The organism is Longibacter sp. (genome assembly GCF_051155795.1).
Taxonomy (GTDB): domain Bacteria; phylum Bacteroidota; class Rhodothermia; order Rhodothermales; family Salinibacteraceae; genus Longibacter.
In genome coordinates this window covers 1-57,671 of the sequence record NZ_DAXETW010000004.1, presented here as the reverse complement: position 1 = coordinate 57,671, position 57,671 = coordinate 1, and the positions used below count along the sequence as shown (strand labels likewise).

51 protein-coding genes and 1 tRNA gene (1 of these 52 running past the window's edge) are annotated in these 57,671 nt (G+C 62.7%); 12 read left to right on the top strand and 40 right to left on the bottom strand.

What is annotated here, in order from left to right; genetic code table 11:
- Positions 1-75: the 5' portion of a 4-hydroxy-tetrahydrodipicolinate synthase gene (gene dapA, locus ACFCU0_RS00695; RefSeq protein ID WP_434971729.1), read on the bottom strand. Its footprint begins 813 nt before the window's first position; the window shows 75 of its 888 coding nt (coding positions 1-75); the start codon lies at positions 73-75; its stop codon lies beyond the left edge, outside the window.
- Positions 76-158: 83 nt separating this feature from the next.
- The gene (gene dapB, locus ACFCU0_RS00690) at positions 159-902 is read right to left on the bottom strand and encodes a 4-hydroxy-tetrahydrodipicolinate reductase (RefSeq protein ID WP_434971728.1); all 744 of its coding nucleotides are present in this window, start codon (positions 900-902) and stop codon (positions 159-161) included.
- A gap of 309 nt (positions 903-1,211) precedes the next feature.
- Here dapB and ACFCU0_RS00685 point away from each other — a divergent pair.
- A tRNA-Ala gene (locus ACFCU0_RS00685) sits at positions 1,212-1,284 on the top strand.
- A gap of 142 nt (positions 1,285-1,426) precedes the next feature.
- Here ACFCU0_RS00685 and ACFCU0_RS00680 read toward each other — a convergent pair.
- The 3 genes from ACFCU0_RS00680 to ACFCU0_RS00670 form a co-directional block, all read right to left on the bottom strand.
- Complete coding sequence (locus ACFCU0_RS00680; RefSeq protein WP_434971727.1) at positions 1,427-2,059, bottom strand: IMPACT family protein; 633 nt, start codon at positions 2,057-2,059, stop codon at positions 1,427-1,429.
- 50 nt (positions 2,060-2,109) lie between these two features.
- Positions 2,110-2,961, bottom strand: a complete 852-nt coding sequence (locus ACFCU0_RS00675) for a LytR/AlgR family response regulator transcription factor (RefSeq protein ID WP_434971726.1) — start codon at positions 2,959-2,961, stop codon at positions 2,110-2,112.
- 78 nt (positions 2,962-3,039) lie between these two features.
- Positions 3,040-4,215, bottom strand: coding sequence for a sensor histidine kinase (locus ACFCU0_RS00670; RefSeq protein ID WP_434971725.1), 1,176 nt, complete (start codon positions 4,213-4,215; stop codon positions 3,040-3,042).
- 351 nt (positions 4,216-4,566) lie between these two features.
- Between ACFCU0_RS00670 and ACFCU0_RS00665 the strand changes: the two genes are divergently transcribed.
- Both ACFCU0_RS00665 and ACFCU0_RS00660 read left to right on the top strand, forming a co-directional pair.
- Positions 4,567-6,030: an efflux RND transporter periplasmic adaptor subunit gene (locus ACFCU0_RS00665; RefSeq protein ID WP_434971724.1), complete on the top strand. Its 1,464-nt coding sequence runs from the start codon at positions 4,567-4,569 to the stop codon at positions 6,028-6,030.
- A gap of 60 nt (positions 6,031-6,090) precedes the next feature.
- Entirely contained in the window at positions 6,091-9,282 is a 3,192-nt protein-coding gene (locus ACFCU0_RS00660; RefSeq protein ID WP_434971723.1) for an efflux RND transporter permease subunit, read from the top strand.
- 175 nt (positions 9,283-9,457) lie between these two features.
- On the opposite strand, the gene ACFCU0_RS00655 is transcribed toward ACFCU0_RS00660, so the two are convergent.
- From ACFCU0_RS00655 to carA, 10 genes are all read right to left on the bottom strand, one after another.
- Complete coding sequence (locus tag ACFCU0_RS00655; RefSeq protein ID WP_434971722.1) at positions 9,458-9,811, bottom strand: ATP-dependent Clp protease adaptor ClpS; 354 nt, start codon at positions 9,809-9,811, stop codon at positions 9,458-9,460.
- 68 nt (positions 9,812-9,879) lie between these two features.
- The gene (gene purS / locus ACFCU0_RS00650) at positions 9,880-10,143 is read right to left on the bottom strand and encodes a phosphoribosylformylglycinamidine synthase subunit PurS (RefSeq protein WP_434971721.1); all 264 of its coding nucleotides are present in this window, start codon (positions 10,141-10,143) and stop codon (positions 9,880-9,882) included.
- 67 nt (positions 10,144-10,210) lie between these two features.
- Complete coding sequence (gene pssA, locus ACFCU0_RS00645; RefSeq protein WP_434971720.1) at positions 10,211-11,134, bottom strand: CDP-diacylglycerol--serine O-phosphatidyltransferase; 924 nt, start codon at positions 11,132-11,134, stop codon at positions 10,211-10,213.
- Between the two features lie 80 nt (positions 11,135-11,214).
- A complete protein-coding gene (locus ACFCU0_RS00640) occupies positions 11,215-12,042 on the bottom strand; it encodes a phosphatidylserine decarboxylase family protein (RefSeq protein ID WP_434971719.1) in 828 nt (275 codons plus the stop codon).
- Positions 11,999-12,619, bottom strand: coding sequence for a nitroreductase family protein (locus ACFCU0_RS00635; protein WP_434971718.1), 621 nt, complete (start codon positions 12,617-12,619; stop codon positions 11,999-12,001). Before ACFCU0_RS00635 ends, ACFCU0_RS00640 begins: the two co-directional genes overlap by 44 nt.
- Positions 12,620-12,853: 234 nt before the next feature.
- Positions 12,854-13,819 (bottom strand): DUF6263 family protein, encoded by a 966-nt coding sequence (locus ACFCU0_RS00630; protein WP_434971717.1) that lies wholly within the window; start codon positions 13,817-13,819, stop codon positions 12,854-12,856.
- A 121-nt stretch (positions 13,820-13,940) separates the two neighbouring features.
- Complete coding sequence (locus tag ACFCU0_RS00625; RefSeq protein WP_434971716.1) at positions 13,941-14,924, bottom strand: DUF6263 family protein; 984 nt, start codon at positions 14,922-14,924, stop codon at positions 13,941-13,943.
- A gap of 234 nt (positions 14,925-15,158) precedes the next feature.
- Positions 15,159-17,987 carry a carbamoyl-phosphate synthase large subunit gene (gene carB / locus ACFCU0_RS00620; RefSeq protein ID WP_434971715.1) on the bottom strand — a complete coding sequence of 943 codons (2,829 nt, stop codon included), beginning with the start codon at positions 17,985-17,987 and terminating at the stop codon, positions 15,159-15,161.
- 146 nt (positions 17,988-18,133) lie between these two features.
- Entirely contained in the window at positions 18,134-18,604 is a 471-nt protein-coding gene (locus ACFCU0_RS00615) for an energy transducer TonB (RefSeq protein WP_434971714.1), read from the bottom strand.
- A gap of 50 nt (positions 18,605-18,654) precedes the next feature.
- On the bottom strand, positions 18,655-19,815 hold the full coding sequence (carA, locus tag ACFCU0_RS00610; RefSeq protein ID WP_434971713.1) for a glutamine-hydrolyzing carbamoyl-phosphate synthase small subunit: 1,161 nt from the start codon (positions 19,813-19,815) through the stop codon (positions 18,655-18,657).
- A 438-nt stretch (positions 19,816-20,253) separates the two neighbouring features.
- On the opposite strand from carA, the gene ACFCU0_RS00605 reads away from it, so the two are divergent.
- The gene (locus ACFCU0_RS00605) at positions 20,254-20,925 is read left to right on the top strand and encodes a TonB family protein (protein ID WP_434971712.1); all 672 of its coding nucleotides are present in this window, start codon (positions 20,254-20,256) and stop codon (positions 20,923-20,925) included.
- A 59-nt stretch (positions 20,926-20,984) separates the two neighbouring features.
- On the opposite strand, the gene ACFCU0_RS00600 is transcribed toward ACFCU0_RS00605, so the two are convergent.
- The 3 genes from ACFCU0_RS00600 to folK all read right to left on the bottom strand — a co-directional run bounded on the left by ACFCU0_RS00600 (position 20,985) and on the right by folK (position 22,579).
- Entirely contained in the window at positions 20,985-21,209 is a 225-nt protein-coding gene (locus tag ACFCU0_RS00600; RefSeq protein WP_434971711.1) for a hypothetical protein, read from the bottom strand.
- Between the two features lie 91 nt (positions 21,210-21,300).
- Positions 21,301-21,984 carry a deoxynucleoside kinase gene (locus ACFCU0_RS00595; RefSeq protein WP_434971710.1) on the bottom strand — a complete coding sequence of 228 codons (684 nt, stop codon included), beginning with the start codon at positions 21,982-21,984 and terminating at the stop codon, positions 21,301-21,303.
- Between the two features lie 85 nt (positions 21,985-22,069).
- Positions 22,070-22,579, bottom strand: a complete 510-nt coding sequence (gene folK, locus ACFCU0_RS00590) for a 2-amino-4-hydroxy-6-hydroxymethyldihydropteridine diphosphokinase (RefSeq protein ID WP_434971709.1) — start codon at positions 22,577-22,579, stop codon at positions 22,070-22,072.
- Between the two features lie 257 nt (positions 22,580-22,836).
- Here folK and ACFCU0_RS00585 point away from each other — a divergent pair, with 257 nt between their 5' ends.
- Positions 22,837-23,907, top strand: a complete 1,071-nt coding sequence (locus ACFCU0_RS00585) for an endonuclease/exonuclease/phosphatase family protein (protein WP_434971708.1) — start codon at positions 22,837-22,839, stop codon at positions 23,905-23,907.
- A 21-nt stretch (positions 23,908-23,928) separates the two neighbouring features.
- Here ACFCU0_RS00585 and ACFCU0_RS00580 read toward each other — a convergent pair whose 3' ends face one another.
- Complete coding sequence (locus ACFCU0_RS00580; RefSeq protein WP_434971707.1) at positions 23,929-25,347, bottom strand: alkaline phosphatase D family protein; 1,419 nt, start codon at positions 25,345-25,347, stop codon at positions 23,929-23,931.
- Between the two features lie 167 nt (positions 25,348-25,514).
- Here ACFCU0_RS00580 and ACFCU0_RS00575 point away from each other — a divergent pair, with 167 nt between their 5' ends.
- The 5 genes from ACFCU0_RS00575 to ACFCU0_RS00555 all read left to right on the top strand — a co-directional run bounded on the left by ACFCU0_RS00575 (position 25,515) and on the right by ACFCU0_RS00555 (position 32,044).
- On the top strand, positions 25,515-26,102 hold the full coding sequence (locus ACFCU0_RS00575; protein ID WP_434971706.1) for a hypothetical protein: 588 nt from the start codon (positions 25,515-25,517) through the stop codon (positions 26,100-26,102).
- A gap of 426 nt (positions 26,103-26,528) precedes the next feature.
- Positions 26,529-28,229 (top strand): ATP-binding protein, encoded by a 1,701-nt coding sequence (locus ACFCU0_RS00570; protein ID WP_434971705.1) that lies wholly within the window; start codon positions 26,529-26,531, stop codon positions 28,227-28,229.
- An 89-nt stretch (positions 28,230-28,318) separates the two neighbouring features.
- Entirely contained in the window at positions 28,319-29,461 is a 1,143-nt protein-coding gene (locus ACFCU0_RS00565; protein ID WP_434971704.1) for a Nif3-like dinuclear metal center hexameric protein, read from the top strand.
- A gap of 367 nt (positions 29,462-29,828) precedes the next feature.
- A complete protein-coding gene (locus ACFCU0_RS00560; protein WP_434971703.1) occupies positions 29,829-30,212 on the top strand; it encodes a DUF2237 family protein in 384 nt (127 codons plus the stop codon).
- A gap of 122 nt (positions 30,213-30,334) precedes the next feature.
- Entirely contained in the window at positions 30,335-32,044 is a 1,710-nt protein-coding gene (locus tag ACFCU0_RS00555; RefSeq protein WP_434971702.1) for a dipeptidyl-peptidase 3 family protein, read from the top strand.
- A gap of 307 nt (positions 32,045-32,351) precedes the next feature.
- On the opposite strand, the gene ACFCU0_RS00550 is transcribed toward ACFCU0_RS00555, so the two are convergent.
- The 5 genes from ACFCU0_RS00550 to ACFCU0_RS00530 all read right to left on the bottom strand — a co-directional run bounded on the left by ACFCU0_RS00550 (position 32,352) and on the right by ACFCU0_RS00530 (position 39,909).
- The gene (locus tag ACFCU0_RS00550; RefSeq protein WP_434971701.1) at positions 32,352-34,286 is read right to left on the bottom strand and encodes a response regulator; all 1,935 of its coding nucleotides are present in this window, start codon (positions 34,284-34,286) and stop codon (positions 32,352-32,354) included.
- Positions 34,283-34,747, bottom strand: a complete 465-nt coding sequence (locus ACFCU0_RS00545; protein ID WP_434971700.1) for a response regulator — start codon at positions 34,745-34,747, stop codon at positions 34,283-34,285. The genes ACFCU0_RS00550 and ACFCU0_RS00545 overlap by 4 nt, the downstream gene beginning before the upstream one ends.
- Positions 34,740-36,854, bottom strand: a complete 2,115-nt coding sequence (locus ACFCU0_RS00540; RefSeq protein ID WP_434971699.1) for a PAS domain-containing sensor histidine kinase — start codon at positions 36,852-36,854, stop codon at positions 34,740-34,742. Before ACFCU0_RS00540 ends, ACFCU0_RS00545 begins: the two co-directional genes overlap by 8 nt.
- A 191-nt stretch (positions 36,855-37,045) precedes the next feature.
- On the bottom strand, positions 37,046-38,251 hold the full coding sequence (gene aroC, locus ACFCU0_RS00535; protein WP_434971698.1) for a chorismate synthase: 1,206 nt from the start codon (positions 38,249-38,251) through the stop codon (positions 37,046-37,048).
- A gap of 86 nt (positions 38,252-38,337) precedes the next feature.
- Positions 38,338-39,909, bottom strand: a complete 1,572-nt coding sequence (locus ACFCU0_RS00530) for a trypsin-like peptidase domain-containing protein (protein WP_434971697.1) — start codon at positions 39,907-39,909, stop codon at positions 38,338-38,340.
- A gap of 398 nt (positions 39,910-40,307) precedes the next feature.
- Between ACFCU0_RS00530 and ACFCU0_RS00525 the strand changes: the two genes are divergently transcribed.
- On the top strand, positions 40,308-40,523 hold the full coding sequence (locus ACFCU0_RS00525) for a hypothetical protein (protein WP_434971696.1): 216 nt from the start codon (positions 40,308-40,310) through the stop codon (positions 40,521-40,523).
- A 454-nt stretch (positions 40,524-40,977) separates the two neighbouring features.
- Positions 40,978-41,889 carry a histone deacetylase family protein gene (locus ACFCU0_RS00520; RefSeq protein WP_434971695.1) on the top strand — a complete coding sequence of 304 codons (912 nt, stop codon included), beginning with the start codon at positions 40,978-40,980 and terminating at the stop codon, positions 41,887-41,889.
- A 4-nt stretch (positions 41,890-41,893) separates the two neighbouring features.
- On the opposite strand, the gene prmC is transcribed toward ACFCU0_RS00520, so the two are convergent.
- The 16 genes from prmC to bshB1 form a co-directional block, all read right to left on the bottom strand.
- Positions 41,894-42,871, bottom strand: coding sequence for a peptide chain release factor N(5)-glutamine methyltransferase (gene prmC, locus ACFCU0_RS00515; protein ID WP_434971694.1), 978 nt, complete (start codon positions 42,869-42,871; stop codon positions 41,894-41,896).
- Between the two features lie 107 nt (positions 42,872-42,978).
- Positions 42,979-43,281: an acylphosphatase gene (locus tag ACFCU0_RS00510; protein WP_434971693.1), complete on the bottom strand. Its 303-nt coding sequence runs from the start codon at positions 43,279-43,281 to the stop codon at positions 42,979-42,981.
- A 235-nt stretch (positions 43,282-43,516) separates the two neighbouring features.
- Positions 43,517-44,353, bottom strand: coding sequence for a phenylalanine 4-monooxygenase (locus ACFCU0_RS00505; protein ID WP_434971692.1), 837 nt, complete (start codon positions 44,351-44,353; stop codon positions 43,517-43,519).
- Positions 44,354-44,610: 257 nt separating this feature from the next.
- Positions 44,611-44,838 carry an ABC transporter permease gene (locus tag ACFCU0_RS00500; protein ID WP_434971691.1) on the bottom strand — a complete coding sequence of 76 codons (228 nt, stop codon included), beginning with the start codon at positions 44,836-44,838 and terminating at the stop codon, positions 44,611-44,613.
- Positions 44,839-44,858: 20 nt separating this feature from the next.
- Entirely contained in the window at positions 44,859-45,452 is a 594-nt protein-coding gene (locus tag ACFCU0_RS00495; RefSeq protein WP_434971690.1) for a thioredoxin family protein, read from the bottom strand.
- Positions 45,453-45,530: 78 nt separating this feature from the next.
- Positions 45,531-46,193, bottom strand: coding sequence for a PhoU domain-containing protein (locus ACFCU0_RS00490; protein ID WP_434971689.1), 663 nt, complete (start codon positions 46,191-46,193; stop codon positions 45,531-45,533).
- 130 nt (positions 46,194-46,323) lie between these two features.
- On the bottom strand, positions 46,324-47,952 hold the full coding sequence (locus tag ACFCU0_RS00485) for a glycoside hydrolase family 3 protein (RefSeq protein ID WP_434971688.1): 1,629 nt from the start codon (positions 47,950-47,952) through the stop codon (positions 46,324-46,326).
- 57 nt (positions 47,953-48,009) lie between these two features.
- Complete coding sequence (nadD, locus tag ACFCU0_RS00480) at positions 48,010-48,597, bottom strand: nicotinate (nicotinamide) nucleotide adenylyltransferase (protein ID WP_434971735.1); 588 nt, start codon at positions 48,595-48,597, stop codon at positions 48,010-48,012.
- Between the two features lie 218 nt (positions 48,598-48,815).
- Positions 48,816-49,670 (bottom strand): outer membrane protein assembly factor BamD, encoded by an 855-nt coding sequence (locus ACFCU0_RS00475; RefSeq protein WP_434971687.1) that lies wholly within the window; start codon positions 49,668-49,670, stop codon positions 48,816-48,818.
- A gap of 190 nt (positions 49,671-49,860) precedes the next feature.
- Positions 49,861-51,477, bottom strand: a complete 1,617-nt coding sequence (locus tag ACFCU0_RS00470; RefSeq protein WP_434971686.1) for an ABC transporter substrate-binding protein — start codon at positions 51,475-51,477, stop codon at positions 49,861-49,863.
- A 198-nt stretch (positions 51,478-51,675) separates the two neighbouring features.
- Positions 51,676-53,253, bottom strand: coding sequence for a glutamine-hydrolyzing GMP synthase (gene guaA / locus ACFCU0_RS00465; RefSeq protein ID WP_434971685.1), 1,578 nt, complete (start codon positions 53,251-53,253; stop codon positions 51,676-51,678).
- Between the two features lie 110 nt (positions 53,254-53,363).
- Complete coding sequence (gene gcvH, locus ACFCU0_RS00460; RefSeq protein WP_434971684.1) at positions 53,364-53,741, bottom strand: glycine cleavage system protein GcvH; 378 nt, start codon at positions 53,739-53,741, stop codon at positions 53,364-53,366.
- Positions 53,742-53,832: 91 nt separating this feature from the next.
- The gene (gene accC / locus ACFCU0_RS00455) at positions 53,833-55,194 is read right to left on the bottom strand and encodes an acetyl-CoA carboxylase biotin carboxylase subunit (RefSeq protein ID WP_434971683.1); all 1,362 of its coding nucleotides are present in this window, start codon (positions 55,192-55,194) and stop codon (positions 53,833-53,835) included.
- A gap of 161 nt (positions 55,195-55,355) precedes the next feature.
- Positions 55,356-55,958: an acetyl-CoA carboxylase biotin carboxyl carrier protein gene (gene accB / locus ACFCU0_RS00450; protein WP_434971682.1), complete on the bottom strand. Its 603-nt coding sequence runs from the start codon at positions 55,956-55,958 to the stop codon at positions 55,356-55,358.
- A gap of 81 nt (positions 55,959-56,039) precedes the next feature.
- Positions 56,040-56,621, bottom strand: a complete 582-nt coding sequence (efp, locus tag ACFCU0_RS00445) for an elongation factor P (protein ID WP_434971681.1) — start codon at positions 56,619-56,621, stop codon at positions 56,040-56,042.
- 381 nt (positions 56,622-57,002) lie between these two features.
- A partial coding sequence (gene bshB1, locus ACFCU0_RS00440; RefSeq protein ID WP_434971680.1) for a bacillithiol biosynthesis deacetylase BshB1 occupies positions 57,003-57,671 on the bottom strand: 669 nt, incomplete at its 5' end.

The window sequence follows — 57,671 nt, the reverse complement described above, 5'->3', positions numbered from 1 at the left end:
CAGGTCGACCTCGTCGGACGACGTGAACGGAGTGACAAGGGCAGGAGCGACGCCGCGAAAGAGCATCTCAGACATGTACAACTACCGGTCGTTGAGAAAGAATCGTGGATGGTAAAGGGCCAGCCGTTGCAGGCAGCCGCTGCAGCTGACGCGCAGGCTCACCCCGCATCGCCAACCCAGTCGTCCAGCACGTCTTCGAGCGTAAAGAGCCCCGTGCGCCCGACCAGCCATTCAGCGGCCTTGAGCGCACCGAACGCAAAGCCATGCCGGCTCTTGGCCCGGTGCTCCAGCGAGATCCGGTCGTACGGGCTGTCGAATCCCACCGTGTGCTCGCCGTACACGCTACCGGTCCGCGTCGAGCTGACGTGAAGCGCTTCCGGATCAATACGATCGTGCTGGGCTTCCGGGTCGATGTGCGTCTTGCGATCCAGGTGTTCGACGAGCAGTTCGCCCAGCATCTGCGCCGTACCGCTCGGGCTGTCCACCTTCTTCGTATGATGAATCTCGTGCACGAACGCATCGTAGTCCGGCAGTCGATCGAGCAACGGGCCGACTGAAGCCACCGCGCGTCGTAGCACGGCAACACCGATTGAAAAGTTCGGCGCGTAGAGGAGTGATGCGTCGTGCTCGTGGACCCATTCGCGGACGCGGGGCAGCCCGCCGTACCAGCCCGTGGTGCCGACGACCGCCGGGACGCCGTTCCGGCAATACCACCGGATGTGATCAAGGGCAACGCCCGGCAGGGAGAAATCGATCGCGATGGACGCCCGAACGTCTTCCGGGGCGGCAGAGGTCAGCGGGCGATCGGCGTCGAAACGGGCTGCAATCTCGTGTCCGTGAGTTTCGGCGAGCGCCTCCACGGCCTGTCCCATTTGCCCGGTTCCTACAAGGGCGATTCGCATGACACACGGTTCGGATAGGGATGTAGACGAATGAACATCCATAGTCTACCGGCAGCGCGAGACAGTGTAAAGCACGAACCGGGTCCCGGCAGGCGACGTTGTAGATACGGACGCCGGAAAGCTGGCCTATCGAGGCAGTCCTGCCTCATAAACTCTTCTGGCTTGCCCAGAAGGACACCCGTACACCATCGTGGAGAGTCTGCAAATCTTCGCCCGCATATGGAACGCGGTGTGCGCGGCCATGTATAGCGTCCTCGAAACAGCAACCGCGGCGCGGGCAACTGTCCCGTCTGCGCTTTTCGACAACACGGGGCTATAGCTCAGTTGGTAGAGCGCTTGCATGGCATGCAAGAGGTCCGGGGTTCGAATCCCCGTAGCTCCACTCTAAGGCCTCGGGCCGGTTCCTCCTCCCTCTCCCGCCCACCGGCTCGGGGTCGTCTTTGCCACCCGGTACTGCATCCGCAGTGCCGGGTTTTTCATTGGCCTTTGCCGCCGCGCGGGACCCGGCCCAGGCTTCTCCTCCGCTACGTGGTGTCTTCACTGTTCGCGTCATCGATGGACAGGATGGTTCCGCGGTCGCCCAGTCCGTTCGTGAATGCATCGACGAACCGCTGGACCTCGGACGCCCGTACGCCGACCACCAGCTCGGTGACCTCGGCGTACGTGCGGTCGATCACCTTGATGTCGAACCGGTCCAGTACGCGGGACGCCGGGGACGTGTCATCGTAGGCGAACCGGACATGCACCGGCACGCGAACGACCTTTTGCACGATCCGGGCCCTGTCGAGCACTGCTCGCGCGGCATCGCTGTACGCGCGGATCAGCCCTCCCGTCCCGAGCTTGGTCCCGCCGTAGTACCGCGTCACGACAATCGCTGTGTCGGTCAGGTCGTGGCCGTCGATCTGGCGTAGAATGGGCGGGCCCGCTGTGCCACTCGGCTCACCGTCGTCGTTGTAGTGGAACGTGTCTCCGTCACGCCCCACGCGGAAGGCGGTGCAGTGATGCGTAGCCGAGTGCTCCCGCTCGCGCACCTCGTCGTACCAGTCCTCCGCTTCTGAACGGCTGGAAACAGGGTGCACCTCCGCAATGAAGCGCGAGCCATCCACGTGGATCTCCGCTCGGGCGGGTCCGGCAATCGTCTGGTAGGTATCCGACACGGAAACGGAACGTCTGGCGAGAACACACGGTCGACGGAAACGGCGGTGCGTTAGAAGGACAGCCCGAACCGGTCCTCGAACGTATCGCGGCGGCGGCGACTCACGTCCAGACGTTCGCCTGTCACGAGCCGAACCACGTAGCGATCGTTGTAATTGGGCTCCACCGACTCCACGAAGTCGAGATTTATGATCGTCGAACGGTGGATGCGGCAAAATCGAGACGGGTCGAGCTGCTTCTCGAGGGCCTTCATGCTCTCACGAATGAGATGCTTCGACCCGTCGGCCGTGTGCAACTCCGCGTATGGCCCGTCCGACTTGACGTAGGCGACGGTGGATGACGGTACGATGCGAATCTCCTTCGCCTTCCGGACGGGAATGCGTTCCAGGTATTCCTCCCCGTTGCTTGAAGGCACTCCCTCGCCTTCCTGAGACGTAGCGCGTTCTGCATCGTCCAGACCGGCCCCTTCGACCTTACCGGTTGCCTTCAACAGGTCCAGAAGCCGATCCCGCGCGGCATCTACCGCTTCGAGGTGTATATGTCGACGGGCACGGTCCAGCGCTTCGTAAAAACGATCGTCTTCGAACGGCTTCAGCAGGTAATCGATGGCCGCCACGTCGAACGCCTGCAGCGCGTGCTGGTCATAGGCCGTGATGAAAATGGTGACCGGCATCCGTTCGGGGCCGACTGACTGAACGACGTCAAAGCCGTTGAGTCCCGGCATCTGAATATCGAGGAGGACCACGTCCGGGTCATGCTCTTCTATCGCCGACACGGCCTCCCTGCCGGTGCTCGCCGTCGCCACGATCTTGGCATGGTCGCGATGCTCGATAAGATCGACGAGGCGCTGTCGGGCAGGCCGTTCATCGTCGGCAATGACAACGCGGAGGGGTTCGGTGGACATGGAGGGAGGATCGGGAATGCGGACAAAGGAACGACAAATGCAGCATCGAGGCGCCCCGCCGTGGGGGGACGTTCGGCATCAACCGGCCGAGTGGGTCTGTAGCGGTCGCGGCGGTGCGTCGGGGACGTCCACGGGTTCGGTGTGAAACGGAAGCCAGATCTGCGCCGCCAGCCCCCCGGTCGTGGACGGGCGGAGGCTGAACCGATGATTTTCGCCGTAGAGCCGTTCCAGGCGCTCGCGCACGTTTCGAAGCCCGATGCCGTTTGATGTATCCGGCAGACCGTCTCCCGACAGGGTCCTGCCGGTGCCGTCACCGTCATCCTCGACCGTGAGGCGCAGATAGGGTCCCGAACGAAGGGCGGAAATGCGAACGGTTCCAGGGGTCTCGCGAAGGCTGATGCCGTGCTTGATGGCATTTTCCACGAGAGGCTGGAGAATTAAATCCGGCACCAGCGCACCGCGCACCTCCTCATCGACGTCCGTTTCCACCCGGAGCCGGTCCGAAAACCGGACGTGCATGATCGCGAGGTAATCGTTGAGGACGTCGAGTTCGCGCGACAGCGGTACTTCGTCGCGGCCGGAACTGTCGAGCGTGTGGCGGAGCAGGGCGCTGAGCCGGGCCACCATGGTGCGAACGCCTTTGGGATCCCGCTCGACCAGCCCGGCAATAGCATTCAGGGTGTTGAAGAGAAAGTGTGGGTTGATCTGCATCCTCAGCGCCTGCAGCCGCGCCTCAGTGAGGTCGGCTCGAAGCTCCGTCGCCTGCAATCGACGATCCTGCAGACGCACGTAATAGGCTCGCGCGAAGCCGATCGAGAGGATCGTCATATAAAGCACCAGTTCCCACAGAAAGCGCAGGCTCAGGATGTCCTCCAGCGTCTTACTCAGTGATGCTGCGATCGAATCGACCGGATTCCGCAGGGCGAACACATACTGGCGGAGAAGATCCGTGTAGGCATCCATAAACACGATGACGGAAAACCCGGCCAGGACGTGTACTGCCACGCGCTGCCAGGGCTTCCATCGGCCGTTTCGGCCCAAGTGAAGGCACAACCAGAATACGACGGGTGTGATGCACGCCCATACGACGTACTCGAGCATCCAGGCCATGGCTTCGCCCGACTGAAAGACGGGCTCTGAACGGTCGGCGTCGAGCATCGACCGGACGATCAGAATGGCCAGAAAGAGCCCCCAGGCACCGAAAATAACGACCCACTCGTGCCGGAAGGACTGTCGGAAGAGACGACGATTCATGCGACCGGTAGCAATGGACTGCGGTGGTTCGGCGGAATCTATGACTACGTTCCCCTACGATGGCGGCCGGAAATTGCTTCCCCGGCGGAGTATGTCCGGCCGTTTGACGCCCGACGCGGATGGCCTCCCCCGGCATCGACCTGCCTTTATCGGCGCTCAGCCGCTTTTTCCTGAAACGCGCCTCTGGCCCCATTCGGAGCATCCCGCCTCTCGTACGGCCCTGGATTCCGCTTATAACAATTGCATGCCCGCTCCTTTCACAACACACCATCGTCATAATCCAATCGGGTGGGCGCACGTACGAGCCGATGAAGTGACCCGACGTCTTTATCTTCCAGCCTGCCCCTGTCGATGACCACCGGACGAATTTCCACTTGGCTTGTCGCCGCCCTCTTTGTTGGTGTCGGCATCATGACCGGATGCGGTTCGTCCGGGGACGACGACGCCCGCGGCGGCAATCAGGGCTGGGGCGGGGATCGGGGCGGAAAGACACCGTCGGTCGAAGCGGTCCAGGCGCGCTTCGGTGCGTTGCCGCTCCGCGAGCGTATGAGCGGCACCGTCTACGCCCGCAATCAGGTGCAGATCTACCCGGAGATTGGAGCGCGCGTCGTTGCCGTCAACGTTCAGAACGGAGATCGCGTCCGGGCCGGTGAGCCTCTTATCCGGCTGGAGTCGGACACATACGAGCAGCGCGTGAAGCAGGCCCGGGCGAGTCTTCGCATTGCCCGGGCGAACGCCACGTCAGCCGAGGCACGATTGAAGGAACTTCAGTCCCAGCTCCGCCGCGCGGAGCGTCTGGCTGAGAACCAGTTTCAGAGCGAGCAAGAACTTGAATCCCTCCGAGCGCAGGTGCAAGGCGCCGAAGCGGATCTCGAGCAGGCACGCGGGCAGGTCGAACAGGCAGAGGCTACCCTCGACGAACGCCGGTCCGACCTGAGTCGCACGGTGGTTCGCGCGCCGATCAGCGGGTCGGTCGGACAGCGTAATGTCCAAGTCGGTCAGCGCATCGGCCCCGAGACGCGCATTTTCACGATGGGCGACCTCGAGACCGTTCGTGTCGAGATCGGCATCTCCGATCGAATGATGGGCAAGATCGAGCCGGGCCAGACGGCCCAGATCACGGCGCCGTCCCTCGGCGACACGGTGATCACCGCAGCGGTGACGCGCATCTCCCCGTTCCTCTCGAATGACAGCTTCAGCGCCGAGGCCGAGATCGAAGTCCCGAATTCCGGCGGCGCCTTGCGTGCCGGAATGTTTGTGAAAGTCGACGTCCTGTACGGCGAGAGCCAGGAAGCAACGCTCGTCCCGCTTGCCGCGCTGTACGAAGACCCGGAAACCGGAGCTCGTGGCGTGTTTGTCGCGCCGACGCTCGGCACGGAGGTGCCGGTGCCGTCCCCCGATTCCTACAATGAAGACGAGGCCCCGGCGCTCTCCGCTCCGACACCGACCACGTTCAAGCAGGTGGAAATCCTTGCGGAAGGCCAGGCAACCGCGGGGGTGAATGGGATCGAACCGGGACAATGGGTCATCACGGTCGGACAGAACCTTCTTAGCACGGCCAGTGGCGAACGGACCGACGCCCGCGTCCGGGCCATGCCCTGGTCGCGCCTTATGGCGCTGCAGCGGCTGCAGGACACCGATCTGCTGGACCGGATCATGAAGCGACAGCGCGAGGCCGCCCGCCAGCGCTTCGGTACGGCGTCGACCGATCGCGACTCGGCCGCCGACACCACCGACACCGCGTCGAGCCGCCAGGTACCCGCCTCCTCCCCGGCGACACCGGATACGGCCAACGTGATGTTGACCTCCGGCTGACGCACGTCCGCTGCTCTCCCCTCGCGCCGTTTCCGCTGCCCAACGCCTCTCCGAACTCTCATGGCGCTCTACGACACTTCCATTCGCCGCCCGGTCGCGACCGCGATGACGTTCCTCGTCATCATCGTCGTCGGCGTGGTCAGCTTCCGCTACCTCCCGGTTGATCTCCTCCCGGAAATTGAGTACCCCCGCCTGACGGTCTACTCCAACTACGGCAACGTCGGGCCGGAAGAGGTTGAGAAGATTATCACGGACCCGATTGCAAATGCCGTTTCCGGCGTTCCCAACGTCGAGCGGCTGACCTCCAGTTCGGAGGAAGGCGCCTCGCGCGTCAGCCTCGAGTTTGCCCAGGGGACCGACCTTGACGCCGCAGCCAACGACGTTCGCGCATCCCTCGACCGCATCCGCGATGACCTTCCCGTAGAGGCCGAGCCGCCGGGCATCTGGAAGTTCGATCCGAACAGCCAGGAAATCGTGTCGATCGCGGTGGAATCCAGTCGCGACCTGGAGTCGCTCACCCGACTCTTGGACCGCGACGTCAGCCGGCAGTTCGAACAGATTCCGGGCGTCGGCACCATCAACGTCCGGGGCGGCATCTACCGCGAGATCCGCATCAATCTTGAGCGGGACCGGCTGGCCGCCTACAACCTCTCGGCCTCGGAGGTGCGCAACGCCATCGGTCAGTCGAACGTCGCCCTGCCTGGCGGAAACGTAAAAGAAGGACTGAGCGATCTCTACGTTCGGACGCAGGGGGAGTACGAAAGCCTCGACGAGATCCGGCAGACCGTCATTACGACGCGCGAGGGCGTGCCCATCCGCGTTCAGGACGTGGCCGAGGTGAAAGACGGGTTTGAGGATCTCGACCGGATTGTGGAGCTGGGCGGCGTGCCCGTCCTGAGGATGGAGATCCAGAAGCAGAGCGGTGCCAACACGGTGTCGGTCGCCGAGCAGATCCGCGAGGAGGTTGGCCGCATCAATGCCACGCGATCGGACGTCCAACTGACGGTCGTAAGCGACCAGAGCCAGTTCATCCGCAAGTCAATCAACAATGTCCAGAACTCAGCGATCTGGGGGTCGCTGCTGGCCATCTTCGTCCTGTACACGTTTCTCCGCAACGGGTCGACCACGTTCATCATCGCGCTGTCGATTCCGATCTCGATCATCGCGACGTTCGGGCTGCTCTACTTCAATGACCTGACGTTGAACCAGATGACGTTCGGCGGGCTGGCGCTCGGGGTGGGCCTGATCGTCGACAACGCGATCGTGGTCCTTGAGAACATCATTCGAAGACGGGAGGAGGACGGGTTATCCCTGAAGGAGGCCGCGTCCGTCGGCACGCGCGAGGTGGCCGGCGCCATCATCGCGTCGACGCTGACGACATCGGTCATCTTCCTCCCGCTCGTCTTCGCCCGGACCACGACTGCGGCGCTGTTCCAGTCGCTCGCCCTGGTGGTGGTCTTCGCACTCGTGTGCTCGCTCCTGGTCGCCCTGACGCTCGTCCCGATGATGGCGAGCCGCTTTCTCACGGTCGACCCCGGCGACACGGTCGCGTCCTCGCGCGCTACGGAAGCGAGCGCGTCGGACACGGGTGCCGATCCTGCCGAGAAGAAGCAAGAAGACCAGAAGTCCTGGTTCCAGCAGGCCTTCATCGGCCTCGAAAACAAGTACTCGGACGTGATCCGGAATGCCCTGCAGCGTCGGCTGCTCGTCTTCGGCGTGACGGTCGCGCTTCTCGTCGGGGCGATGGCACTCTGGCCGCTGATTTCGGTCGAGCTGGCGCCGCAGACCGAGGCGAACCAGATCGATGTCGACCTCGAAATGGCCGAGGGGACGAATATCGCGGTCGTCATGGAGTACCTCGACCAGCTGGAGAAGCGGGTCGAGCCAGTCCTTCCCCGCGAAGACATGGAGCACTTCGTGAAGCAGGTGCGCCCGTGGGGCGCGGAAGTGGAAATCCAGCTCAAGCCGGCCGGCGAGCGGTCTACCGATAGTTACGAGCTCGCAGCCCAGATCCGGGAGGTCGTGCAGGGCCAGGTGCCGGGTGCGGATATACAGGTGCAGGCCCAGTCCGGCCTCTGGATTCTCCGCCGCATCTTCAGCTCCGGTGGGGGGAGCGAGGCGCTGCAGGTGGAGCTTCGCGGCTATGACCTGGAGCAGGCGCGCAAGATCAGCCAGCGCATCAAGTCGCGCCTCGAGACGATTGACGGCGTGGCCAACGCGCGCACCGGTCGCCGCGAGGGACGTCCGGAGCAGAACATCCGCTTTCTCCGGGACAAAATTTCCGCACTCGGGCTAACCACGCAGGAGGTCGCCCAGGCCGTCCAGACGAACGTTGGTGGCAGCCGAGCGGCCGTCTTCCGGGAGGGCGGCGACCAGTTTCCGATCACGGTCCGCCTCCGGCCCGAGGATCGCCTTTCGGTGCAGGACCTCGACAACGTGTCGATCCAGACGCCGGGCGGACAGGCCGTCCCGATCTCTTCCCTGATTAGCAGCCAGCGTGGTCGCGGTCCCACAGACATTCGCCGAATCAATGGGCAGCGCGTGACCTACATTTCGGCGACTCTGGAATCCGGTGCCGTGCTCGGTGAGGTCGTTCAGCGTGCTCGTGCCGATCTCGCGCAGATGGAGATGCCGGACGGCTTTTCCATCCAGTTTGGCGGGGAATACCGCGAGCAGCAGAAAGCGCAGACGGACTTTCAGATTGCCGTTATCATGGCCCTGATTCTGATTTACATGGTGATGGCTGGACAGTTTGAGCGCTTCCTCGACCCACTCATCGTGATGTTCAGCGTGCCGCTGGTCCTGATCGGTGTATTACCAACCCTGGTGATCACCAACACCACGGTCAACATCCAGAGCGTTATGGGACTGGTAATGTTGATCGGCATCGTCGTGAACAATGCCATCGTGCTTGTCGACTACATCAACCTGATGCGGCGAGAGCGCGGGCTCGGGCTCATCGACGCAGTGGCGGAAGCAGGCCGTCTGCGCCTGAGGCCAATCTTGATGACCACGCTCACAACCGTGCTCGGTCTCGTTCCACTTGCCCTCGGTATCGGGTCGGGCGCCGAGATTCAGGCGGCACTCGCCCGCGTGGTGATCGGGGGCCTCATCGCATCGACCCTCGTCACGCTCGTGCTCATCCCGGTGGCCTACGTCGCAGCCGACAAAGCTTCGGAGCGCGTCCGAGCCCGCCTTCCCAACTGGAGTTGGCTGCCGACCGCCGAGCGCATCCGGCCGGGACAGGCCTGAGCCGGCTCGACCGATGAGAACCGCGAGGCCCGACCACCCATCATGTCGTACAGACGTAAAATCGACAAAGGAAGAGGGAGAGACGACCGTTCGCGTCTCTCCCTCTTCCTCGTTTGTCATGCTCGCCCGGATCGTAGCCGGTGACCGGCGCGGCATCATCGATGGCGCGGGATGACTATCCCCGGATCTCCGTGACCAGCTGAATTTCCTTCAGGACGGCTTGCACCTCGAAGCACTCCTCGAAGGTGCCCTCGTACACATTCGCCTTTCCTTCGGTGTGCACGGTCCAGGCCAGCTTCTCCGCGCGCCCCTTCGAACAGCCGGTCGCCTTCACGATCTGGCGAATCACTTCCTCGAAGGTGTGAACCTCATCGTTGAAGAGGATCACCTTCCAGGGATGGTCCGTGCCCGTGCCGTCGTCATCTTTCTCGAGGACCTCGACGTCCGGGGTCGCAGGCTCCACCTCCGGCTCTGCGGGCGAAGACGGGCCCTGTCGCGGCCACGTGAAAAAATGTAAGCAGTGATCCATGCGCGTTATCATATCGACGATTTCGTGCCGGTGGATGCTACCAGAGCGGTTCGGACGGACGACACACGTTACGCCGCTTCCGGCTCGACCCGGGACAGCTCGATCTCGAAGTTCTCCGTCACCGGATTGGCCAGGAGCTGCTCGCACGCTTCGGTCGCTACGCGCCGCGCCTCCTCCTCGTCCGTCGTATCGATCCGGATCTCGGCGTGCTTACCCATTCGCACGTCGTCAACCTGCCTGAATCCGAGGTTTTGAAGCCCATGATGAACCGTTTTTCCCTCCGGGTCGAGGATGGACGGACGGAGCGTAATAGAAATCGTGGCTTTGAACATGGACACAGAGTAGGAGTCAAAAACAGAATGATGGGAACGGGTCGGCCGGGGGGCGCAGAGGACCGCGTTACGGCGCCTCATCTGGCACGGGCGTCGTCAGGGCGTCGATGAGCTGATACACGGCCCGGCCGATGCCGAAGCTGAGGTACGTTGCGAACACAATCAGAAGCCCAAGTTCCTGCAGCGCAACGATAAGCACGCCGGCGAACACGTAGGCGGCCGTCTTCCTCGGGTGAGCACGCATGTAGCTGATGGTCGGTTTCGGAATGGCGTCGAAGCGGATGCTCGACACCATGAGGGCCGACAGGATAACGACGACCGTCAGCAGGACGGGGATGCTGTCGAGGTGCAGAAGCGACGCCCACGAGGAATTCTCTGCCGCAAGCACGAGGGTCACGATCGCGATGGCCTGCCCGGGAATGGGCAAGCCCTCGAAGTAGTCTTTCTTCTCACCCTGGCCGTAAGCGACGTTGTAGCGAGCCAGCCGAACGCCCCCGCAAAGGGCGGGAAGCGCGGCAGCAATCATGCCGATCGGGTCGAGCGTTTCAAGGCCGTAGGTATACACCAGGAAGGCCGGCGCTACACCGAACGAAACGATATCGCTGAGCGAGTCGAGCTCGACGCCAAAGGGGCTTGCGGCATTCGTCAGGCGCGCCATCATACCGTCGAGCAGGTCGAAGAAACCCGCCATGACGATGAGCCAGCAGGCCATGGTTACCGCACCCACATGAACCTGCGTGATGGCGAGAAACCCACAGAACAGGTTCATGAGCGTGAAGAACGACGGCACAGCCACACGTGGCGACGGCCGGGGGCTTCGCTGCCGTTTGCGTGCCGCTCGGTAGGCGCTGAGTCGCCGGCGAATGCGCTTCTTTCCCGACCGATCGGAGCCGGGGGAGGGTGCCGCGGCTCCGTTCGTACGTTCGCGCCCTCCGGACGACGAAGACGCGTCGCGATTCCCGGAGGCCGGTTGCGAGGCTGTGGAAGACATGCGAGGGCGGGAAGTCTGCTCGATGAGACGTGGGGAAAGCCGGCGAGCATGTGGCCCGACGGGGATAGGGACCAGGAGCCTCAGGCTTCCGGCGGAGCAGTGGACGACGCGTTTGCCTCAACGGCCGACGCGGACTCCACTGCGTGTTCGGGAAGGGAGCCGAGGATGGTCTCGCCTGCCGTGGTTCGGTCCCCCACCGCCGCCTGTACGTCGATGTGGGGCGGCACGTGGACGTCCATGCGCGAACCGAACTTCACGATTCCGAAGCGCTCTCCGGCGACAACGGCGTCTCTTTTCTCCAGGTGGTACTCGATGCGCCGCGCCACGGCTCCCGCGATCTGCTTGAACAGGATCCTCGTGCCGCTCTCGTGCTCGATGCCGATTTCCGACCGCTCATTCTTTTCGCTGGCCTTGGGGTGCCAGGCGACCAGGTAATCCCCGGGAACGTAGCGAACGTACTGAACGACCCCATTGGCCGGGACGCGGTTCACGTGCACGTTGAGGGGCGACAGGAAAATCGAGATCCGCGTGGACGGCCCCTCGAGGTACAGCGGTTCGTCTTCCTCCACGATCTCGACGATCTTGCCATCTGCCGGGGCAACGAACGCAAGACCTTCCCGCGCCGCCGCCGGTGCCGTCCGGTCGGGATCGCGGAAAAAGTACAGTGTGAACAGGATCGCGCCCATACCGACGGCAAGTACGCCTGCGCGCAGGAACCATGCGTCGATCCACAGGGCACCGGAGCCGACGAGGAGGCCAAGGACTACGGCACCGGCTATGATCGAATAACCTTCGCGAGCGAACACGAGCGGAAACGTCTGGAGGTCTGGAAAGAAATCGTTCGAGGGGCGAATACAGCGGGACTCAATCCGTGACGACCGGAGACGGCGTCCCGTATGCGTCGGCATCAAAGACGAAGTCTGATAGCGGCTGACGCTCCCGCTCCTCGCGTTCACGCCGGGCGAGCTTCTCCGGAAGGTCCTCCGGGTCACCCAGGTAGCCGACCGCGAGACCCGTGACCGGCTCTGCGTCCTCCGGAAGGTCGAAGGTATCCCGGATCACGTCGGGCAAAATGCCGGCCATCTGGTGAACATAAAGGTCCAGTCGGGCTGCTTGCAACGTGAGAAAGGCGCTGGCAGCACCGAGATCGTGCCGGGCATGGCGATTCGGCTTTCCGTTTCGGGAAAAGCTTGTTTGCACGAACCCCAGCATCAGGACCGGAGCGGTCTTCGCCCACGAACGGTTGAATTCGTTCAGGCATCCGAGAACGCGGTCGTAGCCGTCCTCGTCTTCACGGGTGGCAACCACATACCGCCAGGGCTGCTCGTTGTAGGACGACATCGCCCACCGCGCCGCATCAAGAAGCCGGCGCATATCCTCGGCAGGAACGGATCGGTCGGCGAAGGCGCGCGGGCTCCAGCGCTTCTGAATCTCATCGAGAACGCCGGTCATCGTATCGGCGCGCTTCGCTGCAGACAGATCCATCGGTTCGGTCACGATCACTCATCAGGTTCATTCAAAAAAGAGACCGGCGACGGCACGGCGCCCCGGTCTCGGCGCTATCGCATGTACCTTTCGTGCGGCCAGAAGTTCGCCCGCAGGGACCCGCACGGGCACCCGAACAGCACTTACACCCGAGCAGCCGGGGAAGCCCGATCTCCGCAAAGACAGATGCCTGCCCGCCGGCCCCGGGCGATATCCGCACCGGACGATCGAATGCTACTGTTCGTCTCCGATACCCGAGAGAGTCTGAGTTGAGGTGCCAGTAATCGACATCTGCATATCCATCGTCTGCCCCCGCGCATCAATGGTTGCGTCCGCCTCCATCTGCTGATCGAGGTTCACGTTCGTCATCATCCCCGATACGAGATCGACCCGGGCCGTACCGCTCATCGTACCCGTCATGTTCATCGACATCTTTCCACCCCCCATTTCCATGGGTTCGGCATCATCCGGGGTGTAGACGTCCATGGCCACATCAAAGTAGGCGGTGTCGGTCTCGACGCGTGTTAGCGTGTATGTCGCGTCCATCGTCATCGGGAACGCCATCTTCATTTCGCTCTTGACGTCCCACGAATCCCCGATGGCGACCGGACCGTCCGGGTAAAAGTTGAACGTCTGCATGTTCTGCGTAAAGTTCTCCTGGGACAGGGTCTCCTCAAGGATCTTGCGCTGGGCCTCCGACATCGCCTCGTCCTGCATCCGCTGCATCAACGCGTCTACGCCCTCCACGCTCTGAATTTGGCCTTTGGGTGTCATCGTCACGCGGATCGGCATATTAACCATCGCAGTCATCTGATCTCCGAGTTGACTGGCCTCTTCCTCGTTGTTCGTGTCGAACGACTGCGTACCGCTCATCGGATTTTCCGTCTTCCCGCGGACGCGCTGAAGTGTTTGCTCAAGCGTCATCGTCCCCTCCTCGTCGCGCGACAGGATGCTGTAGCCGTAATCGTACGTCATCGTCTGCTGCATCTGCATGGACTGCCCCATCATATTCATGTCGATCGACTGGTCCATCGACATGCTACCGTTGAATGCATCCCCCTCGTCGAGGCGAATGCTGAGCAGATACGCGTCGCCCTCCTTCCAGACGGGCGTCGACGTGGAGGAACAGCCCGCCAGCGTCAACAGAGCCGCGGCGAGAACGAACACGCCGAGCGTGCGGATACGGTTGAAGTATGTCATATTAGTCGTGCGATCGATAAGAAAAGGGAATGAGGACATCTCCTGCGCGCGACCCCGAACGCGCATACGAGTGGTCATGCTAGACCGGAACCGGAGGGGTTGCGTCGTCGGGGCGACGCCGTTACTTCGAGTCGGGTGCCGGCGCGACGGTCCCCTCCTGTTCAAAGGTAGAGGTAAGCGAGACCTGGACGTTCAACTCGCGCGAACCGGACCGGATGAGACCGCTGCCTGACACCGTTTGCTCCCGCCGTGTCAACAGCGGGAAACCGGTCCGGCGGTCCAGTTCCATCTGGACGTCCCGAGATCCGCTCAGGTCAACGTCGCGAAACGGTCCCTCGATGGTGCCCCGCACGCTATCCGCCGTGAGGGAGCGGACGTCGCCCTGCCCGCTGACAAAGACGCGATCGGCAGCCAGCGAGTCCAGCCGGAGCCGTCCGTCGAAGAGGGTCGGGACGAGCAAGGACGTTGCCGACGTCACGGTCCACGTCGAGCCCGGCGCGACCGGCCGGCTCGTGTAGGCGTAAAACGCGGACTCGTAGTCCTGGGCGAGATCCTCGGGGGGAAACGTTTCACGGAAGTAGGCGCGGATCGTGTCGCGTTGCGTCCGCGACTGCACGCCCGCGAGGTCCGCCATGTTGTTGTAAAGCGCATCCATCCCTTCCGTAATCACGACCTGGCCCACGGGAGAGATGCGCATCTGAAGCGGGACGTTTGCAAGCCCGGCCATTCCTACAGCCAGATCGCTCTGCGGCGTCGCGTCGGGGTCGTCGCTGTCAAACTCTTCAAACGAGTCCGGGCCTTCCTGCGAGAGACGAAACCGGGTGGAGGTGACCTGGGCGCCAAATCCCCCGTCGTCAAAGACCGTGTCCACGCGGATTTCAGCGTCCTCGCGGATGATCTGCAGGATCTCGACGGTCTGCCCCATGATGGTCATCTCGATCGTCTGATCGAGCGTGCTCTGAACCTCGTACACATCCCCGGTCGTCGGGGTAAGCAGAAGGGGCTGCGGCTGCGTTTCGTCTACGCTCTGACCGGCGCCGCCGCACCCCGCGAGGATGAGCGTACAGACGACCGAAAGAACGAAAAAACGAACGGTGCGGGGCATGAGCCGAGCGACATTCCAGCAGTAAGACTTGATGCGTACAAATAAGCGAACGAAGCACGACCGAATGCAACGATCCGTTCTGAAGCACACGACAACTTCACCGCGAGGACGGCCCCCCACCGGCGCACGGCCGTGCGACGGTGGGGCCGTGCGACGGTGGGGGGCTCCGCTTCGCTCCGTGATTGCCGGATGATATACCCCGCTTCGGACATTCTGCCGCATCGAGACAAGAAGCTATCGCGAAAGGTAGAGGTCTTTCATTTCATACGGTCGGGCGAAGTGTTTGTCGGTCAAGGTGTCGACGAAAGCGATCGCTTCACCGGTCGACTTCATTTCCGGGCCGAGCTCTTTCGGCACTTCGGGGAATTTGTCCCAGGAGAAGACGGGCTCTTTGATCGCAAAGCCTTCGAGGCTGGACTCCAGCATGCCCCTCTCGCGGAAGGTGGCGATTTTCTCGCCGAGCATGACCTGCGTCGCAATGTTGGAAATCGGAATGCCGGTCGCCTTCGCAACGAACGGCACGGTCCGGGACGCGCGCGGATTGGCTTCGATGACGAACACCTTCTCGTCCTTGATCACCATTTGCACGTTCAACAACCCGACCGCCTCAAGCTCCAGGGCGATCTTTCGGACGTATTCGCGGATGGTATCCTGCACCTCTTGCGACAGGCTGTACGGGGGAAGAACCGCCGTCGAGTCGCCGGAGTGCACCCCGGCTGGCTCGATGTGCTGCATGATGCCCGTGATCCAGACCTCGTCACCGTCACACACGGAATCCACGTCGACCTCGATCGCGTCCTCCAGAAATCGATCCAGCAGGATATGATTGCCCGGGAAGACGGACAGAATGTTGTCGACGTACTCCGCCACCTCGTCCCGGTTGATGGCAATGCGCATCCCCTGACCGCCGAGAACATAGCTCGGGCGAATGAGGATGGGATAGCCGATGTCGTCGGCCACGTTGACCGCCTCCTTCACGCTTTTGGCCATGCCGTAGGGCGGGAACGGGACGTCCAGCCGGCGCAGCGTTTCGGAAAACTTGCCCCGATCCTCGGCCAGCTCCATCTTGTCCTGGCTCGTGCCAAAGATCCGGATGCCTTCGTCGACGAAGCGTTCGCCCAGCTTGAGCGCGGTCTGGCCGCCCAGCTGCAGGATCACGCCTTCGGGCTGCTCGTGGTCGATTACGTCGAGTACGCGCTCCCAGAACACGGGCTCAAAGTAGAGCTTGTCGGCAACATCGAAGTCGGTCGAGACCGTCTCCGGGTTGCAGTTCAGCATCAGCGCTTCGTAGCCGAGCTCGCGAGCGGCGTGCACCCCGTGGACGCACGAGTAGTCAAACTCGATGCCCTGCCCGATCCGATTCGGCCCGGAGCCCAGGATCAGGACTTTGTCTTTCGACGTCACCGCGCTCTCGTTAAACGTCTCGTAGCTGGAGTAAAAGTAGGGCGTCTCGGCGGGAAACTCGCCGGCGCAGGTGTCAACCAGCTGAAAGGTCGGCGTGACCTGGAGGCTCTTCCGGTAGTCCCGAACCGCGTGGTCGTCCACCTCGTCTGGCACGAGATACGCAATTTGCTCATCGGAAAAGCCATGCCGTTTGTAGCGTCGCATCCGGTCGGCGTCGATCTCGTCGAGCGGCGTGGCGCGGATCTCATCCTCGACGTCCACGAGGTCCTGGATCTGGTGGAGAAACCAGGGATCGATCTTCGTGACGTCGTGCACCTCCTCGACACTCGCGCCGTAGCGGAACGCGTGGCGCACATGCAGCAGGTGATCCCAGTGCGGCTTCTGCAGGCGCTCCCGGACGTAATCACGGTCAGCGTCCGGGCGATCCGCCCCCAGGCCGGCGTACCCGATCTCCAGACTCTGACAGGCTTTTTGCAGGCTTTCGGGAAAGGTTCGGCCGATCGACATGACCTCGCCGACGGCCTTCATCTGCGTCGTCAGCTCTTCATCCACGCCTTCGAACTTCTCGAAGTTAAAGCGCGGAATCTTGGTTACGACGTAGTCGAGCGACGGCTCGAAGCAGGCACTCGTCGTGCCGGTGACCTCATTCGGGAGCTCGTCGAGCGTGTACCCGACGGACAGCTTGGCCGCCACCTTGGCGATCGGGTATCCCGTGGCTTTCGATGCCAGGGCGGACGAGCGCGATACCCGCGGATTGATCTCGATGACGATCATTCGCCCGGTCTCCGGCTCGACGGCGAACTGAATGTTGCAGCCGCCGGCGAACGTTCCGATCGAATTCATCGCCAGGATCGCCGCATCACGCATCCGCTGATACTGCCGGTCGGTCAGGGTCTGCTGTGGCGCGACGGTGACGGAATCCCCCGTATGCACGCCCATCGGATCGACGTTCTCGATGGACGCGATGATGATGACATTGTCGTTGTTGTCCCGTAGCAGCTCAAGCTCGTACTCTTTCCAGCCGAAGAGGCATTCCTCGATCAGCACCTGGTGGACCGGGCTCATCTCCAGCCCTCGCGTCACCTTGGACTCGAACTCCGCCTCCGTCCAGACGATGCCGCCACCGCTCCCGCCGAGCGTGTACGATGGACGGATGACGATCGGTACGCCGCCCAGATCCTGCGTGATCTCTTTCGCCTCGAGCAAACTCTTCGCCGTCCGGCTCCGCCCCTGGTCGAGACCGATCTCTTCCATCAGGTTGCGAAACTCCTGTCGGTCCTCCGTCCGCTTCACCGCTTCGATGTCGACGCCGATCACGTCGATCCCCCGCTCCTCCCAGAAGCCCTCATCCTTCAGGTCCTGTGCCAGATTCAGGGCCGTCTGCCCCCCCATCGTTGGGAGGACCGCGTCGGGATCCTCCTTGTCCACGATCTCGCGGATCGACGCCGGCGTGAGTTCCTGCAGGTACACCTTATCGGCCGTCATCGGGTCCGTCATGATTGTCGCCGGGTTCGAGTTGACGAGCACCACCCGGTAGCCTTCGTCCATCAGTGCCCGAGACGCCTGGCTACCGGAATAGTCAAACTCGCACGCCTGACCAATGACAATCGGCCCGGAGCCGATGAGAAGAATGGTTTCGATATCGGTGCGCTTCGGCATGGGTCGTGTTTCTGGGAAAAAACGGGTTGGCGGCGGGACAGGATCGTACAGCTATATCGAACGATGTCACATCAGGCGCTCCAACGCATGCAGCGCCGTCACATTCAAACATTCACACATACAAACATCCACACATTCACACGACCTCACCCTCCCTCCTCCTCCGGGGCGGGTGGAGGAAAGGTCACCGGGATCTCGACCTCCGACGGAACCGGGCCCCGGTCGACCCTCGCCGGCTCAAAGCCAAGCTGCTGAACGACCTCCAGCGCGACGCGCTCAAGCGACCGATGACCGCCCTGCACGATGCGCATCCGGGTTGCCCGCCCGCGGACAGTCACGATCGCACGCACCCAGACGGTGCCGAAGGCATTGGCCTCTTTCGCATCCTCCGGGTAGGTCGTAAGGGCGTACACCTGCTCCATCCCGCCGATAATCTGCGGGGCGGAGTCCACCGAGTCGACGACATACATGTCAAGCCCCTCGGCGGTTGGCTTGGAGCCGCCGCAGGCTGACAGCAGCAGGACAAACGCCGGCGCCGCGACCAGTAAGGCGAAGAGGATTGATGTCCGGCCGGAGCGGGACGGGGAACAGGATTCGGGCGGTGCGAGCGACGACATGGGTTCGGGCAACGATCGAGGGGGGTAGGCGGTATCGGTTGACGGCGCGGTCAGGCACTGACGGGGCTTCGCGACTCCGGCGGTGGGGCAATCTCCACGTCGCGCTCCTCACCAATCATCGCCATGAATGTGTCGAACAGATACTGGCTGTCGTGCGGCCCGGGCGACGCTTCCGGGTGATACTGCAGCGACAGACCGGCGAACGTTTTGAACCGCATTCCCTCCACGGTGTCATCGTTCAGGTTGACGTGCGTGATCCGCGCTTTCGAGGAATCGATACTCTCCGGGTCGACGGCGAACCCATGATTCTGCGTCGTCACCTCCACCCGGCCGGTGTCGAGGTTCTGGACCGGGTGGTTGGCCCCTCGGTGCCCGACGAACATTTTGTAGACGTCGAAGCCCTGCGCAAGCGACAGCAACTGGTGCCCGAGGCAAATTCCGAAGAGCGGGCGGCCGGTCTCGATCAACTGCCCGGTGCGTTCGATGGCTGCGGACATCGCACGCGGATCCCCCGGACCGTTCGACAGAAAGATGCCGTCGGGATCGTAGTCCATGGCATCTTCGACCGACGTACTCCCCGGAACGACGTGAACGGTGCAGCGGCGCTGGCGGAAGGAGCGAAGGATATTGCGCTTCACGCCGTAATCGTACACGACGATCGTCGGCCCGTCTCCCGCGGCAAACGTCATCGGCGCGTCGACGCCGATTTCGGAGGCGAGGTCCAGACCACTCATGCTCGGCCAATCCCTCGCCTTCTGCACGAGGACGTCTTCGTCCATCTCGTCGGAGGAGATGACGGCGTTCATCACCCCGCGGTCGCGAATGTGCCGGACCAGCATCCGCGTGTCGACCCCCGAGATCCCAACGAGCTCGTGCCGTCGCATGTACGCGTCCAGGGTCTCATCCGCCTGCGGGTTGGATGGTCGCCGCGTGAAGTCGCGAACGATGAAGCCGGCAATCATCGGTGAGGCCGCCTCGTCGTGGTCGAAGGTGGCCGCGTAATTCCCGATGTGGGGATACGTCATCATCATGAGCTGCCCGACGTACGACGGGTCCGTCATGATCTCCTGATACCCGGTCATGCTCGTGTTGAAGCACAGCTCGCCGCCGGCAAGTCCCCGGTAGCCGATGGACTCCCCGGAGACAACGGTTCCGTCGGACAGTGCGAGTTTGGCCGGTACGTGCGTGGGCGTATCGTTCGATGTGGTCATAGGTACAACGGGCTTGGAGCGAATCGCAGCGGGAGAACCGGCACCTCTATCCATAAAAATGCCCTCCCACTACCGGAAGCGGGAAGGCGAAATCGGGAGACGGACCGGGCTGAACAACAGTGCCGGTTGGCCAGACGAGGAAAATCGCCGGACCGGCGGGGGCTGAGGGTGGGCCCACCGGAAGGTCGGAGGACAGAACGTCGGGCAACATGCCGGGTGGCATCGGCAGTATGTGACACACGCGAGGGGGGACATCCGTTGTTCTCTTGCAGGGAATGTCCGGAAAACGGAATGGTTTCGTAATCTCTCTGGCTTCATCCCCTTGCGCGGCGGGTTCGCCAAAGGTTCGAACGCCGCCGGGCGGTCGACGGCGAAGAAACTTGAAGCGATGTCGAAGGTGTACGCCGTAGCACCTTGAATCACCCCCGTCTCTCCCCCATGGCGTCTCTGCGCGACCGAAACGACTCCTACAGGCTCCAGATCCTGGCGTCCATGACCGGGGTGCTGGTGCTGATGACCGTCCTGATCTGGTGGTGGCCGATGTCCGCCCGGACGCCGGCGGATCTGCCGTTCCGGGACGACGCCGAGGACTTCGTCCAGATCGAAGAGATTCAACCCACGAGCCACTCGCAGGACCTGAAGCCGCCGCCCCCGGCTCCGTTGCCGCCGGTGGTCGTGCCGCAGGATGTGATCGTCGAGATCGAATTTGACGGATCCAGCAACCTGGCGATCGATGAGCCCGGCGACGACGCCGTCGTTCAGGAGGGAGCCACCGGCCCCACGGCAGCACGCTCCACAGACGTAAGTGCACGGCTCTTCCGGACGGTGCAGCCGGAATACCCGGCGGCGGCTCGGCGCGCCGGCATCCGCGCCCGCGTCGTGGTAGAGGTGGACGTCGACCGGGACGGTCAGGTCACCGGCGCGCAAATCGTCCGGAGCGAACAGGCACGAGGCGAGCGGATGCAGACGGTGTCTTCGCTTGGATACGGCATCGAGGCATCGGCGCTGGCTGCTGCACGGCGATCGGTGTTTCGGCCGGCGGAGAGCAACGGCGAGCCGGTTTCGACCCGCACGACGATCACATTTACGTTCGGCGACGGACAGCCGTAGGATCGCCAGGCACGCGCCGTATCACCGCCTCGAGCGGCCTGCGAAGCCCCGCGCTTCCGTCACTCCTGGACATCTTTCCAGCGGGCTTCCTCCATGTCGTCCCAGTAGCGTACGGAGCTGCGTTCGCTCCCGGTGTATTGCCGGGGCGACGGACCGCGCCAGCCGTGTGATCGATCTTCTTCGACCACAGCCTGCTTTCCGCGCATGATCATCACCAGGTTGCTTGCCGCCTGCATGATGAAGTAAAAAATGACGGCGAAGAAGATGTACTCCATGGAAGCCATCGGAGCCTCGATCTGATTGTTCTACAACGTCCCGATCGTCCCAGAAATCTGAGACGTTGCGTCGGGAGACGACCGGTCGTGCGTCCCGTCGTCATTCAGAACGCTCGACCACCGGATCCACGTAGGTGGTCCCACTCAGGTCGGCGTCTGCGATGTGACGCAGGATCAGGTCCAGATCCCGGTCATTTTCGACAAAGTCAATCTCTGCCGCATTCACGATCAGCAGCGGCGTCTTTCGATACGTCCGGAAGTAATGATCGTATGCTTCGTGCAGACTGCGGATATAATCCGGATCCATCGACCGCTCGTACGCCCGGTCCCGCTTGCGAATGTTGTCCATGAGCCGTTCCGGCGACGACTGCAGGTACACAATCAGATCCGGCGTCGGGATATTCGGCTCCATGATGCTGTAAAGCGTCTCGAACAGCTGCAGTTCGTCCCCCGACAGCGTTTGATGCGCGAAAATCCGATTCTTGTCGAATGCGTAATCACTGATGACAACCCGGTGGAAGAGGTCACGCGCGCCGAGGTCTTTTTGCTGCTGAAATCGGCTGGCGAGAAACGTCAGCTCCGTTTGAAACGCCCATCGCTCTTTGTTTTCGTAAAACCGTTCCAGAAACGGGTTCTCCTCGAACTGCTCCAGAACGATTCGGCCGCTTACTGCCTGGGTCAGAAGCCGGGCGAGCGACGTTTTTCCTGCGCCGATCACACCCTCAATGACGAGATACCCGAGGTCTTCGGGCAGCGATACAGAAGGGGAAGATGATTGGGGCATGCGATCGAGGAAAGCAGCAAGGGGGGAGTGACGGGCGCCAGGGATATTCGCCGGCCCCGGGTCGCGAGGCAATCACGCGAGGCAATCACAGGAGGGCGTCGAGAATGCGGTCGAGCCTTGCCCGATCCGTGCAACGGTCGAGCAACGCCGAGATGGTTGATTCGAACGGTGCGGGAACGACCAGGTTCGGGGCGACGTCTGCCCAGGGCTGAAGCACGAATCGACGCTCACCGATCCGTGGGTGAGGAAGGGTTAGCGCTGACTCTCGCACGACCGCCCGCCCGACGACGAGGAGATCGATGTCGATCGGCCGGGGGGCCCACCGCCGTGACGACAGGTCGCGACCGGCCTCTCGTTCGATTCGCTTCGCAAGAGCCAGGAGGTCCGCCGGGGACCGATCCGTCTCCACCTCGACCACAGCGTTGAAGTAGTCCGGCTGCGATTCCTCGGGGTCCATCGTATGAGCCTCCGTACGGTATACGGGCGATAGCCTACGCATCTTCACATCCGCCGCGTCGAGACGGTCCACTGCGAAGCGAAGATGCTGCAGCCGGTCTCCTTCGTTCGATCCGAGCGACAGAAAGGCCGTCGTCATGCCCCGGTGCGGTCGTTCGAGAAAGACGCCTCAGCGCCCAGCGAATTGCCGTCCATACGAGCCGTGAAGTTAGAGGTTGCGGGATGGAGCGCCGGTCCCACGGTGACACCCGGACACATGTCATCGGGCCGGTGCCGTCGGAAACTTTTCCCGATTCCTTCACCTCCGGTGTGGATACGGTGCGGCGTCCCGGACGAACAAGGAGATACACAGGACACCGAATGTCTCGTTTCCCCCGCACCCGTCCTCGACCCACGATGAACGCGTCCACTCCGTCCACTCGCGCCGCCACCCGGCTCATCGCCCTGCTCCTCTTGAGCATGGCCTTCCTGACCGGATGCAGCGCCCTCTCGTCATCGACCTCTCCCGAGGCGTCCGCGCCGGACATCCCCGGCGTCGCGACCACGCCGCCGGGTTACGCCTTTCCTTCGGGCGACTCGCTGACCGTTGCGACCTGGAACGTGGAAAACTTTGTCGATGAGTACGACAACCCTTACATCGACAATGAGCGGGAAAACGATCCGCCGGACGACATGTACGCCCGGTTCAGACTCTTCATCCGTGGCATCCGAGCGCTGGATGCGGACGTCGTCGTCCTGCAGGAAATCGAGAGCGAGGCCTTTGTGCAGACAATCGCGGAGGAGCATCTAAGCGACATGGGCTACCGGTTCTTCACCGCCACCGAAAGCCCGGACTGGTTCCAGAACGTCGTCCTGATGAGCCGCGTGCCGCTCGGAGTCGTGGAGAGCTACTCGGACGTTGTCACCCCCGTGGAAGGCATCGAGACGGACAACGGCGAGCCAGAGGCCCAATCGCTCACCAACAACCGCATCTGGCGAGCGACGATCCACGCGCGTCCCAATTACAGCTTCCACCTCGTCGGAGCCCACCTGAAGGCCGGCCCCGGCCCCCGAAACGCTGGCTGGCGCATCGGGCAGGTTCGCCTCCTCCATGAACGGTTCAACGACTTGCTGGCGACGGACCCGGACGCCAACATCCTGATCGCCGGCGACCTGAACAGCCTCGCCGACAGCCCGGAGTTGCGCCTGCTACTAAACAACGACGACCGTCCGGCACCCGACTCGCTGCAGGAGGGGACGGACGACTGGACGGCATCGTTCGTGGACCCGCTTCACGGGACGAAGACGTGGACGCACCCGTCGGGCGACCCGGAACGTCAGCTGGATTACATCCTCCTCAACGACCACGCCCTCCCAGAACTCGTCGCCGGCTCGGCGCTCATCCCGCGCCCGCTCTCGGACGCGGACATGGAACGCCTCAGCGATCACCTACCGGTCCGGATTACAATCACGACGACCGAGCAGTAACGGCTCGTCCGGCGGGCGGTGTCAGGTCGGGGCCTCCGCCTCGAAACACTTCTCCCACGCGAACAGGTCTGTCATGCGCTGACGGTCGTACGCCCACCGACGTCCCGTCCACGTGATGCAGACCGAATCCGCGCCGTCGTCGTCCACCTCCATGCGAACGTACTGACCGTCATTCGCGCCACGGAGGGAGAACCGGTTGGGGAACGGTCCGATCGAGAACGGGCCCCCCTTCACCGACCCGCGCCGGTCCAGGGCCGCCGCCTGCACGACCGGAGCGCGAAGACCGTCTCCGGGACCGTATACGTTGTTGGTGCCGTCGTCCAGCGCCAGCATGTGCGCATCGCCGGAGACGATGACGAGGCGCGACGCCACCCCGATCGAGTCGATGTAGGCTGCAAGTTCCTCACGCTCGGTCGTGAACCCGCTCCACCGATCCGGCTCGTCGAGGTCGTTGGCGATCCACGGGACGCTGCTGACCCACACGATCACGGGATAGGCCCGGGCGCGTCGGAGTTCGGCTTTGAACCACCGCTTCTGCTCCTCGCCCATCATAGACTTCTCCGCCGTGTCCGGGAGGTCGTTTCGGCTTCGCGCGGACCGCAGATCTGTCAGGATGTAACGGATGCGCCCCACCGTAAAGGCCTGGTGGATCGGGCCGCCCGCGCCGGCTGGAAGATCGTAGTGCGGGACGAACGCCCGATACGCCGACTGCGCAACGTTCTGCACACGGACGGCGCCGGAACTGTTGTTGGGGCCGAAATCGTGGTCGTCCCAGACGTACGCCAGCGGCACTGAGCGGAAGAGACGCGACTGTTCGGGCGAGGCATGAACGGTCGCGTACGCATCCCGGTATCGCTGCATCTCCGGAACGGCAATGTCGGAATAATGCATGTCTCCGAGATGGAGAAACAGGTCCGGTGACGTCGCGCGGATGCTATCGAAAATCGCATGCCGGGAGCCGGTCGCAGCGCAGCCACCGATGGCAACCTCGTACGACTGCGGGCCGTCTTTGAACGTACGAAACGTACCTCGCGGGCGATTGACGACGGTCTCCCGCTCGACGAGGCGATAGTGGTACCGCGTACCCGGTGTCAGGTCGGTAAGTAAAAATTGCAAAACACCCTCCACCGCTTCCTCTGCGCCTCCTGTAGCATCAGGAAGGTCCGGTGCCACGGTGCGTGCAGTTTCAAATGACGAGGTGGTATCGATCTCCAGCGCAACCCGGCCCGACGATGGCGAGGCCGCCGCCACGACGCGCGCAGAGGTCGGCGTCACGGCTCCGCTCCACATCAACGTCGCCGAGTCCGGGACCGAGATCGGATCCGGCGTCACGGGCGAATCCAGATAGCGGCACCCGGTCAGGACCGAGGCCAGTAGCACGGCGAGAGCGATACAGAGCGGCCCAGATCGCAGGCGATGCTCCGAGAGCGAAAGATCCATGAGCGGTTCGGGAGACACGGGGGGACCGGGGAGAATGCAGAAAAGAAATCAGGTAAATCGTCCCGATGACCGGCTTCGGGAATCATTTTCGCTATACACGATGCGCGCCGGTTTGATCATTCTAACCGTCGCAGTATCGTCAGCCCGAACCGATAACCACCCCATCTATGCCCCTCTCGTCCATGTTTCGCTTCGCCAGACGCACCGCTCTCACGCTGATTCTGGGCATGCTTCTCGTCGCCTGTGACTCCGGAGGAGATTCAGGCGATGGAAACCAGGGACCCCAGTTCCAGGAGTCGTTTACCATGACGATCTCCGGTAACGGCATCAACGAGACGTACGAGGGGATCGCCTACTGGGCGGAAGCGCCCGACAATCAGGGTGATACCGCGTTCGCGATTTCCCTCTCCAGCAACTCATCGACCGATGCAGCCGCCACGGGACTCATCTTCCGCACGGGGCAGCGTCCGGGTACCGGCACATACTCGGTGGCAAATATCGACGACGAGGCGAGTGATCCGCTATCGAATTTCGCCATCTATCTCATCGACGCATCGGCGACGAACTCGTTCACCGGGTATTTCTCCGACGGCGGCGACATCAACATCACCGAGTCGACTGGAAACGTGGTCGCCGGTAACTTCACGATTCCCGGTACGCTGATTCAGTCGTCCCCGAACCAGCAGGACCGCATCGACGTCACGATCGACTGCACGTTCGAGGCCTCGAACAACCCGGGGTTCGTGTCTCTCTAATTCGCGGTCGGCGCTTCGATCCGGTGCGAGAAGAGCGGCCACGCCCCGAGCTTTAGATCACGTAAGAAGCGTTGTAAAAGAACCACGTTTCAATCGAAATCGGGGACTCGCGCGGGGCGTCGGTAGCGCATGGATGCCGACGTCCTACTCGCGTTTGCGACGTGACCAGGTACGTTATGCGTCGCGTCGGCCGCCGGGCCGCTTCCGCGCTGAGATCCTGTGCTGCACCCTGCTGCGACGAACGGCCAACATCGTTCACGATGCGTTCAACATACCGTAAGAATCGCGCAACACCGCATGATCGGGGATTTCCGTTATTTGTTTAAAAAGGAGGGACAGACTATCTTCTCATAGCTTTTTGAATCTGTCGATTCTACCGCGCCGTTTCTCCCTCGTACCGCAGATCTGGAGATTTCCCGTCGCTACATGTCGCACTCTGACAGAGATTTCTATCCGGGACAGTCGCGTCCCTCTTACGACCGCATCGACATCCCGGAGCAAGACGATGAAGTCAAAGACCTCCTCAAACGGTCGATCGAAGCCGCCAACAATTCAATCGTCCTCACCGACCCGCACCAGCCCGACAACCCACTGATTTACATCAACCAGGGGTTTTTGGAATTGACCGGCGATGATGAGGACGAGATTCTGGGGTACAACTGTCGCTTCCTCCAGGTGCGCCCGGACGGAACGCGCGATGACGACCAGCCGGCCGTTCGGACCCTGGCGAATGCGGTACAGAAGGGGGAGCACTGCCGGGCGGTGATCCGGAATTATCGCAAGGACGGCGAAATGTTCTGGAATGAGCTGTATCTGACGCCGGTGTATGACAAAACCGGCACGCTCGTGAACTACGTCGGCGTTCAGAACGACATCACCGAGCGCGTTCGCCTGAATGAAACGCTCGAGCGCCGCGTGCAGGAGCGCACGCAGGCGCTGGAGAAGAAAACGCGCGAACTGGAGCGGCAGCGTGATGCGCTCGAGCGAGCCAAGGATGAAGCGGAGGCGGCGAGCCGGGCCAAGTCCACGTTTCTCGCCAATATGAGCCATGAGATCCGGACGCCGCTCACCGCCATCCTCGGTCTTGCCGACGTCATCCGTGCAAAGAGCCAGGACGGCCACTTCGACGAGCACATCCGGCGAATTAAGTCGGCCGGCAGTCGGCTCATGGACACGCTGTCGTCCCTCCTGACGCTGGCCAAACTGGAAGCGGGCAACATGAAGATGGAGGTGGAGCCCCTGATCGTGACCGATGAAACGCTGGAGGTCGTCGAGCTCTTCCGGGAGCGGGCTGAAGAAAAAGACCTCACGCTCGACTTCAGCGTCGAAGAGGATGCCCGCGACGCGGTCGCAGAGCTGGACGCCGGTGCACTGAACTCGGCGCTCCAGAACCTCATTTCGAATGCCATCAAGTTCACCGAAGAAGGGGAGATCGAAGTCCTCGTACGCCGCCGGAGTCACAGCACGGACGAGCGCATCGAGATCGCGGTCCGCGACACGGGCATCGGCATCAGCCGGGAGTTTCAGCCCCATCTCTTCGAGGATTTCCGGCAGGAGTCGGACGGACTGACTCGCGAGCATGAAGGATCCGGTCTCGGACTTTCTATCACGAAGCAGGTCGTCGAGACGATGGACGGCACCATCGCGGTCGACTCCGACCAGGGGGTCGGCAGCCGGTTCTCGATCACCTTCCCGCTGGCGACGGACTACCACCTGGAAGAGGCGCCGGAGACGGACGAGACCATCGAACCGGACCGTGAGGACGCTCGGGTGCTTCTGGTGGAAGACAACAATAACACCATTTTCCTCGTCCAGGACCTCCTCGGAGACGTCGTCGACCTCGTGATCGTCCGTAGCGCTTCCGATGCCGTCCGGGAGACCCGCGACGCGGATGAGCCGTTCGATCTCTTACTGATCGACATCAATCTGGAGAGTGGCGGGAGCGGCGTCGACGTCCTCGAACGTCTTCGGCACAACGACACATACAGAGACACCCCCATGGTGGCGGTGACGGCGATCGCCATGCCCGGGGATCGGGAAGAACTCCTGGACCGCGGGTTCGATGCCTATCTGGCGAAACCATTCGAAGCCGGCGACCTGGTTGCCATCGTTGATCAGTACCTGTAGCGTTTGCAGTTCAGGGGCTGAAATGCGACGTTGACCGGTACATCGAGCCACGCCCTTGTCAACTCTCGCTTTCAAGCACGCCCGCCCCTATGCCCACGATCCGCGACATCGCACAGCCTCTCGAAGCCTGGGCACCGCCCGGATCGGCTCAAGACTACGACAATGTCGGCCTGCAGGTCGGCGACGCGGGCCGCGAGATTGATCGAGCCCTGATCGCCCTCGACTGCACACCGCAGGTCCTCGATGAGGCCCTGGAGATCGGTGCCCAACTCATCATCTCCCACCACCCGCTGATCTTTCGCCGCCTTTCGTCCGTGACGGCCGACGGGTTCGTATCGAATCTCGCGCTTCGGCTGGCGGAGTCGAAAGTGGCACTCTACAGCATCCACACCAACCTGGATGCGACGCCCGGCGGCGTTTCATTTGCGCTGGCCGAGCAACTCGGCCTGAGCGGCATCGATCTGCTGGACGGGTTCGACGAGTCGATGCTCAAGCTTGTCACCTTTGTGCCCAACGACGAATTCGACGCCGTGCGCTCCGCGCTCGCGGAGGCCGGCGCGGGTCGGATCGGGGACTACGATGCATGCGCCTTCGCGTCGGACGGCACCGGATACTTCAAACCGGGGGACGCCGCCGATCCTCATATCGGCACGGCGGGAGGCGACCTGCAATCCGTGTCGGAACGTCGCATCGAAGCACAGGTCGAGCGCTGGAACCTCCGACGCGTGCTCTCGGCGCTCCATGATGCCCACCCGTACGAGGAGGTCGCGTACGACGTATATCCCCTGCAGGGGAAAACCTCCCAGGCCGGACTGGGCGCGATCGGTACACTCGACGAGCCTCTCCCCATGCCCGATTTCCTTGCGCGGGTCCAATCCCGCCTCGATGCCGGTAGTTTGCGCTGGGCGGGCGACCCGGAGGCCACGGTCAAGCGCGTCGCTGTTTGCGGGGGCGCCGGATCCGACTTCATCCGAACCGCGCGCGGCGCCGGTGCCGACGCCTACGTCACGTCCGACATCACGTACCACCAGTTCTTCGATGTACTGGACAATGACGGGACGCCGCAGATAGCTGTGATCGATGCCGGCCACTACGAAACCGAGTCGATCACGGAACAGCTCCTCCTCGATTACCTGGCCGAACGGTTCCCCGATGTGTCATTCGAGCGGACACGCCATCGCACGAGCCCCATGCGTACCTTCACCGGTGCCGAACCATCCCCGTCCGCCTAAGCGCACCGGCGGCACTTCTCATCGGGCCAAAGACGCGGCACGGTGATGCCGCTTGTTTTTCGGCGTATTTCTGTCTAGACTAACGCAAATGTTCGCGTACTCGTCGAGACACCTGCCTCAGCGTATGCCGACGGCGTCAGCATGCCATCAGATGGTCGGCCCCATGCCGACACCGGCCAGATGACGGGTGGAGGACTCCACACGTTTTCTGTGCAGCTCGTCCACTCGTCCCTCACCGACGGGTGGGCGAGTCTGTTTCTCCCCCGTTCCTATCGTCTCTATGCGGTGCCGGATAACCCGTCGTCACCCGACTCGATCCAACCGCGACGTCCTTTGACCCCGTGCTCACACCCGATCACTCCTCCCCATGCCCGACTCTGCCCCGGCCCGCAACGTGATAGGCACCGTTCTTCAGTCCTGCTCTACCGACCCGATGACCGGCTTTTACCGTGACGGAAGCTGCCACACCGGCCCGGAGGATCGCGGAACACACACCGTGTGCGCTGTCATGACCGAAGCGTTTCTGTCCTTCACCCGGTCGCGCGGGAACGATCTCTCGACGCCTCGACCCGAATATGACTTCCCCGGGCTCCAGGCAGGCGACCGCTGGTGCCTGTGCGCATCGCGCTGGAAGGAAGCGGCAGACGCGGACGTGGCTCCCCCGGTCGTTCTCGAAGCCACTCACGAAAAGACCCTCGAGACTGTGGCGAAGGACCGACTTCTCGAACATGCGGTGACATCGTCCGGCTAAGCTCCCGGCCAGCACAGACGGATCGGCCGGTTGACGGTCGCCCGGCCGTGCGGTATCATTTTGATTGTGCTCGAATCGGCGCAACGCCGTCCACACCCTCTGCCTCCAGCGCCTGGCCGTCCATGACCGTGCTCCGTCCCCGGCAACTTCCGCTTCTCCTGATCGTGATGCTGACATGGGTCGGCTGCCAGCCCTCCAATGAGTCGGACCCCGGTGCGTCCGACTCCGACGTAACAGCTACGGAGGGAGCCGGATCGTCGAACCTCACGAAAAAGTACACGCAGGTGCCGCTGGACACCGATTTGTCGGGACTATCGGAGAATCAGCGGCAGATGATTCCCCTCTTCATCGAGGCGGCCCAGGCGATGGACGAGGTGTTCTGGGAGCAGGCCTACGGCAACAGGGACTCTCTGCTCTCGACGATCGAAGACCCGGCCCTGCGTACCTTCGTGGAGATTAACTACGGCCCGTGGGATCGGCTAAACGGGAACGAACCCTTCATCGACGGGGTCGGCCGAAAGCCGTCTGGCGCCAACTTCTATCCGAGCGACGCCGATCGCGACGAGCTGCAGGCGGCCGCAGACCAGGACGCCGAGATCCTGAACCCCTACACCATGATCCGCCGGACGCCGGTCGGGGCGCTCACCGCCATTCCCTACCACCAGTTTTTCTCCGCCGAGATGGAGCAGGCTGCCATGCGCCTGCGCGAAGCGGCCGACCTCGCTGAGAATGACGGATTCCGCCGTTACCTCCGCCTGCGCGCCGACGCACTGACAACCGGCGCATACCGCGAAAGCGACATGGCGTGGATGGACATGAAGACGAATGAACTCGACCTCGTCATCGGGCCGATCGAGACGTACGAGGATCAGCTCTTCGGGGCCAAAACGGCCGCCGAGACGTTCGTCCTTGCGAAGGACCTGGAATGGAGCCAGCGCCTGGATCGCTACGCTCAGCTGCTTCCGATGCTACAGCGCGATCTGCCGGTCCCGGATGCCTATAAGAAGGACACGCCCGGACGCGACTCCGATCTCGGCGCGTACGATGTCCTCTACGTCTCCGGGGACGCGAATGCCGGTGCCAAGACGATCGCGATCAACCTTCCCAACGACGAGCAGGTTCAGCAGCAGAAGGGATCCCGACGCCTCCAGCTTAAGAACGCGATGCGGGCAAAGTACGACGCTATCCTCGTCCCGATCAGCGAGCAGCTCATCACGGAAGAGCAGCGCAAGCACATCTCGTTCGACGCCTTTTTCAGCAATACGATGTTTCACGAGGTTGCGCACGGCCTCGGCGTGAAGACGGTTGTCAACGCCCCGGATCGCACGGTCCGCGAAGCGCTGAAGGATCAGGCCTCGCCGCTCGAGGAGGGCAAGGCTGACGTGCTGGGCCTGTACATGGTTCGGAAGCTAAAGGAGGAAGGCGAACTCGAAACCGACCTGATGGACAATTACGTGACGTTTCTCGCCGGGATTTTCCGGTCCATCCGGTTCGGCACGTCGAGCGCACATGGGACAGCGAACCTGGTCCGCTTCAACTACTTCCGCGAGAAAGGCGCCTTCACCCGGGATCCGGAGTCAGGTACATACACCGTCCATCGCGACTCGATGGAAGCGGCCGTGGACGCTCTTTCCGAGAAGATCCTGCGCCTGCAGGGCGACGGCGATTACGACGCTGTGGCCGCCTTCACACAGCAGTACGGAGAGCGACCTTCGTCCCTGAACGAAGACCTGAAGCGGGTGGAGGACGCCGGTATTCCGACCGACATCACCTACGAACAGGGTCTCGACGTTCTTGAAGGCGTTCCTGCGTCCGCCACAGCGGCCCGCTAATCTCTCGAATGCCCTTGGGAGGCTGGCGTAGAACCTGTGCACACAGATGCGGACGGACAGACAACCGCCATTGCTCTTTCTGAATCGGAGCGCGCCGAACCGAACCCGCCGGCGTACCACACGGTCACAGCACGTGTACGGACCGTCGTACTGTTCTGCGGTGTCGGCTCCTGGTTCGTTTTCAGCAGGATAAGGACATAGCCCATCGTTCAACGACCGCAGGAGCCGGCCTCCGACGTTTGATTCCTGCGCACGGTAACGGGGCCCTCCGCACCCCGGAAGCGACGTCGCCGTTGCGTTCCTGTGCCTACCCCTCCACGGAGGCGGCGTCCTCATCCTCGTACATCACATCCTGGAGCGTAGCCTGCAGCTTCTCTGCCGTGAACGGCTTCGCGAGAAACGTCTGCGCGCCGGCCTGCACCGCATCGTCGGTTCGCCCGTCGGCCATCCCGCTGGCGGCGATGATCGGCACATTGGGGAATTGCGGTCGCAACCGGCGGATCAGATCGAATCCGTTCATTTCCGGCATGCGAAGGTCTGTGATGATGGCCTCGACCTGGTCGCCGTTGCGCTCCATCACGTCAATGGCCTTATCCCCTCCCTGCGCCGTGATGACGCGGTAGCCGGCGTCTTCCAGGGTCTGCCGTGCGGTATCGAGGATGAACTCCTCGTCGTCGACCACCAGGATCAATTCCCCGTTGCCATCCCGTAACTCTCCGGACGCAGTCGGCCCCCGTCGTTCATCCGACGAGGTCGCCACTGGGACGTAGACTCGGAACGTGGTGCCTTCGCCGGTCTCGCTCTCAACGTCGACGAAGCCGTTGTGGCTCTTCACAATGCTGTAGGCGGTGGACAGGCCGAGGCCGGTTCCTTCCCCTTCGGCTTTTGTGGAAAAGAAGGGCTCAAAGATCTTGTCGATCGCCTCGTCCGGGATGCCGGATCCGGTGTCTGAGACCCGCAGGCAGACGTAGGAGCCGGCTTCTGCATCCATTTTGCGATGGGCTTCGGCCTCTGAAACGTCGGCTTCCGACGCACTGATCTCGATCACGCCACCATCCGGCATCGCGTCGCGAGCGTTTACGCACAGGTTCATCAGCACCTGTTGCATCTGCGTAGCATCGCCGACGATGTCGTGGAGGTCGTCCGGTACGTCGACGCGCACGTCAATGTTGTCCGGAAAGGTTTCCGTCGTGATCTTGGCCACTTCCTCGATGATCGTCGCGGCCTGCAGGGCGACGCGTTCCCCTTCCACCCCACGGGCAAAGGCCAGCACCTGTTCGACCATGTTGGAGCCGCGCTCGGCGCTCTTTTCGATCATCTCCAGCGTCTTCAGCACCTTCTCATCCTCCGATTCCCGGCGCTTGAGCACCTTGACGCCAAGCAGGATCGGGACGAGAAGATTGCCCAGGTCGTGTGCGATGCCGCCGACCAGACGGCCGATGCTTTCCATCCGCTGAGAGCGTAGAAACTGGGACTCCAGCCGCTTCCGCTCCGTGATATCGGTGTTGATCACAAGAATGGACGTTGGCTGCCCGCCACTGTCACGAACGAGCGTCCATCGGCTCTCGACCACCAGGTCCTCGCCCTCCTTCGACTGCTGCCGGAGTTCTCCGGTCCATTCGCCCGCCTCGCGGACGGTCTCGTGGCACTCCTCAAGCTTGTCGGCCTCGGATTCGTCGTAAAGGCGTTCCTGGGCCCGTGCGCCGAGCATCTCGTCCGCCGTCCAGCCGGTCAGACGTTCGGCGCTTTTATTCCAGTAGACGACGCGTCCGTCCATGTCGAACGCGATAATGGCGTCGCGCGCCTTATCCAGGAGCTGGGCCTGTTCGCGGATGCGCTGATCCGCCTCCTTGCGCTCCACGGCGTAGCGAATCGATCGCTCCAGCAGGGGCGCATCGATGCGCTCTTTCGACAGGTAGTCTGCCGCGCCGGCCGCCATGGCGTTCAGGTCGACCTCGAGGTCGCCCTGGCCGGTGAGCAGGATGATCGGCGTTTCGACGCCGCCCCGCTCGTTCACCTCCTGCAGGAGGTCCAGACCGGTGCGTGCGCCGAGGCGGTAGTCGACCAGACACGCGTCGTACCGGCTCGAAAGGATCGACTCCAGTCCCTCATCGAAGCTCCGCGCCCAGTCAAGGTTGCAGTCGATGCTTTCTGCCTTCGACAGCAGCGCGCGCGTAATCAGGTAATCATCTTCGTCGTCTTCAATGAGGAGGACGTCGAGGACCTCGCTCTCAGCAATCATGCGTCGGCTTGGCGCTCATTCGGCAGCTTTACGATTTCGAACCAGAAGTCTCCAAGGGCCTGGAGCGCACTGGCAAGGTCGTCGAAGGTGACGGGTTTTGTGACAAACGCGTTCACCCCGAGGTCATAGCTCTGCAGGATGTCCTGTTCGGCCTCCGACGTCGTCAACACGATGACGGGGATGCGTCGAAGTTCCGAGTCGGATTTGATCTTCTTCAGGGCCTCCCGACCGTCCATCCGTGGCATGTTGAGGTCGAGCAAAATGAGCCCCGGACGGGGAGCGGACGACGGGTCGGCATATTCGCCTTCACGGCGAAGATATTGCATCAGTTCCTCTCCGTCCTCGACCGCGTTTACCGTGTTGGCGAGACGACTCTTTTCGAGAGCGCGGCGCGTAAGAAGGCGGTCATCCGGGTCGTCTTCCGCAAGCAGTATGTGGATTGTGCTGGAGTTGCTACTCATCCAGAGTCGTCGGGGTGGTTGCATGATCCTGTACGGATGGCTCGTTTGGCACGTCGCCGTCGCGGCGGTCAACGGGCAGCTGGACCGTGAAAGTAGTGCCCTCACCAGGCGTGCTCACGACACGAATGTCGCCCCCATGTCGCTCTACGATCCGGCGGCAGATCGCGAGACCCATGCCGGTACCGGAATACTCTGACCGGCCATGAAGGCGCTTGAAAGGTGTGAAGATACGATCGGCATACTTTTGTTCAAAGCCGATGCCGTTATCGGCCACGACGATGCGGCAAAACGCTGACGCATCCCCGTCGTGCGCCGGAAGATCCTCGTCGGATGCGTCGACGATCTCCGCGCGAATCTTGACGACCGGCGGTTCGTCCGGGCGATGAAATTTGAGCGCGTTACCGATCAGATTCTGCAAAAGCTGCCGGATCTGGGTGGAATCGGCATCGATCGTCGGAAGCTCACCTACGTCCACCGTGCCGTCAACATCCTGAATCTGCATCTCGAGGTCGGTCAGGACGTTGTCGACGACGGCCCGAAGGTCGACCGGTTTGAAGGGACGGGCCCGGGTCGTGACGCGGGAATAGACGAGCAGGTCGCTGATGAGCTGCGACATTCGTCGCGCTGCGTCTTGCATCCGCTCGAGGTAGTGCTTACCGGTCTCGTCGACCTGGTCTCCGTAGTCTTCGAGCACGAGGTTCGAGAACGCTCCGATCTTTCGGAGCGGCTCCTGCAGGTCGTGCGAAGCGATATAGGCAAAATCACGAAGCGCCCGGTTGCGTTGCTCCAGCTTCGCGTTCGTCGCCGCCATTGCCTGTGCGGCTCGCTTCCGCTCGGAGATGTCGCGAAACGTCACCGCGAAGCCTTCCTCAATCCGAACCGCGACGATCTGAAGCCACCGCTCGAACGCGTCGGTCGTGTAGTGCAATTCCGTTTCAAACGGTTCGCCGGTCGTGACAACGTCGACGTAGGCGTCGAAGAGGCCGTTTTCCTCATGTGCCGGCATCTCTTCGAGCATCCGGGTGCCGACCAGGTCCTCTGAGGACCGGTTCACCATTTTCTCCGCCTGTGGATTCACGAGGAGGCATTCGAAGTCCTCGATGTCCCCGTCATCGTCGCGGATGGCAGAGAACACCATGATCCCGTCGAGGGAGCTGCTGAGGACGCTGGACAGAAGGTCCCGAGAGGTCTGCAGCGCTTCGTCTTTGAGCTGCTCGTCCGTAATGTCGTCGAAGCAGGTGAGCACCCCATACGGCTCGATCGCTCCCTCCTCGAAGAGCGGTTGTGCGTTCACGCGAATCCACCGCGGCGGACCGCCGGGCGGGTAGAGGCCCATCACTTCATCATGGATCGCCTCGCGCTCGACCACCGCCTGCCAGAACGGAAACTCGGCGTTGGGGAGCGGCGTGCCGTCCTGCTTGAGCCCGCTCCATTTCTCGTCCGCAAATCGCGAGCCGATGATGTCCGACGCGTTTCGACCCAGTATTTTCTCTGCGGCCGAATTGCAGTCGCGAAAGACGCCTTTCTCATCCATCAGAAGAACGCCCTCACTGATCGTGTCAATGAGCGTGTCGAAGCGATCCTCCACCTGCCGCCGCATCAGGGTGGCCTGATGCGCGTCCGAGCGGTCTACGAAGTGAAGCATGACGCCTCGTTCCGACGTCCCACCGTCCCGGTCGCCCTGCCACGGACGCGCGCTGAAGTCTACGTAGTAAACGGCGCCGTCGGGCATGCGCAGGGGCACCTCGTACCCGCGCGATTCGCGGCCTTTTTCTATGCACGTCTCCACCACCTCCTTCCACGTCCCGTCCGCATCATGCCGCGCGTAAAAGGACGAGGACACCGTTAGATCATTCGGGGTGGCCTTGCTCTTCGATACGCCGGAGAGGTCTTCCGGCATCTCATCCAGGTCCGCTTCCGAGCCAAACGCAAAGGCCCACGACTCCGTCTCGGCGAGGATCTCACCGGCGGCATCGACCAGAACGACGAGGCCGGGCATGGACGTCACGAGACGAGCCAGGGACTCAGCGTTTTGCGCAGCGATCCAGTCGTCCGCACCGACATCACGGTCGGAGCGGGTAGAGGGCGACGACGAAAGGGAAGTCATAACGCGGGGGAAGATGGTCGCCGGCAGAGATCGACGAAACGCCGGTACACGGCAGGGTGGTTCGGACGATTGGTCGGGGCGGATACGATCTGACTGCATCCTTTAAGGTACGAACGCCGGGTCCGAGACTCAACCATATGGTCAATCGGTCGATCCGTCAGGCGGCCCGCCCCGTGTGGTGGGTGGGACCGTCAGGCGTCGGTCGGTGCAGATCGAGCCGCGTCGACGTGACGACGGATCTCCGGGAGGCTGTCGCCGCCGAACTTCTCGAGGAAGGCGTTCGCAAGCGTGTAGGCGACGGTGGCTTCTGCAACGGTGGAGGCCGCCGGGACGCTGGTGATGTCGCTCCGCTCGTACCGTGTGGGTTTCGGCTCTCGGGTCGCCGTATCGACGGAGTCCAGCGGCTTGATCAGCGTCGGGATCGGCTTCATATAGCCGCGAACGATGATCGGCATGCCGTTGGTCGTTCCGCCCTCGATGCCGCCGGCATGGTTGGTGCGGCGGGCATACTCGTCATCGCTGTCGAGGACGATCGGGTCGTGAACCTTCGATCCGGGCCGGGCGGCGTTCCGAAACCCGTCACCGACCTCCGCTGCCTTCTGCGCCTGGATCGAGCAGATCGCCTGAACGAGTTGGCCGTCCAGGCGTCGATCCCAGTGGACGTACGAACCGAGACCCGCCGGGACGCCCGAGACAATAACCTCGTACGCACCGCCGAGTGAGTCCTTCGCAGACTTTGCCTCTTCGATGTGCTCGATGCACCGCTCGGTCATGCCGGCATCCAGCATGCGCGTTTCGCTTTCGTCAGCGGCTTCGTAGACGGCTTTTGCTCCCCCTTCGCTCATCAATTCATTCCGCCGGTCGATCCACTCCCCCGGGTCGTCGTATCCGACCTCGCCGATGCGTACGACGTGGCTTCCGACGTGGATACCGAACGCGTTTAACAGTTGTCGAGCGACGGAGCAGCAGGCGACCCGCATCGCCGTTTCGCGGGCACTCGACCGATCGATGACAGGGCGAATGTCGTCAAACTCGTACTTCTGCATGCCGGCCAGGTCTGCATGGCCCGGTCGCGGCATCGTGACGCGCTCGACGCCGTTACCATCGCCGTGCACTGCCATTTTCTCCGGCCACCCGGCGCGGTCCTTCTCGTAGGCCCCATTGTCAATCCGAAAGGAGATCGGACTGCCGAGCGTTTCGGAGAAGCGAACGCCGGAATAGATGTGAACCTGATCGTTCTCGATCTTCGATCGACCGCCCCGCCCATACCCGAGCCAGCGACGGGCGAGATGTTCATTGATGGCATCGGCCGTGAGCGGAACTTTGGCCGGCATGCCTTCGACAATTCCGATGAGCGCTTCGCCGTGAGACTCGCCTGCGGTAAGGTAACGGATCATATACTGCGTAACGAAAGCGTGGGTATGGGGATGTTGTGAGCGCCGGCGACGTGCGTACGCCGATTCCGCCCGAAAGGGGCTCGAGTCTATGGGACTTCGTAAAAGGCGCTGGTGCCGCCGTGTCGAACGACGCGAACGATGGCCGGTCCCGGATCGCGGTCCACGACGCGAAGAAGCGCATCGGGACCGTCAACCCGTGCGTCGTTAACGTGCGTGATCACCGTATTCCGTGGCAAACCGGCGCGCGCAGCCCGGCCATCCCGGTCCACGTACGCCACATAGGCGCCGTCACGTACACCGAACATGTGCGCTTCCGGGGGGGCGACAGCCCGGACGCCGATCCCCCAGCCGGAGATGTCCTGAAGCTCCGGTACGTCGGGAAGCGGCCGGTCCGGAGTCTGACGGGGAGGCTCGGGCTGCACGTTCTGCGAGTCGAGTTCGCTCATCCAGTTGCGATACGCCGGATCGTCGCGCCCGAGGAGCCGAACCGTGTATTCGGACACCGCTCCCCGACGCCAGACCGTAACGTCGATGCGGTCGCCGGGGCGTTGCCGCGCCACCGCACTTTGAAGCTGGTTGGGAGCGTCGACCGGTTCGCTCTGAATTTCGAGGACGACGTCTCCCTCCTGCATCCCGGCCCGGTCGGCAGCGCCGTTGCGCCGCACGGACGAAACGTACACGCCCCGAATCGAGTCGAGTCCGATCTCGCGAGCTCGACGGTCCGTAATGCCTTCGATCGAGACGCCCATGAAACCGCGTCGGACCTCGCCGTACGCGATCAGGTCTTTCACCACGCGGTTCATGAGATTAGACGGGACGGCGAATCCGTACCCTTCGTAGGAGCCGGACTCCGTCGCTATTGCCGTGTTGATCCCAACCAGCTGTCCCTGCAAGTTCACCAGGGCACCACCGGAGTTGCCGGGATTAATCGCGGCATCCGTCTGGATGAAATCCTCGATGCGGAAGTCGGAGTCGATGATGTTGACCTGTCGCCCGAGGGCGCTCACGATGCCGGCCGTCACGGTTGACGTAAGGCGAAACGGGTTGCCGACAGCCACCACCCAGTCCCCCACCTCGACGCGATCGGAATTCCCAAGGGGAAGCGCGGGAAACGTGATGTCGGCATCAAGCTTCAGCACAGCCAAGTCCGTCGAGGTGTCCATTCCCACGACCGATGCGCCAAATTGCCGTTTGTCGGCGAGCGTGACTTCGATCTCCTTGGCTCGCTGAACGACGTGTTCGTTGGTGACCACGTACCCGCTCTCGCTGACGATCACACCACTTCCGACGCTTTGCCGCGGCGAGGGGTTGCGGAAGAAATCCCGCATCTCGCCGTCATAGCGGTGGTACTCATCATCCGGCGCGTCCGTCTGCACCTCGATGAATACGACAGCGGGCGTGACGCGCTCGGCTGCATCGCGAAACAGGCGGTTCAGGGCCGACGGTTGCGGCATGTCCGACGCCAGCTCCGCGTCCGAGGCCGCCGGGGACAGCGGGGGCTGCCCGCTCCCTAGCTGCACGCGATCGACCACCTGGGTGACCTGCTCGCGCGGCGCAGACTCCTCGGTCACGAGCATCAGCAGCACACCGGCAAGGAGACCGATCAGGACGAGGCCGATGCCACCGAGAAGGAAGGAGAGGCGTCGTGTGTCGAACATGGACGCAGAGCCGCGGGGACCCAGTGAGGGCGATGATACGCGATGGGGTTGTGTGCCCACCCCGAATGTGTCGTTTTGTTTCGCTTTCCGCCAGGAGCACGCCGGAGGCGCACCTGAACGACGACACCTTGCTTCAAGCCGCCGCAGCACCAACCCGTCCCCCCACGTGCACCCCGCTGGGCCGCCGCCAACCGCTGAAGCGGCCGCGCCAAACGAACGATGAACAGCGATTTCCGGATGTCAAGCCCCACTACGACCGGGCATTAGTCTGATAGGATGGCATCATCCTCGTATATAGTTAAAGCGCATATGCTCATGCGCCGTGCGGATGAATCCCGGTCGTTGAGCCGGCTCTCACCCGCGCATTCCCACGCTGTCCTTACCAGACGATCGATCCCATGAAACGCTCCCCGATTGCAGCCCCATTCTTCGCTCTGCTCCTCGTGAGCCTCATGATGCTCACCGCCTGCGACGCCAACACGCTAACCGGCCCCGAAACGTCCCCGCCCCCGAAGGTTGAGTCCACCTACACCGTAAGCAGCGATCCGCCGAAGACGGAGCCCGAGTCCGACCATAACACCGGATGTCCGGCCGGCGACCCGGAATGCAGCTAATCAACACGGTGTCTCAACCCGGACGCACGAGCGGCCCCGCCCGATGTCTCCCGGAGGCATCGGGCGGAGCTGTTTCCACCCGGCCTTCCCTTCCCGCCCCCCGGACACGGCGCTCCCGACCGACGCACGTCACCAGGAGCGATCTGCATGGTGTGGCCTCTCCCGAGATTCGATGACCCGCATCGCTGCGCCGCTCGACCGACCTTGAAATTCCGTAATCCGACGAGGTATTATCGAATCAACGACTGAATATGCATATACATTTGTCGGTTATCACCTCCGGCCTGCGTTCGAAATGTCCGTGCGTCGATCTACGAAAGGAAACGCGAAGCGGCCTCAGAATTCACAATGACGTTTGACGGTTCGTGGTGTGGTCCCCGTCCGGGCCTGAACTCCGGATACCGTTCCTCGTCCAAACAGGGTCGTGCCGATCCGCCGCTCACCTCCACGCTCCATGCGCGCAAGTTACTCCGACGGGTACTACGTGCCCCTCCCCGACGGCCACCCGTTCCCGATGGCCAAATTTCCCGCCCTACGAGACATTCTCGTTCGTGAGCGGCTGCTCCGGACGTCGGACCTCGTGGCCCCACGACAGGCGGACTGGTCGGACCTTCTCCGGGTGCATACCCGCGACTACCTGTCGGCCCTGGCGGAGGGTACCTTGACGCAGCAAGAGGAGCGACGCATGGGCCTGCCGTGGTCGGAGCGCCTTGTGTACCGGTCGCGCCTTGCCGTCCAGGGGACCATCAACGCCGCGTTCATGGCGCTACAGGACGGCGTCGCCGCCAACCTGGCCGGCGGTACCCATCACGCCATGCCGGATCACGGGGAAGGATTCTGCGTGCTGAACGACGTGGGCGTGGCCATCCGCGTCCTAAAAAGCGCCTGCTGGGTCCAGCGCACGCTGATCATCGATCTGGACGTGCATCAGGGAAATGGGAACGCGGCGTTTTTCGCAAATGACGCCTCCGTCTACACGTTCTCGATGCATGGAGCCAAGAATTACCCGTTTCGCAAGCCGGAATCCACGCTGGACGTTCCGCTTGATGACGAAACAGACGACGACACGTATCTCGAGACGCTTGCCTCCTACGTTCCGGCCGTCCTCGACGCGGCAAAGCCCGATCTCGTGTTTTATCTCGGCGGCATCGATGTCATGAAAGATGATCGGTACGGTCGCATGGCCCTTTCCCGGGACGGCCTGCACGCTCGCGACGGACTCGTCCTCGAGCATATTCGGGACCGCGACCTGCCGGTTGTCCTGCTTCTTTCAGGGGGCTATGCGGAGACGCCCCGGGCAACGGCCGATCTGCACGCAACGATGCACCGGGAAGCCGCCCGCGTATTCGGAAACGGGCGACGGTAGTCTCTCACCCGGGCTTGATGGCCATGGCGATGCGCGGACGACCGGCGAGGTCTTGCTCGACCTGTATGTTCGTCAGCCCCGCATCCCCGAATACGTCTGCCACGCCGCTCGCATAGTGCGCATGGGTCTCAACGATCAGGCGCCCACCCGGTGCGAGCATGCCGCCGGCGTGCCGGGCAAGCACGCGGTAAAATCGCAGCGCGTCCTCGCCGGAGAAGAGCGCGAGATGGGGGTCGTATTCTCGAACAGTGTCGGAGAGCGTTTCGGCCTCCTGCTCCGGGATGTAGGGCGGATTGGAGATAAGAAGATCGAACGGCCCCTGGCACCGCGCGGCAAAGTCGTCTGTCAGCATGTCCGCTCGCCGGAAATCCACGTCCAGGGCGAGCCGGCTGGCATTGGCGCGCGCAACGTCGAGGGCGGCGTCACTCACGTCGCACGCCATCACCTGCGCGTCCGGTCGCTCCGACTTGAGCGCGAGAGCGATGCACCCGCTTCCCGTTCCGGCGTCCAGAACCCGTGGCGCATCCACGGAACGCATCGCCTTGAGCGCGTACTCGACGACTTCCTCCGTCTCCGGGCGTGGCACGAGAACGTCGGGCGACACCCGAAGGCGGAGACCGAAGAACTCGTCGTAGCCGAGGATGTGCTGCAGCGGCTCTCCGTCCGCTCGCCGACGGATGGCATCAGTGAACTCATCCACGACATCCGGTTCCACTGGCTCTTCCGGGTAGCCGTACACGGAGGCGCGCGAGAGACCGGCGATGTCGCACAGCAACCAGATGGCGGTCCGTCGCGGCGCATCACGACCCGCACGACGCAAGGTCTCCGTTCCGTATGAAATGCACGACCGACGCGTCTGCGGCGGCGACGGCGCGCCGGTCGACACACCGGTGGAAGACGCCTCCTTCCCGCCCTCGTCGCTCGACCCTGCTGCGCTCGCACCCGAATCGCTACTGGATGGCTCCCCGTCGGATACAATCATCCCCGTGTCGTCATCATGGTGAAAATGGAGACGGACAACCCACGCACCTCCCGCGGTCGCGGCTGAATGAACCGGCCGAATCGGACCGTATGGGGTCGTTGCAGGGGTCACCGTCGGACGCGAAATCCCTCGAAGGCACCGTCCGGGTCGACGTAGTCTGCGCTGACATCATCTACTTTCGCCGAACGCGGTCCGTCTTGCACCGCGTCAAGGAGACGATCGAGGTCATCTTTTGGCCCTTCCGCTTCGAGGCGGACCGAGCCGTCCGGCTCGTTTCGTACCCATCCGGTCAGCCCGAGCTTGCGAGCCCGTGTCGTCGTGAAATGACGGAAGCCCACACCTTGCACGCGCCCCGTGATGCGAGCGGACAGGCGTTGTTCGGTCGTCCTGGCGTCGGTATCGGAGGTCATGAGCGTTCGAGGTCTGCCTTTCTCGAAAGATCGTGGCGCAATACACGTCGTACCCGATCGGGCGGCGATTTTTCCAGCGCACGAGGAACAGGATGCACGTCAGAGCAACGTATTTGTAACGCGCCGCAGTCCTGCGGCGATCGATTTGCCCATGCACTGCATCGGACGGCAGAACGACAAACGCCCCACCGGGAAGTCCGCGGTGAGGCGTGGTCGTACGTGCGTGGCGGGGCGGTTAGGACAACAGGTTTCGTGACGTTGCCCAGGCCCGGAAGCCGTCGACGAGTTGTTCAAACGAATCCAGGAGAAACAGCTCTTCCTGCAGGTGCCACACGTCATAGTCCTGCTCGGTGATGTGAGCCGGGTCGAATGGGTGCACCGTTACCTCGTCGGACAGGGCGTGGGTCACCTCGTCGTTCGATGACACGATACCGGCCCCGAAGATGCGGTTTTCCCCGTTCTCGCGGATCAGCCCGAACTCAACCGTGAACCAGTGAAACCGCTCAAGGCGCGGGCGATCGGCCCCCTCCGCATTCAACGCGGCCTGGCCAAAGAGCTGGTAGAAGTCCGCGAAGTCCGGCTGCGTCAGCATCGGCATATGGCCGAACATATCGTGGAAGCAGTCCGGCGCCGGCGTGTAGTCGATCTCGTCCCGTCCGCGCACGTAATTGGTCGACGGGAAGATGCGATCGGACAGCAGCTCGAAGAAGTTTTTCTCGTGGATCAAACCGGGGACTTTCGCCACCTCCCATCCAGTTGCATCGTTCAGGCGGCGGCTCAGGTTGGCAAGGCTCGGCACTCGATCCGCTTCGATCTGGAGAACGTCCTGTCCTTTCAGGTACGCCTCGCAGGCACGACCCGGCAACTGCTCCATCTGACGCTGCACGAGGATCCGCCACACGTCGTGGTCTTCATCCGGGTAATCCGGATACTCGATTTCGTCGCCGATGGGCGGGGTCTCGTCAAGCGTCTGCGGGATGCAGCGCGGGTCGACCTCTTCGTCGTCGGCCGCTTTCTCGTAGGCAGACCGTTCGTCCTCGGGCGTGGCGTCTACTGCGTGTTCGTCCATCATGGCGGAAGTCTTGAAGTGTGGATCGGAACGAGCGGCGGGATGGAGTGCGGACCGTGCTGAGACGGATGGTTCAGGCGGGATCGCACCTGCATCCAGGCTCCCGGCGACATCGGGGAACGCCAGGGGTTACACCGACCCGTACGTGGAAGCGGTTCCAAAGCTCGTCCACGCGTCGTTGTCGAGTGTAACGCTCACGTTGGATACGTATGAGTGAAGCCGGAATTTGATTCCTACCCGGGGTCGACGTAGCCCTTATCTCACCACCACGGATCCTCGGTTCCCGGCAGGTCGAGACGAATGATCCACGCGGTACCGACGTATCCGACGAAAGCGGCTCCGCCGATCGTTTTGACCGCCCGGGTCGGGTAGGCGCCATCACCCGCTACGTGTTCGACGAGCAGCATGAGCACGACGAACATCGTAGCGAAGACAATCGCACCGGCGAACACCAGCGGCCAGGTCCGAAAGGCGGAGCCGTCAAACATAGAGACGCAGGAACGAGTCGCTAGGCGGCAGCAGGTTCTTTTCCGGGCTTCCACTTGATGTTGCATCCCATCGACGGGTGCTGCTCCATCTCGATGGATCCGTTGTCAAGCAGTTCGTTCAGCGCCTGCCTCAGATCGCCCCCATGCGCCTTCCCTTTCTTCGGCCGCGTGTCGTCGAACCGACCGCGGTAGACGAGGTCTCGATCCTGGTCATACACGAAAAAGTCGGGCGTGCAGAGAGCACCGTATTCGCGCGCCACCTCCTGCGATTCGTCGTGCAGATACGGGAAGGGAAAGCCCTTCTCCTTTGCCCGCTCGGTCATTCGCTCGAACCCGTCTTCCGGATAGTTCTCGGCATCGTTCGAGCAGATGCCGATAAACTGAACCCCGCGCTCCTGATATTCACCGGCGACCGATGCCAGCGTGTCTTCGATGTGCTTAACGTACGGACAGTGATTGCACATGAAGATGATGACCACAGCTTCGGCGTCGTCGTAGTCCTCGAGTGCGCGAACGCGTCCGTGTAAATCATCCACTCCGGGGTTCGAAATCGGCAGTTCGAAAGACGGGGCCGGCGTACCAAGTTCGGCCATCATCGATTCAGTCAGAGACATGTCGACAGGCGACTCGTGAAAAAGAGTAATTGGTTGATATGCAGATGCTAATGACGCGTCGTCTGTGGGCGCGCGACGTCACGGCGACTCCCACGTCGGCGCACGACGGATCTGGTCAAAGGGTGAAACGACGGCCGAGGCGATGTTCGACAGATGCGAACTCACGCGACTGAGCAGGCGGGCGATCAGCGCAAGCACGATACCCTCGTTCGCGGTCAGACCGTCGTCATCCGCGAGGTCTTGCAGGTAGGTGGTGACGTCGTCCTTCATCTTCTCGTGCATCGACATCAGCTCCCGCGCGGCCTCCGCTTCCTCGTCGACGAAGCCGTCTCGGGCGTGTTCGAACATCACCAGGACCCGGTCGCGCATATCCCGAAGCGGCTCCACCTGAGGACCCATCCGCGGGCGATGCGATAGCTTGCCCGCCTTCACGATCGACTTTGCGAGATCGCCGATGCGTTCCGCTTCGTGCACAATGCTCACGAGCTTGAGGCTGAAGACCATCTCGCTCTTGGGGTCGAAGGTCAAATGCTCGAGGACCGCACGTCGGAGGTCCTGCTCGCACTCGTTGATTTCCTCATCGAGCTCGTGCAGTTCAACGTCCAGAATTTCATTTTCCAGAGCGAAGGCCGTTGCCGCCGCGAACATGTGGTTTCCGGTGTCCAGCATCCGCTGAACGTGGCCGAATGCTTCCGCTACGAGGGCGGGACGGTCGTCGGAGAAGAGGTCGAATAAACCCATGCGTCAATAAGGATTCTGAGCGCAACGTCCAGGGACGCTGGATGGGCTCGGGATAGGACCCGACGCTCCCGATCCATACGTCCCAACTAAGGGGTGAATGACGGGTTCGAACGCGGAGGTGATGTGTTTGTTACCACTCCGCGTCTTTCGCTTCAGTAGCGCCCTGCTCCAACGGGCCGGACCCGATCCGTCGCGCGAGGCCGCGAAGGAGTGCCTTCCGGCTCACGGTTTCGTCGCTGAAGAAATCGACCCGCGCCAGCTGCCCCCCGGCTGAGACGCGTGTTTCGACACGATCACCCGTCGTCGGACTACCGAGGACGGCCAGAAGAGTCGCTCGACGGGGAGCGGCGCCGCGCCGCTCCAGCATCGCCGCCGCCATGGTCTCGAGCTCCGGCGGCAATCCGAACGACTGCCACGCGGCGGGTTCGGCTGCCACGATACAAACGAGTAGTTTTGCGTCCTGCGCGGCTCGCTCGGCGTCAGATCGTTGATCGGCGGGTACGTCGGGGTGAAGAACGTGGAGTTCGGCGGCCGGGAGAACCTCCGCCAGAAGCGTCTCCATCGGCTGCACATCGGGCGTCGTTCCTCGCTCAAACCGCACCAGAACGACGCCGTCTCCTCTCCGAGACCAGAGCGTCTCACCCAGGTCCCGCTGCATCTTCGCGCCGCGGGCGGCCACGTCGAGGGCCGTCTCCCAGTGCGCGTCGCAACCGACCTGTTCCACACTCGATGGACAGCCTTCCTGACCGTCGGCTGCGAGCATCTGCATCTTCAATCGCCAGACCCGTTCGAAGGCATCGTGGAAACGTACCTCTGACAGTTGCCCGCTTTCGACGGCATCGACGAGTCCGTCGATGACGGCACGCGGCTCCTGCGGGTCGAGAAGGAGGTCCACCCCGGCTTCTACGAGCGCCGCGGCCCGGGCCCCGGGCCCTGCTGCGTCGTCCCGGATGCCTTCCATCAGCAGGCTGTCGGAGACGACGCACCCTGAGAACCCCATTTCATCGCGCAGGAGATCGCCGAGAATCGGCGCCGACGCGGTCGCGGGTCGACCGCTCGCGTCCAGCGACGGATAGGCCACATGCGCGGTCATGACGGTATCGACGCCTGCCTCGATCGCGCGGCGGAAGGGCAGCAGATCACTCTCGCGGAGACGGTCTTCCGGAAGATCCACGACGGGAAGCCGGTCGTGCGAATCGGTAACGGTTCGACCGTGACCGGGGAAGTGCTTGGCACAGGTCAGCATCCCCTCGGCGTTTGCGGTTCGGATGTACGTCTCGGCACATCGTGCGACCCGCTCCGGTGTCGATGCAAATGCGCGCGGACCGATGATCGGGTTTTCCTCGTGGAGGTGGACATCGACCACGGGAGCGAACGCCAGGTGAATGCCCGCCGCGCGCGCCTCCTGTGCGGTGATGCGTGCAAGGGACGCGACCGCGTCGTCCGAGTCCGGCGCGTGGCCGAGCGCCATGGCGTGCGGGAAGCGCGTTGCCCCGCGAACCTGCTGACCGAGCCCCCGCTCCAGGTCGGACGCGACGAGAAGCGGAATCGGACTTATTGCCTGTAGCCGGTCGAGCGTTCCTCGGAGATCCGGCCAGGTGCCCCGAAAAACGATGAGCCCACCGACCGGGCACTCCGTCAGAATCTCGGCCACGCGGGCCTCATCCGCCTCCGCGGACGTCGGCGGCGGCACGTTGGAGCCGAGGCGGATCATGAGCAGCTGAGCCGCACGCTCCCGGATGCTCGCTGGTCTCGTCATGCCGGCATACAGACCTGATTCGAAAACGAGGAGTACATACGGTCGTGGGGCATCGGTTCATTCCGATGCGATGTAGAGGTCGTTCGCCTCAATGTATCGCCGCACCGGTTCAGGGACAAAATAGCGGATCGACCGCCCCGCTTCCCTCCGTTGGCGAACCTCGGTCCCGGAAATTTCCATGACGGGGGCTGCTACGAACCGAACATGGTTGGCAAACCGCGGCGGCGCGACGGACTCTATGGGGCCCGGGCGCTTGTAAACAATAATCGGCACCCGCGAGGCAATCTCATCCGGCCGGTGCCAGCTCGCGAAGCTGTCGAGACTGTCACTGCCGATGATGAGGGCAAAGCGGACCGTTGGATGCTCCTCCTGCAGTGCGCGGACCGTATCGACCGTGTACGACACGCCGTCCCGTCGAATTTCGATGTCGGACACACGAAACGCGGGGTCGTCATCCGTGGCTGCGCGGGTCATCGCAAGTCGATGATGAGCCAGCGCCAGTTCGCGATCGGGCTTGTGGGGAGGCTGCGCATTGGGAATCCACCAGACCTCATCCATCGCGAACTGGTCCCGTACGACGTTGGCGATCACCTGATGGGCAACGTGGGGAGGGTTGAACGACCCGCCAAACAACCCGACGTCGATCGAAGGCGCAGAACGATGCGGAGCATCACCTTCACGGTCGCGCGGCGTGGCATCGGACGAAGCGGAATCGGGCATGAGACAGATCGATCGAACGTGACGGGAGGAGCTGACTGGCGATAAGCACCGGTCATCGGCAGATCGGGGCTCGCAAGAAATGAGGAAACGACGCCTCCGGTAGGAGACGCCGTTTTCCGTGGGCCATGGCACATCGGACGCGGCTACGCGCTTTCGGTGGCGTCCCCGTCGGCGATGGACTCACTCGACTCCTCCTGCTCCCGGAGCTGGTCGAGCTGTGCGCGGGCCCGTTCAAAGAGGCTCTGCGCCTGCCGCGTTTTATTGCTTTCGGGGAAGAGCTGCGTCAGCCGCTGGTAGTTGTCCACGGCCTTCTGGTATCGATCGTCCTGCTTCGACCGAACGCTGTTGTCGGCATAATCGACGTAGGAGCGAACCGCGCCGTAGAGTGCGTCGTCGGCCCAGTCCGTCTCGGGGTACTGGTCAAACAGGCTTTCGTAGGTTTTCGCCGCGGCCTCGTACATCTGTCGGCGCTCATAGAGCTCTGCAGCTTCAAACTTCTTGTGCGCCAGCTTCCCGCGAAGCTCGGCGATGTGCTCCTGAGCGGTGGCGACGAGTTCATGCTGGGGATAGCGCTCGATGAACAGCTGGTAGAGCTCGATCGCCTTCCGGGAGTCGCTCTGATCCAGCTGGTACATCGGAGATGACAGGTAATACATTCTGGCCCTGCGGTACTCGGCCACCGGGACGCGCTGGCTTCCGGCGTAGAGTTTTGCAAATCGCTGGTACTCCGCCGCGGCCAGCAAGTAACGACGCTGATTTTCGTACGCCTCGGCAATCCGAAACTGCGCGTCCTCTGCGTAATCATTGCCGCGCCCGTACTGGAATACGCCGCGAAAGAACTTCACGGCCGTCTGGTAATCCTCATTCCGAAATTCCAGCATTCCCTTCTCGTACGCCTCTTCGGCCGAGGAATATCGCAGGCGCTGGTTACCGGAGCAGGCCGTTAAGAGAATCAGCGCCGCCAGAGCGGCAACGAGCGGGAAGAAGCGAAAACGCATGAATACGAGCGGGTGTGAATCGGAAATCGATAGGGCCTCGCCGATGAGACATGGGTACACCGGGCCACCCCGATGATCCGGGAGCGGTACGAGGCGGGAAACTGCCTGTTCCTCCGTTTGGTGCTAACGCACCCGCCCCGGCACGTATTGTATGGAGATTCGTTTGCGAGCGGGCGGGCACCGCTACGAGTCAGTTGATCAACTCAATCTGTCCGTCGCGATATCGGTGGAAATACAGCGCCCGGTTCACATTCGATCCCGGCTGAAAGTCGATTCGAATGCCGAGGCCGTTGTATCGCGGGGGGGACCGCAGGGCGTCCGGCGACGGGCGGGTACGTCCCGCCTCAACGAACTGGAGCAGAAAGCGCGTGACGTCGTGGCCGGTGTAGGCCATGCGCTGCGCCGTCACCGACAGGTCGTCCGGCGTCTCTCCCGTCAGCATGCGGTACGACCGAATGAACGACTGCACACCATTGCGAGAGGTGTCGATGTAGAAGTCGTTCCCGTACGTCGCGCGGACCTTGCTCGCCTCCTGTTTGACGGAGAGATCGTGCCACTGCGAGTTTCCCAGGATGCGTATGTCCGTGCCGAAGCGTTGTAGCCCAACCATCGCGTCCTGGATCTTACCCTGCGCGTCCCGGCCCGTAATCGGCAGGTAGACTGCCTCAGCGGCCGCCCGCATCGAGTCGGTCACGGTGGAGTCAGCAGCGAACGCACCGGGAAGCCGAGACCAGTCACGGCGCGACTCCAGGTTCAAGGTGTAGGGCACGGAAAGACCGATCTGCCGGGCCTCCTCTCGAAAGCCGCTCGCAATCTGTCGGGCTGTCTCATCGGACGACTCGTGGATGATGCCGACGGACTTCATGAGGAGGCTTTCCGCCGCGAAGCGCGCCATCAGGCGGCCGCGCATCGGGATGGTCGGATTGGCCTGAAACACGAACTGCCTGCCTTCGGACACACTCTCTTCTGTCGCGAGGGGCGCGATCATCACCACCCGGTTCTGCTCCGCAACGCGTCCGGCCTCGCGGGCGAACTGGCTGTAGAGCGGGCCGACGATGACGTCCGCGCGGTCCAGACGGACGAGTGAATCCACGGCGGCACCGGCCGATTCGGGGTTCTCCCCGACACTGCGGAAGTACATTTTGGCGATGTACGAGGGCTGACCGACCTGCTCCGTGACGATCCGAATGGAGTCTACCTGGATCGTGTCGCGCGATGTAGCTATTGTCGTTGCGCCGTCAGCGGTCGCGAGGCTGTCCCCGTACAAATCGGCGGTGTCGAAGACGTCAACATCGTCGCTGCCCGACGTGCGAAGCTGCGGGGGAAGGACGTAGCGACGCCGCATCCCATTGTGCTCATCGACGGCCAGACGCATCCCGGTGAAGAAGGCCTGTGTGAGGTCGGCATCCCGGTCGCGCATCGGCAGCACGATGCCAACACGCAGGGTGTCGGCGCGGCGCCCGAACGTGCGCAGCCCTTCCTCGGCTTTGGTCTGGACGTCGATGGCCTCCTCCCGGTACGACGTTTCCGGGTAGCGATTCAGCAGCGTCTCGATCAGGTCAAGCGTTGCCCGGTAGTCACCCTGCCGGTAGCGGGCCTTGGCTGCCATCAGAAAGGCGGCCGTCGTCTTCCGGTTCAAAGGAAACTCGGTAATCGACCGAAACGATTCTGCTGCTTCTGCAAAGTCGCCGCTCTCAAAGGCCGCGCGGCCGTCCTCAAACGCCAGTTCCGCGCGCGGTAGGCGCGGGATCTCCTCCTGCGCATAGGCCGTGCCGGTGATGCACGCCGTCGTGACGAGGAGGATCATGAGAAGGAGACCGAACCGGGAGCCCGGACCGGCGCTCCGACGTGTGTTCGAGCCTGTTGTACGTCTTTCGTTCACGTTCAAACCGTCGCTCTTGGTCGATGCGGGAAGGCGCGATGGAGAGAGTGCGGGTCGTCGAGGTGCATCGCCCGCTGCCGGATCGGTCGTATCGGGTAGGCCCTTCGGCAAACGCCGGAGACGCTATTCCCACTCAATCGTGGCAGGCGGCTTCGACGTGATGTCGTACACCGACCGGTTGATGCCGGGCACCTCGTTCACGATCCGGTTGGCGACGTGCCCGAGGAACTCGTGCGGCAGGTGGGCCCAGTCCGCCGTCATTCCATCGACGCTCGTCACCGCACGGATGGCGACCACGTTTTCGTAGGTTCGTTCGTCGCCCATCACGCCGACGCTCTGTACGGGGAGCAGGACAGCGAAGGCCTGCCAGACCTCATCGTACAGGTCGTTCTCGCGGAGCTCGTTGATAAAGATGGCATCTGCCTCGCGGAGCAAGTCGAGGCGCTCGCGTGTAACGTCTCCAAGGATTCGAATCGCCAGGCCCGGGCCGGGGAACGGGTGACGCCCGACGATTTCTCCCGGGACATCGAGCAGACGCCCGATCTCGCGCACCTCGTCTTTGAACAGTTCGCGGAACGGCTCGATCAAGTCAAAATTCAGTTGCTCCGGAAGCCCGCCCACGTTGTGATGGGTCTTGATCGTGGCGGATGGTCCTTTGAAGGACACGCTTTCAATCACATCCGGATACAGCGTTCCCTGCGCCAGGAAGTCCGGGCGGTGGCCCAGTTCGTCGGCGATCTCGTCCGTCTGCGCCTCGAACACGTCGATGAAGGTATTGCCGATCAGGACGCGCTTTTCCTCCGGATCGATGACGCCGTCGAGTGCCTCGAGAAATCGATCGGTGGCGTCGATGGCGTGCAGGTCCATGTGAAAATGGCCGCGGAAGGTCGCCTGAACCTGCTCCCACTCTCCTTTTCGGAGTAGACCGTTGTTCACAAAAATGCAGTGGAGCTGGTCGCCGATCGCCCGGTGAATGAGCGCCGCGGCAACAGATGAATCCACACCCCCGGACAATCCCAGGATGACGTGACGGTCCCCGACCGTTTCACGGATGGCGGCCGTTCGTTCTTCGATGAATGAAGCCGGGGTCCAGTCGCCCTCGCACCCGCAGATCTTGTACGCAAAGTTTTCCAGGATCTGCCGCCCGAAGTCGGTGTGCACGACCTCCGGATGAAACTGAACACCGTAGTGGGGATCCTCGAGATTTCGGACAGCCGCCACGGGGGCGTTTTCCGTGTTTGCGATGATCTCGTACCCCTCCGGAAGGGCGGTCAGATGATCGCCGTGACTCATCCAGACGGTCGAGCCACTGGGGACGCCGGCAAACAGATCCGACACGCCGTCGGCATCAGGGAACTGAATTTCGGCCCGGCCGAACTCGCGGCGTTCTGCGCTCTCCACGTCGCCGCCCAGCAGGTGGGCCATGGCCTGCAGTCCGTAGCAGATCCCGAGGACGGGTACACGCGATCCGTCGTCCCGCGTAAGCGAAAGCAGGTTGCCGTCCAGTTGCGGCGCCTCGGCGTCATAGACCGAACACGGACCGCCCGAGAGAATGACGCCTTTGGGGTTCATCGCCTCCACCTCCTCGGTCGGAATCGTACAGGGATGGATCTCCGAATAAACGCCGGCCTCCCGCACCCGCCGGGCAATCAACTGGGTGTACTGGGAGCCAAAATCGAGGATGAGAATCGTCTCGTGCATGTACGAGGGGCGCTAAAGCGTTGGGACGTTGATGCGTTGATGCGTTGGGGCGATGATGCGTTGTCTGGGAATCTTCATCCCCTCACACCTCAACACTCACATCTCAGCCCTTAAACGGACGCTTCGTACGCTTCCGAATCCATGAGGTCGTCGACGTCGGACGGGTCGGCGAGTTTGATTTTCACCATCCATCCTTTTCCGTACGGCTCCTCGTTGACGCTCTCCGGAGCGATGTCCAGTTCCTCGTTGAACGAAACCAGGGTGCCAGCAACCGGCATGTACAGCTCCGAGACGGTCTTGACGGCTTCAACCGTGCCGAACACGTCGCCCTCGTCGAGTTCCGTTCCGTCCGGTTCGACTTCGACAAACACAATGTCTCCGAGCTCGCTCTGAGCGAAATCCGTGATGCCGATGGTTGCGGTTCCGTCGTCGTTCATCCGCAGCCACTCGTGGTCATCCGTGTAGTACAGGTCGTCGGGAAAAGTCATTCGGTGTGGTGGGTCGAAGAAGTCAGATGCGAAACGTGCGCGCCGGCCCGGTTCGTATTCCGACGGACCGGCGCGGGAGGCGAGAAGGCGCTTATGATTCGTCAGGCGGAGGCTCCATCTCGAAGTCTTCCAGGAAACGCGTAGTAAACTCTCCCGCCTGGAACCGCGGATCCTTCATCAACTGCTGGTGGAAGGGAATCGTTGTCTTGATCCCCTCAATCACAAACTCGTCGAGGGCGCGCTGCATCTTCTTGATCGCCCCCTCGCGCGTCTTGCCGCGCACGATCAGCTTGGCGATCATCGAGTCGTAGTTCGGCGGAATCATGTAGCTGGCGTAGGCATGCGTGTCAACACGGATGCCGTGTCCGCCCGGCTGATGAAACGCCGTGATGGTGCCGGGCGAGGGGCTGAACTTGCGATACGGATCCTCCGCGTTGATGCGGCACTCGATGGCGTGGCCGTCGATTGGGATCTTGCGGCTCGTTACAGTTTCCCCCATCGCGACTCGGATTTGATACTCGACGAGGTCGACGTCGGTGACCTCCTCGGTCACCGGGTGTTCGACCTGAATCCGGGTGTTCATTTCCATGAAATAGAAATTGTGATCGGCACCGACGAGAAACTCGATCGTGCCGGCCCCCTCGTAGTTCACCGCCTCGGCACCACGGATCGCTGCTGCTCCCATCTCTTCCCGCAGCTCTTCGTCGACGATTGGCGACGGCGCTTCCTCCACTAATTTCTGGTGACGCCGCTGAATCGAGCATTCTCGCTCCCCGAAGTGCATGACGCCGCCCTGGCCGTCGCCGAGCAATTGGATTTCGATGTGCCGCGGCTTTTCGACGACCTTTTCCAGGTACACGTCCGGGTTGCCGAATGCGCCTTCCGCCTCGGAGCGAGCGCTGTTGTACGCCTGCGCAAAGTTCTCCGGCTCGAAGACCATGCGCATTCCGCGCCCGCCTCCACCCGCAGACGCCTTGACCATCACCGGGTAGCCGATCTCTTTCGCCACCTCTTCTGCCTCGTCCAGGGAGTCGATGATACCGTCCGAGCCGGGGACCGTCGGGACACCGGCTTCTGCCATCGTCTGCTTCGCCAGCGACTTCTCTCCCATCATCCGAATGGTCTCGGGGGAGGGACCGATGAACTTGACGTCGTTGTCCCGGCAGATCTGGCTGAACTCCGCGTTTTCGGAGAGAAAGCCGTACCCCGGATGGATGGCGTCGGCTCCCGTCACCTCCGCCGCTGCGATGATGCGGTCCGGGCGAAGGTAACTCTCTCCGGATGGTGGCGGCCCGATGCAGACGGCCTCGTCAGCAAAACGGACGTGGAGGGCGTCGCGGTCGGCCGTCGAGTACACGGCGACCGTGCTAAGACCCATCTCGTGACACGTACGAATGATGCGGAGCGCGATTTCTCCGCGGTTGGCGATCAGGACTTTGTTGATCTCACTCACCGTGATGTGGATATCCGTGGGGCAACGTCAACGAAGCCGAAGGACCGGAACGTCGCCACATCACGCAGTGCGCAACGCGGGCGCTCGGACATCCGGCAGGGATGCGGAGGGCCCCGGTCGCGCGTCGCGTCGACGGCGAGCCGCGGGCCGGGGTGCGGAGACTACTTCTCGATGACGAACAGCGGCTGGTCGAACTCGACCGGCTCGGCGTCTTCCACCAGAATCTCCTTCACCGTTCCGGAGGTCTCGCACTCGATTTCGTTCATCAGCTTCATCGCCTCGATAATGCAGAGCACGTCGCCCTCCCCGACGCTGTCGCCCACCTCCACGTAGGGGTCGGAATCGGGCGAAGGACGACGGTAGAAGGTACCGACGATCGGGGCGCGCACGAGCTCCTCGTTTGCACCGCTGCCGGCCTCAGGGGTCTCCTCATCGCCGGAGGCGCCGCCCGATGCCGGAGCACTGCTCTCCTGTGCGGCAGGCGCGGGGGACGGCGCAGAGGGACTCCCGCCTCCCTGCATGCTTCCTCCCTGAGGCGCTCCGCCCTGCTGAGGCGGCGGCGCCGGTTGTCCTCCCTGAAATCCGCCCTGCTGCGGGGCGTACTGCGGCGGACCATACGGCATCGCATACTGCGACGGCTGCATGATCACCTGGGGAGAATTCTGCCGGATCGTGAGCTTGAAGTCGTCTTCTTCGATCTCAATCTCCGACACGCCGCTGTCGGCCACGATCGAAAGCAGTTGCTTAATCTTGTCTAGCTTCATGCGTCTATTAGGTATGAAGAAAGATCGGCACGGCTGCAAAACGGTACTGCACCGGCCCGGACGACCGGGATCGTGACGGTACTAAAGCGCATTCGGCGCCGTCGACACGCGGGTTTCGTACTCGCCGGTCTGCGTACTGACGCGCACCACGTCGCCCTCGTTGATAAAGAGCGGGACGTCGACCGTCGCCCCACTTTCGAGCGTGGCCGGCTTCGACCCGCCCTGTGCGGTATCTCCTTTCACGCCCGGCGTCGTGTCGGTTACTTCGAGCTCGACCTTCTGCGGGATATCCATCCGCATCGGCTCGTTCGTGTCCGCGCGAAAAAGGATGTCTACGTCGCCACCTTCCTTGATGTACTCCATGCCGTCGACCTGTTCCGGCGGCATCGAAAACTGCTCGTAGTTCTCGGTATTCATGAAGTGAAGGCCGTAGTCGTCCTCGTAGAGATACTGGTGCGGTCGTTTCTCCACGCGCACCTCCTCCACTTTGGCCCCTGCACGGAAGGTGTTGTCGAGCTCTCGACCATCCTTCACGTTCTTGAGACGCGTTCGGACGAAGGCTCCACCCTTACCGGGCTTCACATGCTGAAAGTCAATCATCTCCCAGATGTCATCTTTCCAGATGATCATCAGGCCATTTCGGAAATCACTCGTGCTTACCATCTTGCGTCGGGGTGAATCGTGATGCGCGTCGGTCGAAAAAGACGATGGTGCCGGACGCGGGCTGCGGCACGATCCGGTCGGGGACGTGCGCAACAGCAAACCGTATGCGATCGGTTCATGCGAGCCCGCGGGGGGACGAACCGGTGCTTCAGGTGTCAGGCATCGGTCCATCGGACCGAGCCCCTTCACGCCGCGTGTCGGCGACAGTGTGCCAATATACCGTGGGGCTGTCGAGGGTGTCAACGCCGGGGCCGGTCATACGCCCGCGAGAACCTGTGAATCCGGGATTTTCCCAGACTCAGCCGATCTCGCCCCCTCCCGGGGTCGGCATGTCATAAACAATTCACGCGGGTCTTGCCGTCCGGGAGAGGGAACCGCCGGTTATCGATACGGCTGGTCTTTCTGCAGCACGCCCATCAGGTCATCCACACCGACCGGACCGTGGCGGTACAGGAGCGGCTCCCCGAAGGTAGCACCGACCTTGTACCCGTAGGTTCGCGCCCGGCCCTCGATCCACTCGAAGAAGGTGGGATTCGAGATGAACGTTTCCGGCTCGTCCTCCCCGGGATCGTAGTCGGGATTGAAAAACTGAGACTGGAAGGCCTGAAGGGCTTCGATGCGCTGATCCCAGACGTCACTTACGTCGACCACGAACGTCGGGGCGAACTCAATCGCCTGCATGTAATGCAGCACGTGCGCCGGACGCCAAGGCTCTTGCGGCTGTCCATCGGGACCGGTCGTCTCGACCATCCGGAGGCCGGCGTAATACATCGCGTCAATAGAAAGCCGGGCCGCAGCGCCGTGGTCGGGGTGGCGGCACTCCAGGCTGTTGATAAGCACGACACGCGGACGGTACTGCCGAATGACTTCAACCACCGCGCGCTGGTTCGGCTTCGTGTTGGCGATGTCGCCGTCTGGCAGACCCAGGTTTTGCCGCGCAGACAGCCCCATGATGTCGGCCGCGCGCCTGGCTTCTTTCATCCGACCTTCCGGCGTGCCCCGAGACCCGAGTTCGCCACGCGTGAAGTCGACGACCCCGACCCGGTGCCC

Excerpts from the sequence above, each read along its gene's own strand:
- dapB (WP_434971728.1), bottom strand. The coding sequence starts at position 902 with ATGCGAATCGCCCTTGTAGGAACCGGGCAAATGGGACAGGCCGTGGAG.
- ACFCU0_RS00675 (WP_434971726.1), bottom strand. The coding sequence starts at position 2,961 with ATGTCCACCGAACCCCTCCGCGTTGTCATTGCCGACGATGAACGGCCT.
- ACFCU0_RS00670 (WP_434971725.1), bottom strand. The coding sequence starts at position 4,215 with ATGAATCGTCGTCTCTTCCGACAGTCCTTCCGGCACGAGTGGGTCGTT.
- ACFCU0_RS00665 (WP_434971724.1), top strand. The coding sequence starts at position 4,567 with ATGACCACCGGACGAATTTCCACTTGGCTTGTCGCCGCCCTCTTTGTT.
- ACFCU0_RS00660 (WP_434971723.1), top strand. The coding sequence starts at position 6,091 with ATGGCGCTCTACGACACTTCCATTCGCCGCCCGGTCGCGACCGCGATG.
- ACFCU0_RS00655 (WP_434971722.1), bottom strand. The coding sequence starts at position 9,811 with ATGGATCACTGCTTACATTTTTTCACGTGGCCGCGACAGGGCCCGTCT.
- purS (WP_434971721.1), bottom strand. The coding sequence starts at position 10,143 with ATGTTCAAAGCCACGATTTCTATTACGCTCCGTCCGTCCATCCTCGAC.
- pssA (WP_434971720.1), bottom strand. The coding sequence starts at position 11,134 with ATGTCTTCCACAGCCTCGCAACCGGCCTCCGGGAATCGCGACGCGTCT.
- ACFCU0_RS00640 (WP_434971719.1), bottom strand. The coding sequence starts at position 12,042 with ATGCCGACGCATACGGGACGCCGTCTCCGGTCGTCACGGATTGAGTCC.
- ACFCU0_RS00635 (WP_434971718.1), bottom strand. The coding sequence starts at position 12,619 with ATGGATCTGTCTGCAGCGAAGCGCGCCGATACGATGACCGGCGTTCTC.
- ACFCU0_RS00630 (WP_434971717.1), bottom strand. The coding sequence starts at position 13,819 with ATGACATACTTCAACCGTATCCGCACGCTCGGCGTGTTCGTTCTCGCC.
- ACFCU0_RS00625 (WP_434971716.1), bottom strand. The coding sequence starts at position 14,924 with ATGCCCCGCACCGTTCGTTTTTTCGTTCTTTCGGTCGTCTGTACGCTC.
- carB (WP_434971715.1), bottom strand. The coding sequence starts at position 17,987 with ATGCCGAAGCGCACCGATATCGAAACCATTCTTCTCATCGGCTCCGGG.
- ACFCU0_RS00615 (WP_434971714.1), bottom strand. The coding sequence starts at position 18,604 with ATGTCGTCGCTCGCACCGCCCGAATCCTGTTCCCCGTCCCGCTCCGGC.
- carA (WP_434971713.1), bottom strand. The coding sequence starts at position 19,815 with ATGACCACATCGAACGATACGCCCACGCACGTACCGGCCAAACTCGCA.
- ACFCU0_RS00605 (WP_434971712.1), top strand. The coding sequence starts at position 20,254 with ATGGCGTCTCTGCGCGACCGAAACGACTCCTACAGGCTCCAGATCCTG.
- ACFCU0_RS00600 (WP_434971711.1), bottom strand. The coding sequence starts at position 21,209 with ATGGCTTCCATGGAGTACATCTTCTTCGCCGTCATTTTTTACTTCATC.
- ACFCU0_RS00595 (WP_434971710.1), bottom strand. The coding sequence starts at position 21,984 with ATGCCCCAATCATCTTCCCCTTCTGTATCGCTGCCCGAAGACCTCGGG.
- folK (WP_434971709.1), bottom strand. The coding sequence starts at position 22,579 with ATGACGACGGCCTTTCTGTCGCTCGGATCGAACGAAGGAGACCGGCTG.
- ACFCU0_RS00585 (WP_434971708.1), top strand. The coding sequence starts at position 22,837 with ATGAACGCGTCCACTCCGTCCACTCGCGCCGCCACCCGGCTCATCGCC.
- ACFCU0_RS00580 (WP_434971707.1), bottom strand. The coding sequence starts at position 25,347 with ATGGATCTTTCGCTCTCGGAGCATCGCCTGCGATCTGGGCCGCTCTGT.
- ACFCU0_RS00575 (WP_434971706.1), top strand. The coding sequence starts at position 25,515 with ATGCCCCTCTCGTCCATGTTTCGCTTCGCCAGACGCACCGCTCTCACG.
- ACFCU0_RS00570 (WP_434971705.1), top strand. The coding sequence starts at position 26,529 with ATGTCGCACTCTGACAGAGATTTCTATCCGGGACAGTCGCGTCCCTCT.
- ACFCU0_RS00565 (WP_434971704.1), top strand. The coding sequence starts at position 28,319 with ATGCCCACGATCCGCGACATCGCACAGCCTCTCGAAGCCTGGGCACCG.
- ACFCU0_RS00560 (WP_434971703.1), top strand. The coding sequence starts at position 29,829 with ATGCCCGACTCTGCCCCGGCCCGCAACGTGATAGGCACCGTTCTTCAG.
- ACFCU0_RS00555 (WP_434971702.1), top strand. The coding sequence starts at position 30,335 with ATGACCGTGCTCCGTCCCCGGCAACTTCCGCTTCTCCTGATCGTGATG.
- ACFCU0_RS00550 (WP_434971701.1), bottom strand. The coding sequence starts at position 34,286 with ATGATTGCTGAGAGCGAGGTCCTCGACGTCCTCCTCATTGAAGACGAC.
- ACFCU0_RS00545 (WP_434971700.1), bottom strand. The coding sequence starts at position 34,747 with ATGAGTAGCAACTCCAGCACAATCCACATACTGCTTGCGGAAGACGAC.
- ACFCU0_RS00540 (WP_434971699.1), bottom strand. The coding sequence starts at position 36,854 with ATGACTTCCCTTTCGTCGTCGCCCTCTACCCGCTCCGACCGTGATGTC.
- aroC (WP_434971698.1), bottom strand. The coding sequence starts at position 38,251 with ATGATCCGTTACCTTACCGCAGGCGAGTCTCACGGCGAAGCGCTCATC.
- ACFCU0_RS00530 (WP_434971697.1), bottom strand. The coding sequence starts at position 39,909 with ATGTTCGACACACGACGCCTCTCCTTCCTTCTCGGTGGCATCGGCCTC.
- ACFCU0_RS00525 (WP_434971696.1), top strand. The coding sequence starts at position 40,308 with ATGAAACGCTCCCCGATTGCAGCCCCATTCTTCGCTCTGCTCCTCGTG.
- ACFCU0_RS00520 (WP_434971695.1), top strand. The coding sequence starts at position 40,978 with ATGCGCGCAAGTTACTCCGACGGGTACTACGTGCCCCTCCCCGACGGC.
- prmC (WP_434971694.1), bottom strand. The coding sequence starts at position 42,871 with ATGATTGTATCCGACGGGGAGCCATCCAGTAGCGATTCGGGTGCGAGC.
- ACFCU0_RS00510 (WP_434971693.1), bottom strand. The coding sequence starts at position 43,281 with ATGACCTCCGATACCGACGCCAGGACGACCGAACAACGCCTGTCCGCT.
- ACFCU0_RS00505 (WP_434971692.1), bottom strand. The coding sequence starts at position 44,353 with ATGATGGACGAACACGCAGTAGACGCCACGCCCGAGGACGAACGGTCT.
- ACFCU0_RS00500 (WP_434971691.1), bottom strand. The coding sequence starts at position 44,838 with ATGTTTGACGGCTCCGCCTTTCGGACCTGGCCGCTGGTGTTCGCCGGT.
- ACFCU0_RS00495 (WP_434971690.1), bottom strand. The coding sequence starts at position 45,452 with ATGTCTCTGACTGAATCGATGATGGCCGAACTTGGTACGCCGGCCCCG.
- ACFCU0_RS00490 (WP_434971689.1), bottom strand. The coding sequence starts at position 46,193 with ATGGGTTTATTCGACCTCTTCTCCGACGACCGTCCCGCCCTCGTAGCG.
- ACFCU0_RS00485 (WP_434971688.1), bottom strand. The coding sequence starts at position 47,952 with ATGACGAGACCAGCGAGCATCCGGGAGCGTGCGGCTCAGCTGCTCATG.
- ACFCU0_RS00475 (WP_434971687.1), bottom strand. The coding sequence starts at position 49,670 with ATGCGTTTTCGCTTCTTCCCGCTCGTTGCCGCTCTGGCGGCGCTGATT.
- ACFCU0_RS00470 (WP_434971686.1), bottom strand. The coding sequence starts at position 51,477 with ATGATCCTCCTCGTCACGACGGCGTGCATCACCGGCACGGCCTATGCG.
- guaA (WP_434971685.1), bottom strand. The coding sequence starts at position 53,253 with ATGCACGAGACGATTCTCATCCTCGATTTTGGCTCCCAGTACACCCAG.
- gcvH (WP_434971684.1), bottom strand. The coding sequence starts at position 53,741 with ATGACTTTTCCCGACGACCTGTACTACACGGATGACCACGAGTGGCTG.
- accB (WP_434971682.1), bottom strand. The coding sequence starts at position 55,958 with ATGAAGCTAGACAAGATTAAGCAACTGCTTTCGATCGTGGCCGACAGC.
- efp (WP_434971681.1), bottom strand. The coding sequence starts at position 56,621 with ATGGTAAGCACGAGTGATTTCCGAAATGGCCTGATGATCATCTGGAAA.